This window comes from Streptomyces sirii (assembly GCF_045690365.1).
GTDB lineage: Bacteria > Actinomycetota > Actinomycetes > Streptomycetales > Streptomycetaceae > Streptomyces > Streptomyces sirii.
In genome coordinates this window covers 6,726,138-6,783,808 of the sequence record NZ_CP147982.1, presented here as the reverse complement: position 1 = coordinate 6,783,808, position 57,671 = coordinate 6,726,138, and the positions used below count along the sequence as shown (strand labels likewise).

33 protein-coding genes and 1 pseudogene (2 of these 34 cut by a window edge) are annotated in these 57,671 nt (G+C 70.5%); 7 read left to right on the top strand and 27 right to left on the bottom strand.

Going from position 1 to position 57,671, the window contains the following annotated elements:
• From WAB15_RS30460 to WAB15_RS30430, 7 genes are all read right to left on the bottom strand, one after another.
• Nucleotides 1–1,159 carry the 5' portion of a TIGR02679 family protein gene (locus WAB15_RS30460; protein ID WP_407288170.1) on the bottom strand. The gene continues 173 nt to the left of window position 1, outside the view, so only the first 1,159 of its 1,332 coding nucleotides appear in the window; its start codon is at nt 1,157–1,159; its stop codon lies beyond the left edge, outside the window.
• An 80-nt stretch (nt 1,160–1,239) separates the two neighbouring features.
• Nucleotides 1,240–5,469, bottom strand: coding sequence for a TIGR02680 family protein (locus WAB15_RS30455; protein WP_407289322.1), 4,230 nt, complete (start codon nt 5,467–5,469; stop codon nt 1,240–1,242).
• Nucleotides 5,470–5,483: 14 nt separating this feature from the next.
• Nucleotides 5,484–6,689 (bottom strand): TIGR02678 family protein, encoded by a 1,206-nt coding sequence (locus WAB15_RS30450; protein ID WP_407288169.1) that lies wholly within the window; start codon nt 6,687–6,689, stop codon nt 5,484–5,486.
• A complete protein-coding gene (locus tag WAB15_RS30445) occupies nt 6,686–8,341 on the bottom strand; it encodes a TIGR02677 family protein (protein ID WP_407288168.1) in 1,656 nt (551 codons plus the stop codon). The genes WAB15_RS30450 and WAB15_RS30445 overlap by 4 nt, the downstream gene beginning before the upstream one ends.
• A 100-nt stretch (nt 8,342–8,441) precedes the next feature.
• Nucleotides 8,442–10,826 carry a UvrD-helicase domain-containing protein gene (locus tag WAB15_RS30440; RefSeq protein ID WP_407288167.1) on the bottom strand — a complete coding sequence of 795 codons (2,385 nt, stop codon included), beginning with the start codon at nt 10,824–10,826 and terminating at the stop codon, nt 8,442–8,444.
• Nucleotides 10,827–10,873: 47 nt separating this feature from the next.
• Nucleotides 10,874–17,917 carry a DEAD/DEAH box helicase gene (locus WAB15_RS30435; RefSeq protein WP_407288166.1) on the bottom strand — a complete coding sequence of 2,348 codons (7,044 nt, stop codon included), beginning with the start codon at nt 17,915–17,917 and terminating at the stop codon, nt 10,874–10,876.
• Between the two features lie 164 nt (nt 17,918–18,081).
• Nucleotides 18,082–18,633, bottom strand: a complete 552-nt coding sequence (locus WAB15_RS30430) for an ATP-binding protein (RefSeq protein ID WP_407288165.1) — start codon at nt 18,631–18,633, stop codon at nt 18,082–18,084.
• Between the two features lie 307 nt (nt 18,634–18,940).
• Between WAB15_RS30430 and WAB15_RS30425 the strand changes: the two are divergent.
• Both WAB15_RS30425 and WAB15_RS30420 read left to right on the top strand, forming a co-directional pair.
• Nucleotides 18,941–19,700: pseudogene (locus WAB15_RS30425) on the top strand (helix-turn-helix domain-containing protein).
• Nucleotides 19,697–19,894, top strand: coding sequence for a DUF397 domain-containing protein (locus tag WAB15_RS30420; RefSeq protein WP_407288164.1), 198 nt, complete (start codon nt 19,697–19,699; stop codon nt 19,892–19,894). Before WAB15_RS30425 ends, WAB15_RS30420 begins: the two are co-directional and overlap by 4 nt.
• 56 nt (nt 19,895–19,950) lie before the next feature.
• Here the strand turns inward: WAB15_RS30420 and WAB15_RS30415 are convergent, their stop codons facing one another.
• From WAB15_RS30415 to WAB15_RS30405, 3 genes are all read right to left on the bottom strand, one after another.
• On the bottom strand, nt 19,951–25,512 hold the full coding sequence (locus WAB15_RS30415; RefSeq protein ID WP_407288163.1) for an Eco57I restriction-modification methylase domain-containing protein: 5,562 nt from the start codon (nt 25,510–25,512) through the stop codon (nt 19,951–19,953).
• An 82-nt stretch (nt 25,513–25,594) separates the two neighbouring features.
• Entirely contained in the window at nt 25,595–28,708 is a 3,114-nt protein-coding gene (locus WAB15_RS30410) for an SNF2-related protein (RefSeq protein WP_407288162.1), read from the bottom strand.
• Nucleotides 28,709–28,956: 248 nt separating this feature from the next.
• Nucleotides 28,957–30,363 (bottom strand): serine/threonine protein kinase, encoded by a 1,407-nt coding sequence (locus WAB15_RS30405; RefSeq protein WP_407288161.1) that lies wholly within the window; start codon nt 30,361–30,363, stop codon nt 28,957–28,959.
• A gap of 210 nt (nt 30,364–30,573) precedes the next feature.
• Between WAB15_RS30405 and WAB15_RS30400 the strand changes: the two genes are divergently transcribed.
• Nucleotides 30,574–32,160 (top strand): CBS domain-containing protein, encoded by a 1,587-nt coding sequence (locus WAB15_RS30400; RefSeq protein ID WP_407288160.1) that lies wholly within the window; start codon nt 30,574–30,576, stop codon nt 32,158–32,160.
• A 900-nt stretch (nt 32,161–33,060) separates the two neighbouring features.
• Here WAB15_RS30400 and WAB15_RS30395 read toward each other — a convergent pair.
• The 3 genes from WAB15_RS30395 to WAB15_RS30385 form a co-directional block, all read right to left on the bottom strand.
• Nucleotides 33,061–34,389: a class I SAM-dependent RNA methyltransferase gene (locus tag WAB15_RS30395; RefSeq protein ID WP_407288159.1), complete on the bottom strand. Its 1,329-nt coding sequence runs from the start codon at nt 34,387–34,389 to the stop codon at nt 33,061–33,063.
• Between the two features lie 145 nt (nt 34,390–34,534).
• A complete protein-coding gene (locus WAB15_RS30390; RefSeq protein ID WP_407288158.1) occupies nt 34,535–36,586 on the bottom strand; it encodes an APC family permease in 2,052 nt (683 codons plus the stop codon).
• 217 nt (nt 36,587–36,803) lie between these two features.
• Nucleotides 36,804–38,795, bottom strand: a complete 1,992-nt coding sequence (locus WAB15_RS30385) for an NAD-binding protein (RefSeq protein WP_399151102.1) — start codon at nt 38,793–38,795, stop codon at nt 36,804–36,806.
• Between the two features lie 328 nt (nt 38,796–39,123).
• Between WAB15_RS30385 and WAB15_RS30380 the strand changes: the two genes are divergently transcribed.
• Together WAB15_RS30380 and WAB15_RS30375 are read left to right on the top strand one after the other, a co-directional pair.
• Nucleotides 39,124–39,792: a potassium channel family protein gene (locus WAB15_RS30380; RefSeq protein ID WP_399151099.1), complete on the top strand. Its 669-nt coding sequence runs from the start codon at nt 39,124–39,126 to the stop codon at nt 39,790–39,792.
• Nucleotides 39,789–40,460 carry a TrkA family potassium uptake protein gene (locus WAB15_RS30375; protein ID WP_238575713.1) on the top strand — a complete coding sequence of 224 codons (672 nt, stop codon included), beginning with the start codon at nt 39,789–39,791 and terminating at the stop codon, nt 40,458–40,460. The genes WAB15_RS30380 and WAB15_RS30375 overlap by 4 nt, the downstream gene beginning before the upstream one ends.
• A gap of 129 nt (nt 40,461–40,589) precedes the next feature.
• Here WAB15_RS30375 and WAB15_RS30370 read toward each other — a convergent pair whose 3' ends face one another.
• The 4 genes from WAB15_RS30370 to WAB15_RS30355 all read right to left on the bottom strand — a co-directional run bounded on the left by WAB15_RS30370 (nt 40,590) and on the right by WAB15_RS30355 (nt 45,433).
• Nucleotides 40,590–41,462: a DUF3159 domain-containing protein gene (locus tag WAB15_RS30370; RefSeq protein WP_399151098.1), complete on the bottom strand. Its 873-nt coding sequence runs from the start codon at nt 41,460–41,462 to the stop codon at nt 40,590–40,592.
• A gap of 3 nt (nt 41,463–41,465) precedes the next feature.
• Complete coding sequence (locus WAB15_RS30365) at nt 41,466–41,864, bottom strand: OB-fold nucleic acid binding domain-containing protein (RefSeq protein ID WP_351274426.1); 399 nt, start codon at nt 41,862–41,864, stop codon at nt 41,466–41,468.
• Nucleotides 41,865–42,037: 173 nt separating this feature from the next.
• Nucleotides 42,038–42,721, bottom strand: coding sequence for a response regulator (locus tag WAB15_RS30360; protein ID WP_384440025.1), 684 nt, complete (start codon nt 42,719–42,721; stop codon nt 42,038–42,040).
• 156 nt (nt 42,722–42,877) lie between these two features.
• The gene (locus WAB15_RS30355) at nt 42,878–45,433 is read right to left on the bottom strand and encodes a DUF4118 domain-containing protein (protein WP_407288157.1); all 2,556 of its coding nucleotides are present in this window, start codon (nt 45,431–45,433) and stop codon (nt 42,878–42,880) included.
• A 774-nt stretch (nt 45,434–46,207) separates the two neighbouring features.
• Between WAB15_RS30355 and WAB15_RS30350 the strand changes: the two genes are divergently transcribed.
• A complete protein-coding gene (locus WAB15_RS30350; protein ID WP_407288156.1) occupies nt 46,208–46,780 on the top strand; it encodes a GNAT family N-acetyltransferase in 573 nt (190 codons plus the stop codon).
• Nucleotides 46,781–47,112: 332 nt separating this feature from the next.
• On the opposite strand, the gene WAB15_RS30345 is transcribed toward WAB15_RS30350, so the two are convergent.
• The 9 genes from WAB15_RS30345 to WAB15_RS30305 form a co-directional block, all read right to left on the bottom strand.
• A complete protein-coding gene (locus WAB15_RS30345; protein WP_407288155.1) occupies nt 47,113–47,820 on the bottom strand; it encodes an ABC transporter ATP-binding protein in 708 nt (235 codons plus the stop codon).
• A gap of 211 nt (nt 47,821–48,031) precedes the next feature.
• Nucleotides 48,032–49,210, bottom strand: coding sequence for an alginate lyase family protein (locus WAB15_RS30340; RefSeq protein ID WP_407288154.1), 1,179 nt, complete (start codon nt 49,208–49,210; stop codon nt 48,032–48,034).
• 349 nt (nt 49,211–49,559) lie between these two features.
• Nucleotides 49,560–50,222, bottom strand: a complete 663-nt coding sequence (gene kdpC / locus WAB15_RS30335) for a potassium-transporting ATPase subunit KdpC (protein WP_399151093.1) — start codon at nt 50,220–50,222, stop codon at nt 49,560–49,562.
• Nucleotides 50,223–50,242: 20 nt separating this feature from the next.
• Nucleotides 50,243–52,354, bottom strand: coding sequence for a potassium-transporting ATPase subunit KdpB (gene kdpB / locus WAB15_RS30330; protein WP_407289321.1), 2,112 nt, complete (start codon nt 52,352–52,354; stop codon nt 50,243–50,245).
• 32 nt (nt 52,355–52,386) lie between these two features.
• Nucleotides 52,387–54,063 carry a potassium-transporting ATPase subunit KdpA gene (kdpA, locus tag WAB15_RS30325; RefSeq protein WP_399151091.1) on the bottom strand — a complete coding sequence of 559 codons (1,677 nt, stop codon included), beginning with the start codon at nt 54,061–54,063 and terminating at the stop codon, nt 52,387–52,389.
• An 8-nt stretch (nt 54,064–54,071) separates the two neighbouring features.
• Complete coding sequence (gene kdpF / locus WAB15_RS30320) at nt 54,072–54,161, bottom strand: K(+)-transporting ATPase subunit F (protein WP_016575741.1); 90 nt, start codon at nt 54,159–54,161, stop codon at nt 54,072–54,074.
• 326 nt (nt 54,162–54,487) lie between these two features.
• Nucleotides 54,488–55,255 carry a DUF3710 domain-containing protein gene (locus WAB15_RS30315; protein ID WP_399151090.1) on the bottom strand — a complete coding sequence of 256 codons (768 nt, stop codon included), beginning with the start codon at nt 55,253–55,255 and terminating at the stop codon, nt 54,488–54,490.
• Between the two features lies 1 nt (nt 55,256).
• Nucleotides 55,257–55,778, bottom strand: coding sequence for a dUTP diphosphatase (gene dut / locus WAB15_RS30310; RefSeq protein ID WP_128506666.1), 522 nt, complete (start codon nt 55,776–55,778; stop codon nt 55,257–55,259).
• Nucleotides 55,775–56,368 carry a PaaI family thioesterase gene (locus WAB15_RS30305; RefSeq protein ID WP_399151089.1) on the bottom strand — a complete coding sequence of 198 codons (594 nt, stop codon included), beginning with the start codon at nt 56,366–56,368 and terminating at the stop codon, nt 55,775–55,777. The genes dut and WAB15_RS30305 overlap by 4 nt, the downstream gene beginning before the upstream one ends.
• Before the next feature lie 58 nt (nt 56,369–56,426).
• Here WAB15_RS30305 and WAB15_RS30300 point away from each other — a divergent pair, with 58 nt between their 5' ends.
• Nucleotides 56,427–56,870, top strand: a complete 444-nt coding sequence (locus WAB15_RS30300; protein WP_407288153.1) for a DUF3093 domain-containing protein — start codon at nt 56,427–56,429, stop codon at nt 56,868–56,870.
• Nucleotides 56,871–56,892: 22 nt separating this feature from the next.
• Here the strand turns inward: WAB15_RS30300 and WAB15_RS30295 are convergent, their stop codons facing one another.
• A protein-coding gene (locus WAB15_RS30295; protein WP_399151087.1) for a hypothetical protein crosses the window boundary here: on the bottom strand, nt 56,893–57,671 show its 3' portion. Its footprint extends 28 nt past the window's final position; 779 of the gene's 807 nt are visible here — the last part of the coding sequence; the start codon falls outside the window, past its right edge — the gene reads right to left on this strand; its stop codon occupies nt 56,893–56,895.

Below are 57,671 nucleotides of genomic sequence, written 5' to 3'. Positions count from 1 at the left end.
TCGCGGCGGCCGCGCCCGTCAAGTCCTGCGGGTCACTCACTGCAGTCACGGCCGCCCGATAGTCGGCGGCTCTGTATCGCCAGGGTCGCCACGGGACACCTCGCCCCAGTGCCGTGGCGATGCGTGCCCCACCCCAGTCGAAGTCACCGTGGTACAGAAGCATGGCGCCCCGCGCGGACAGGCCGCGCAGCAAAGTGAGCGCGGCCGCCGACGGTTGCCCCTGGAGGCACACCATGGGCGGACATGCCGACCCGAAGGCGTCTGCGGCGGCGGACAGGACGGCCGGGTTCTCACATACATGGACGGTTCCCGTCGTGGCAGTGATTTCGTTGGCGGACCGGCGAGTGAGAGAACGCAGCGTCAGGACAGCGGGTTCTCCGTCGTCGGCCATGCAATCGAGGGCCGGTATTCCTCTCAGGTTGAGGATCAGGACGGTGGACGACACATCGTCCTTGAGCAGACCGGCCGAAGCCCAGGCTTCACGTCGCCACTCGGCGCCGGCGCCCTCGGGGAAGTCCGTGCAGGCACGGATCCCGGACAGGACAAGCGTGGCGAGCGGCGTTCCCTCGTCCAGGGCGTGGGCGCCGGAGAGATGCCGTGCCGCGAACGTCGCCCGTGACATCGGGGGAATCGCGGGGAGGACGCGCAGCGCCTGTACGGCGGCGGCAACCAGGGGCGCGGCGGCTTCGGGGGTGCGCGCAAGTCGCCGTACGAGACCGTCTTTGCGGATCCGCTGGGCCCAGTCGGCCAGTTCGGCAGGCAGGCCGTCGAGCGGAGCCATTGCTTCCTCCCATGCCTGCGCCTCTCTGCTCAGCGTCTCCGCCCTCAGAGCAACAGGTCCGGTGATGGCCACAACGGCGGCCTCCAGGCCGTCAGGGCTGACACCGGAACGACGCAGGACAGCGTCCACCGCGTCGAGTCGTATCGTCAGCGAGTGGCCTGTGCTCGGAGCGCGGCCCAGAAGGCGCTCGGCAGCTCGGCGTTGGAGGCCGTCGGGGCGCGACAAGGTGACCGTGCCGGTGAGTGGCCGCCCGCCGGCCATCCGCTGGCGGATGCGTTCCAGGAGCCAGGCAAGGCCAGGGTCTCCGAGCAGCCGTCCGAGGCGTTCGGTGTCGGCCCGTGCTTCGGCGTGCGGTGTCCCGGCCGGCTCCGCCGCCACGACGTCCGTAGCTCCCATCCGCTCCCCCGGTATCCGAGGCGTGGCCGCCCGTCCAGCCGCGGAGGGCTGAGCCGAAGGGTTCACGTCCACAGAGACTCCTGTTCTCCGGTGATGTCCGGGCCAACAGGCTGTGCCGTCCCGGGAACCGGTCGGGGCGCGTCTTCACCATCGTGCCCGAGGCCGTCGGCCTGAGCGGGAACCATCGGCGGGCCCTCGGTGGCTCCTGGCTCCGTGCCTCGCCGGCGCTCGCTGCCGTCCCATTCCCACCTGGTCACCAGGACGGCGTCGATGTCGTCGACACGGGACAGCTGTGCGATGGCAATTCCGGGTACCTGCGGGTAGCAGGCCCACTCCCGTTCACTGGTCATGACGACGTCGAGGTCGAAGGCGCGCAACAGGCCCAGGCACTTGGCGCGGGAGTCGTCGTCCACTCCCGCGAACGCCTCGTCCAGGGTGACGAGGCGCGGGGCGTACGCGCCGCTCGCACTCGCGTAATGGGAGGAAGCGGCAGCGAAGAGCGGCACGGACGCGGCGAGCACGCGTTCGCCGCCCGAGGCGGGCCCGGTGGCCGGTACCCACTTGCCGTGTTGGTGGCGCTCAACGCCGAACTCGTGCCAGGCACGGTAGTCGAGCGCGGCAGCGAGGTCCTCCTGCCAGCTGCCTGCGCTGTCGTCGGCCTGCCGGCGGGCGATCTGCTCCTGGAGGAACGCGCCGACCGCGGTTCTGTCCTGCGGCGACCAAGCATCGGCCGACTGGCGCAGCCGCTCACGGACCTGGGCCAGTCCCTGCGGGGCCCGGCGGGAGGCCCGCCACACGAGGCGCAGCTTCATACCCGTCGAGGTCGGGCGATCCTCCAGCTCCCGGTTCATCGCGCGCACCTGGCGTTCGGCTGCCCCGATCAGCTCCTGGAGCGTGCCGGCGACCTCGGTGATCAAATGAGTTTCCAGGATCTCCCGCTCGTGTGCGGACAGGATGCGGGTCAGTTCGGCGACCTCGGTGGACAGGGCTTCGGCGAGTTCGGGGACGGCCCGTTCCCGGCCCTGATAGACGATGTCGACGCGCATGCCGTCCTCGCTCGGGCGGGCCGTCGCGGTATGGCCGTGCCGGGACAACGCGTCCTGGAGTCTGCCCAGTTCCTCGCTCAGACGCTTCTGGATGCGTTCCCAGGCAGCGTCCGAGTCATCGGTCGCCGAGAGCCGGGACTCGACGGCACGGGCGAGGCTCACGGCGGGAGTCGCCGCCCACGTTCCGCCGTCGTCGTCCGGTACGGGGAGATCAGGGAGAGCGACGGCGAGCAGTCCGGTCGACACGAAGCGCTGGAGCGCCGCGATGGCGCGCTCACGCGCGGCGGTGGCGTCCGTGACGTCCTCGGTGAGCCGCTCGATGCGGCCTTCGGCGTGACCGGCTCGCCGGTCGGCGTCGCGGATGTCGGCCTGAGCACGCTGTTGCTCGGTCTGGCAGGCGCGTACAGCGGCGGCGGTCTCCTCCAGCCGTCGTTGGAGTTCGGCGACGGCCGTTCCGACGGTGGAGCGGAGCGTGCGCAGATGTTCGTCCGCCGCGGCGGCGAGACGCGCCGCCTCCGCGGCTCGCTCGGCGAGCTCGGAGACCAGCAGCTCGGCCCGCCCGGTCTCGGCCTGCTCCCCGGTAACGGCCTGCTCGGCGTCCGCGCGCTCACGCAGGGCAGGCCACAGCGCGGCCAGGTGGGCGGTGTGATCGGCGAGCGCCTGTTGCACGGTGTCCAGCCCTTCCCGGTCGGCGGGTAGGTTCAGGTCGGCGGCAGTATCGGCGAGTTCGGCCGCCGTGCGATCGGCTTCTCCTGCCGCACGGGCCAGTTCGACGGCCCGCTCCTGCTGCCGGGTACGGGCTCGGTGGACCGCGTCGGCCGCTGCGCCGACCCGTGCGTGGGCGTGGCGCAGGTCGTCGTCACCCGGTACGGCCGCGAGCTCGGCGTCGAGCAGGCCGCGCCGCTCGGCTACCGCACGCAGCTCCTCGGCCAGCTGTTTCCGCTCGGCTTCCAACGCCATTAGCTCGACACGCAGTTCGCCGATCCTGGTGCGGCGTGCCTGTTCCCGGGCCCCTTCCCCCACGTACTGGGCGCTGTCCTTGGCCCAGCTCCCGATCAGCGCACCGACACGGAAGCGCCCGTCCGTGGAAACCCACGTGCGGTTGTCGCCCGTCTCCCGGACGGCCTCCGCCGCCCCGTCACCGCCCTTGTCCACCAGCCCGATGGAGACCAGCAGACGCTGGACGGTCTGTTCCCCCACGGCGGCGGCTCCCACATCCGCGTGGTTGACCGCCGGACACAGCGCGCGGTCGAGGCCGCCCCCGCTCAGCGGGTCGGATGGCGCCAGGGGAGCGAGCAGCACGTCGTGGCCGTCCGCCGCCACCGCGGAACCATCCGGCCGCACCCAGGCGTCGAGGAGCCCCGACGCCTCCAGTGCGGCTTCCAGCCCGGCCCGTTCGGCCTCGGTCACCTGCGGCCGGAAGTCGACGAGCCGCCACAGCGGGGCTCCGAGGTCTTGGGAGCGGACCTCGGCGGTGCGGGTGTACGGAGCAGAGGGGCCTCGCTGCCCGCCCGTTTCGAGAGCGGTCAGTTCCTCGGCCACGAGCCGCAGACGTTCTGTCGTCGACGCCTCGCGGTGGGCCAGGACCGCGGACCGGTCGGCCAGCTGGGAGGCGAGGACGCGGTGGGTTCCGGCCGCGGCCACACGTGCCGGGTGGGGGCCGTCCAGGCTGCCCACCCAGCCCTGCACCGCGTCGAGCACTCCCGGCAGCCCGTCCACGCGCAGCTCCACGCACCGCGACAGGTGCTCGCGCACAGCCGCGACCAGCGCGCGTCCCGCCTCCGCGACGCCCTCCTCGGCCTCGGCCAACCGCTCACTGCTGTGGCCGGTCTCCTCGTCGGCCTCGTCGGCACGTAGTCGGGCCGCCTTGCGTGCCTCCTCGGAAAGTTCGGCACGCACCACCAGCGTCGCCACATGCTCCACAGCACGCCGCCTGCTCGCCGTCGCCTCGTCCGCCGCCCGGCGCAGAGCCGCGGCGGGGGCTCCTGCTGTCCGCGGGACGTCGATACGCGCCGCCGTGGCGCTGCCGATCACGCGGCGCTGGATGTCGTCCAGTGCCTCCTGGGCACCGGTCAGCCGGTTCGTCGCGGTGGCGAGCCGGCCGAGCGCCCGGGTGTGTGCCTGGGAGGCCGTCTGCCGGTCCGCCTCGGACCGGGTCAGTTCCGCCGCGGTCCGGGAAGCGTCGGCCGCCGCCTGGTCGAGTGCACGTGCGTCCCGCATCTCCGGCCCTGACCGCAGCGCCGCGTCCTGGGCGCTCAGCCGCGCCGCCCGCTCGGCGAGCGCCGCAGCCCGCTCCTGGGCCTCGGACCGGTCCGCCACCGCCTGGTCGCGGTCGGCCTGTGCCTTGAGGAGTTCCCGCTGGAGGTGTTCGTAACGGGCGTGTTCGGTGCGGGGCAGGCGGGCCCGGCGGCGGGAGGCGATGCGGGCGTAGCGCCGGTAGTGGTCGAGGAAGGCCGACGAGGCCTGTTCGGCCTCGCGTGCGGCCCGCAATTCCTCCTTCTCCTCGTCCAGCGACCGGAACGCTTCCGCCGCGTCGGCGATGACCGCCTGGTCCATCGGCGGCAGTGCCTCCGTCAGCGCCCGGGACAGCGCGGCTTCGTTCGGACGCTTGGACAACTGGGGCTGGCGCAGCTGGATCAGCAGGTCGACGAGCGCTGCGTAGCGCCGCTCCCCCAGCCCGAAGAGAGCCTCGTCGACCGCTCGGCGATACGTTTTGGCGGTGTCGTACACCATGCCGTGGCCGCCGATGGCCTCGGCGAGCCGGTCCCGGGACAGTGCAGTGCCGGTGGCGTCGAGCAAGTCAAGTCCGGCGCCGATCCGCTGGCCGGTGACGGCGAACCAGTGGCGGGCGATGCCGCGTCCGGTGACAGCCTTCAGTCCGCACAGCAACGTGCGGAAATGCGCCTCGCCGCTGGTCGCGTCGAGCCGGCCGAACTCGATCCACGTGTAGCCGAGCCGCTCCGGATGCGGGTGCTCACCGCCCAGGAGCAGGTTCCACTCCATGCGCTTGCCGGGGTCGCCGTCGGGCTCGACGCGGCGGGCGGAGAGGTCGCCGTCCAGCAGGAACGGCAGGGTGAGGGCGAGCACTTTCGACTTGCCGGTGCCGTTGTTACCGCGCAGAAGCAGCCGCCCGTCCCGGAACCAGAACTCCTCGACGTCATAGTGGAAAATGTCGACGAGCCCCATCCGCAGGGGACGCCACCGGCCGGGGGCGGGGCTCGGAAGGACAGGGAGCGGGGTCGGCACGGTCACTATGCGGATCACCTTTCGTCGCCGGTGTGCTGGACCAAGGCGTCGCCGACCGCGTACCGCGCGAGGGCAGGGCGCGGCACGACGCCTCGTGCGGTGCGCTCCGCAAGCCCCAGAGCCTCCAGCTTGGCCAGGGCCTGTTCCACGAGCGCGGGTTCGGCTCCCGGCTCCCGGGCCGTCTTGGACCAGAAGTTGCCGTGCTCGGCGGCCAGTTCGCGTACGAGCAGCGCCAGTTCCGCGGGCGTGACGGGCCCATCGGCCTGCGCCAGGTGCTGGGCGAGTAGCAGAGTCACGTGGCCATGCGTGCCCTGTTCCGGCATGCGTACGTCGGTGAGGTCGTCCTGGGGATCCACCATGGTGATGCCTTCGGCGCGTGTCTCGGCGACCAGTCCGGTCAGTTCGCCGATGCGGGCGGTGATGAAGCCCCGCTGCCGGGTGAGGTAGATGAGTTCCTCGTCGGTCAGCTGGTCGTAGTAGAGCACCGGGTCGTCGAGGAGGCGGCGGGTCAGCTTCCAGCGGATCGCACGGAATCTCAGCTCGTCACTGTCGAGCGCTGTCTGCGTCGTCATCTCCACCAGGCGATCCTCGACGTCCTCGGCCTCGATCAGAGAGGGGCCGCACAGGGCGGCCGGCATTCCGGCCAGTACGCGTCGGCGCACGTCGTACAGCACGTCACCCGATCCGCTGACGTACGCTTCCTCCTCACCGGCCACCCGCCGCAGCACTCCCAGCTGGAGCAGGAGGCGTACGACGGCGGCGAGGTCGAGGCGCTCGTCACGCCGCTCCAGGGTGAACGTGATCCCGGCGGCGACGAGTTCGGGATCGGCGGCGGCCAGCACGACGTGTTCCGCGAGTCGTCCCAGGGCCACCTGCGCCTCCCCCCGCTCCAGTGCGGCCAGGGTCAGGCAGAGCAGGACGTAGCGGCGTCGGGTGAAGGGCAGCCTGGACCCGGATGCCTCGCGGGCGGGGTGTGTGGCGTCGGTGAGGGTGCCGGGTGTCTTGCGCAGCCGTGCGGCGTCGGCGTCGGTGCGCAGCGTCCAGCCGACGTTGCGTGCGAACCAGTCGCGCAGTTCGGCGGCGTGCCGGCGCACCAGACGGAACTCGTCGGCGTACGGACCGTCCGAGGTGAGCAACGGCTCCTTCAGCAAAGCACGTGCGGCCCGCCGGAGATCGGCCTCGCGCTGGCCATCGAGGACCTCTGCCAGGGGGACGGTCATCGGTCCTCCGTGGGCTGCGGGGTGAGCTGGGCGGAGGTGCCCTGTCGTGGGACGGGGGCCGGGGTGAATCGGCCGCTGTGGCTCGCCGTGAGATCGACAATGTCGATCACATGGTCCGGCCCGCGGAACACTCCGTCGGGTGTGCGCACTTCGGCTGTCCTGCCGTCGTCGAGCGCGGTCAGCCGTATCTCCATCGAACCGTCCCCGCTGGTTGCCGCGGTGGTCGTCATGCCCGGCCGCCAGGTGGCGAGGGCGTCGCCGAGCAGCCGCAGGAACAACTGAAAGGCGAGCGGGTCGAGTTCTCCCATCCGGGACAACCGCACCGGCCCTCCCGTCGCCAGCCGCTCCCGCGCCTGCCGGGCCTCCCCCGCTTGCCGGGCGGCGATCTCGGCGAGCCTGCGTTTCGCCGCACCTCGGTCGGCCACCCGGCGCGGCTTACCACGCCGTTCGTAGCTTCCGGTACGGCGCAGCTGAGGGCTGATCCTCAGCGGCCGTGCCTCTGCCCACGGCGTCGAGGCCGGCTCCGGCACGGCGACCCGTTCGGCCAGGGTGTCGGCGTCGACGGTGAGATGCCGGGACGAGTACAGCCCGAATGCCGCCCTCCAGAGCCGGTGCCGCGCGGCGTCGTCCGGAGCCTGCGCGAACCAGCGCGCCAGTGTGCGGAAGTCGGCGGAGCGGTCGGAGCGTCCGGCCCGTCGCTCGTTCAACTGCCGTACGACGGCCAGCAACTGCGGAATCGCGCTGAGAGCGCGTCCCCGCAACAGCCGGGCCTGGGACTCCCGCCCCTCCCCCGACACGAACCACTGGGCGAGCCCGAACCATCGCGCGGCCCACTTCTCGTACGCCACCGCCTCAGCGTGCTCGGCGTCCTCGGGAGCGGCGTCGGCGGCCTCCCGCCCGGCGGCGAGCGACAGCAGCGGCTCCACTCTCCCCTGCTCCTCCAGCTCCCCGATCAGCAGGGCGATCCGCCCGCCGAGCGTGATGAGGTCCTGGATGAACCGTTCCAGATACTGGATCAGCCGGTCCTTGTACGCCAGGAACGCCTCGACCTCGATGTCGTGCAGGTCGATGGTCCGCTGGAGCGACCCCATGAAGGCGCGGGCGTTGTCCGCGAGGTCGGTGAAGCGTGCCGTCAGCACGGACAGCGCGATGTGGGCCTTGGCCGGGTCCGGCTTGCCCTCCCCGGCGATCACCAGCAGTGCCCGCAGCTGCGTGACGATGTCGTGCAGCGCGACCGCCTGAAGCTCCCCGCGCCGCCCGAGCGCCTCGTCGTACGTCCCAAGCGCCACCTCGGCGGCTTCACCGGCCCGGGTGAGCTGGTAGATGAACCGCCTGCGGTAGAAGTCCTCGACCGCCGTCACCCGCGCGTGGTCCGGATCGGCCCGCAGATTCCCCCAGCCTACGAGACTGTCCAGCGCCTTCACGACCGACTCGATGTCACCGGGTCGGGTGTCCGCATCCAGGGCGGCGTGCACGTCCTCCGGCCGCAGGTGCACCGCGAACCGCTCCTTGGCGGCGAGGAACGCTCGCATCACCTGGCGATAGAGGGCGGCGTTGGGGACGGTGAGGTGGGTGAAAGGGGTGTAGTCGCCGAGGGAAGGAGCGGGCGGCTCGGGTGGGGACTGGGCGGGGCCGGAGGTCTCGAAGGTCATCGTCGGTCCATTGTTCCGGAGAGGAGCCCTTGACTGCACGGGATGTCCGGTTTTCGGCTGTCCCGCGGCGCGGTTCGTCGCTGCGCCGCGGAAAATGCGCTCAAGCAGCGGCGAAGCCCGAAGAACCGGACGACGAGCCGGACGGCGGGCCCTCGTTCCTGAGCAGATCCGTGGCCCGGTAGGCGGTCTCGTCGGCGTCGTCCGGGAGGTATCTGCTGGCCTTGCCGCTCCACGTGATGACGAGCTCGTCCCGGGCGCGCGTCGCGGCCACGAACACCAGGGAGCGTGCGCGCTGTTCCTCCTGGCGGTAGCGATCCGGGTAGGTGCGCCGATACTGCTCGATGCGCTGATGCGGCACCTGGCCCTCGCCGACGGAGGTGAGGAAGACCCGCTGAAACTCCAGGCCTTTGAAGCGGTGCATCGTGCCGATGCGCACCGCATCCAGGTCAGCACGGACGCCCTCCCGACCCAGCTCGACCACCGGAATGCCAAGGGGCTCCCGAGCCAGCACGTTGGCGAACTCTTGCGCGGAGCTGCCGTCGGGCACGCTTACGGCCATCGCGGAGTACGGCGTTCCGTAGGAGTCGTGGCGCTCCTTGACGAGCATGGCCACCGCGCGCATCTCGGTCAGCCGGTCGGGGGCGCGCCACAACTGCGGGGCAAGCCCGGTGAGGACCGAGCGGTAGCCGACGAGGGTGTCGGCCCCGGTGTCGAGGTCGTCGAAGGCGGCACCCTCGATCAGGCGGTTGGCGCTGCCCAGGATCTGTCGGGTGGTGCGGTAGTTGAGGGTGAGTCGGCGTGAGGCTCGTCCGCGGACCTCGATGCCCTGGTGGCTGAGGACAACCCGGCTCCCGTAGATGCGCTGGTGGGCGTCGCCGGCGAGGAAGATGTCGTTCGGGCCCTTGCGGACCATGGCACGCAGCATCCGCCAGTGCGAGGCGGAGAGGTCCTGTGCCTCGTCGACGACGATGTGCTGGTAGCGGGGCTTGAGCCACATGCCGCTGCCTGTCTCGCGGTGGACGAGATCACGGCCTCCAAGCTCCTTCTTGTAGCGGGCTTGCTCCTCCGTCCGCGTCATCCGGCGCTGTTCGATGGCGGCAGCCGCGTCGGCGATCAGCGCATACGTCGTCTGCCGCGGCGGGGACTCCAGGTGGGCCTTGTACGCGAGCACGAGCTGCCAGATGTCGTGGCGCTGGGCGGTGGTGATGCGGGGGCGCCCGGCGCGACTGACGCGTCGATATGCGTCCCACGAGCCGCACCCCCCTCCGACGATCACATGCCTGAACTCGGTGTCCAGGAAGTCGGCGTCGTACTCGAACCGTCCGGTCTCGGCGAGCACCGTGTGCCACAGGTTCATGGCCGCATCGTCGTCGATGGGCCGGCCCAGGTCGATGCGGGCTTCCTGGACGATCTCCCGGGCGAGCGCGTCGACCGACTTGACGTCGACGCGGCGCAGCAGGGCGTCACCGCCGAGCTGCCGCAACCGCTCCTTGAGGTCCAGGGCGAGGTTGGTGTTGTACGTGGTGAGCAGCACGGGGCGGGAATGCCCCGGCGGCAGCCGGTCGACCAGGTGGCGTACCCGGTGGAGGGCGACGACCGTCTTGCCGGTGCCGGGGCCGCCGGTCACCTTCGCTGAGCCTTTGAAGTCACCGGTGGCGAGGCGCTTCTGCTCGGGGTGGAGGAACAGACGCCAGGCGTCGAAGCTCTTGCCGAGCGCGCCGAGTACCGCGTCGTCGTCGGTCTCGGCCTGGGAGACGGCCCGTTGGGCGGCGCGGGACCAGTCGCGCGGGTTGACGTCCTCCTCGGCACGCCATTTGTCGGTGATGTACTGCCGTACGTCCTTCAGGTCCGCTTGATTGCGCAGTGCGAGGAGGACGTCGCGAGTGAGGTCGGGAAGGTTGTGGGTGAGGAGCTTCTCGAACTGCTCGTCGGTGCGGATCTTCCGGAGCGCCGGCAGGAGGGAGGGGACGACTCCCAGGTCCAGGAGTACCTCGTCGTCGTAGCAGGAGAAGAACGGAGTCCGGAGGCTGCTGGTGGCCGCGGGTGCGGCGGAGCCGGCGGCCGGTGTGTCCTGCTGGACGGCCGGCTCCCGTCCGTCCCGCGCGGCTTCCTGCGGCGCAGCCTCCGCCCGGTCCGGCAGGGCGACGACCTGGGCGCTGACCTCGCTCTGGTCGACCACCTCGATGGCGCCCGAGACGGGGTTGATCTCAACGGTGAGCCGGGTGAGTTCGGTACTGGCGAGGGGGCCGTCGCGCACCGCGAGGACCCGCATCTCGTCACCATCGTCCGTCGACAGGAGCAGGACCACGCACCGGGTGTCGGCGTACGCGAGATACAGGTCTCCGTTGTCGCCGGCAGCCCGCAGGAAGGTCCGGCGCAGGGCTCGGTTGTTCCGGTCGGCACGCAGTCGGTGGACGAAAATGGCGACCACGTCCGCGACGGCCCCGCCCCGGCGCCTGATGTCCTCGTGAGCCTGGAGCCCCACCTGCACCCGCGTCCTGGCCCGCCCCGCCGGACGACCCGCCCCATGATTCACCACGCGCCCCCCTTCTCACCCAGCAGCCGGGCGAGTTCCTCCACGTCCCAGTCACCCGGCGCGCGCACGTGCCAACCGGCCGACGCGCACTGAGCCATGTACTCCGTGTCCTCGGTGTCCTCCTGGAGAACAATGCCGATCTTATGGGCGGGCCAGGCGAGTTCAACCGTGCGGGACACAGCATCGATGTCCCAGCCCGCCTGACCGGCGGGCACATCTCCCCGGGCCCACAACTGCTCGGCAAGCGCCGCGACCTGCGGATCTCCCCATTTGGAGAGCTCTCCGACGACCAGTTGCCAGGCCGTTCGCTCCACGGGAGTCATTCCCCCGGCCGGGCCCGGAATCTCCGATTCCGACTGCTCTCCGAGGTCCGGCCGCTTGACGGCACCGGGGCGGTCGTCGGCGTCGTCGATGTCCTCGGGCAAGGCGAGTCCGGTGCCCGGTTCGTTGGTGCGCAGCGCGGGAAGCAGCCCGGTGCCCGGCCCGGCGGTGGCGGCGAGCAGGGATGCGTCGAAGGTGTCGAGCGTGGTCCGGGCGAGCGCGAGTCCGTCGGCCTGGCCCGTTCCGGTCGGGTCGAGGAACTGAATGATGTTTCCCCAGCTCAGCCATGCCTTCCAGCGACGCCTGTGGTCGGTCCGGTCGCCCTCGACCGCTTCGAGGCGGTCGTCGAGTACGGCGAGGGCGCTCCAGCGCAGTGCCTTCGCGTCGGCACGCTGCGCTCCGACGAGGACGAGGGGCAGCCCTGAATCGTCCCGGAAGGAGAGCAGCTTGAGCCCCTGTCCGGTGACCGTCGGTGCAGGTTCCTCACGAACGGCTGCCTCGACCCACTCGGCGGCGGTGGCCGGGTTGGCATCGACGAGTTCTTTTCTGCGGAGGAAGGCGGGGGCGCTGACAGCGAGTTGGGCGAGGTGCTGCCACTTGTTCAGCCGGGGGTCGCGCAGGAAGCCCAGCAAGGAGGGGACGGCGCCGCCGTACAGGAGGGCGTCCACCTCCGAGGGCTCGCGCCGCAGGCTCGCCCACTGCTTGCGCACCATGGCCCCCGGCCCCATGGGGGAGGTCACGTCGTACGGCGGCCAGGCCGCGTCGGCATCGGGCCCCGCTATGACGGGGGCCAGCGGGTCGCGCTGCTCGTCCGCGCCCTCGGCCGGCTCGTCCTTCGGCGCCTTGAGGCCCTTCTCCCAGGCCACGACGTCGTCCCAGGTGATCTGCCAGACGAGGATGCCGTCGGCGCGCAGCCGGGCACGCTTTGCGGCGTCGGCCGCGATCCGGTTGGTACGGGAGGAGGCGTGCCAGCGGTAGCCGTCGAGGTAGACCGCGATCGGCAGCGGGGGTGCCCCGTCGGCCGTGGTGTCCCCGGCGACTGGGCGGAAGAGCAGGTCGGGGCGGGTGTGGTAGCCGTGCAGGTCCTTCTGTGCGACGACCTCCCAGCGGACCTGTCCGCCGCCGGGCCGGGTGAGGGTGAACTGCTTGCCGTGTCTGCCCGTCGGGGTCTGCTCGTGGTCCGCCGGGGCACCGTCCCCGGGGGCCGCGAGCCAGCGGTCGAGGGCCTCGATGAAGCGGCGCTCCAGGTCGCTCTCCGCCTGGTCGGCGAAGCGGAGTTCGGCGTCGGCCGACTCCTTGCGGAAGTCCCATCGACTGTGACCGTCGGCCCCGAGGAGGTCGTCCAGCATCCACAGGGCCTCCGTACGATCGAGGTCCTTGTAGTCCCGTTCCGGGGCGTAGCTCAGCAGGCAACGGTGGCAGGCGCGACGCGGGGTGTCCTTGCAGGGGCAGGCCCGCAGCGCCGCCTGGGCCTCGGCGAGCACGGCGCGGATCTCCTCGCCGTCACGCTCGACCAGACGCTGCAGGTATCCGGTCCCGCCGGGCAGGGCGTCGTACAGCACCAAGTGGTTGCGGGTGAGGTCGGTCTCCCGGTCGGGTTCGGTGGCGGGCGTGGAGCGGATGTGCGCGGGGTCGCCGCCGTAGCGCAGGGCGAGGCCGAGGTGGAGGGCGGCGGAGAAGGAGGCAAGGCGTTCGGGCACGTTGAGGGTGGCGGCGGGCAGCAGAATGCGCAGTGCCTCCGTGCGGTGCTCGGTGGCGGTGATCACCTGCACGTCCTCCGGCTCCGCCTGCTTGTCGCGTCGCCGGGTGGGGCACCACGGCCGGTGGTGCGCCAGCTCGGGGCGACCGAGCAGGGATTGGCTGACGGAGTCCTGGGTGGGGCTGTGGCCGGGCTCCCGGTCGGTGGCGCCGCCGCACCGCGGGCACACGGTGAACCCGGTGGGGGCTGCCACCTCGGTGCCGGCGAAGTAGGTGTCCTTGGGGCGGCCGTGCCGGGCCTTGCCGAGGTTGAACCGGCGGATGACCGCCTCACGGACGTGGTCCACGCCGAAGGTCGTCTTCTTGTGCCGCCAGCTCTCCTTGATGTCCTTCGGGTCGACGTCGACGGCGGTGACGGTGGTGTATCTGGTCCAGACCCGGTTGTCGTGGTCGTCGACGATCCGGGCATCGTCCCGCTTGTCGTGGGCGGTCACCTTGCGGGGGACGACCACTTGGAAGACGGCGTTGCGTCCGCCGATGCCGTTGCCACCGCAGCGCGGGCAGGGCGAGGTGTCCTGCTCGGCCCGCGCACCGGTGCGGACGTGGCCGCATTCCCTGCAGACCCGCCAGGTCCGCAGGGCTTCGGGGGTACCGCCCTGCGCACCCTTCCTCGCGGGACCGAGGTCGAAGCCGTCGACGACATGCCGGTAACCGCGCACGTAGTAGGCGTTGCCTGGGGCGAGTTCGGTGAGCGCTGCTTCCGCGGGGCGATCGTAGACGCGCGGTTCGCTGCTCCACTTGGACGGGGGCGCGCCGTCGCCGTCTGCTCCCCCGGCGGGCGTACGGGTTCTGTGCGCGGGCTCCTTGTAGCTGAGCATCGCCTCCAGCCGTACGCCGTCCTCGACGAGGCTGTAGTTGGGCAGCAGTCCGTGCTCGACGAGAAAGCCCTGGGCGTCGGACTGGGCCAGTTCCTGGAGCCGTTTGGTGACGCCGGATGCCTCCCGGGCCAGGGTGCGCTTCTCGCGTGCCTCGTCCTCCACGGACTCCTGGAGGGCGTCCGCCGCCTCGTTGATCATGATCCGCCGCTGGGCGAGTTCGGCGCGCTCGGCCTCCCAGGCCCGCTCCGCAGCGTCCAGGTCCTCACCCAGCTTCTTCTTCGCGAACCGCCGCAGGGCCTTGCGGGCGTCACTGGAGGCACCGGAGCCGGGAATGCCGTCGATCTCCGGGAAAAGCCGCAGGAACTCCTCCGCGAGGTCCAGGCGTCCGACCGTGGCCTTGCGGAACTGCTTCAGCCATCCGGTGCGGCCGACGAGTTGGGTCACCCGTTCCGGCAGGGGGATGACGCCCTCCAGGCCGCCCCGGGCCGCGCGGTCGATCAGGAACGCCGTGTACTGGCGGCAGAGCAGTTCGCCCGCGGACAGGAAGCAGCCGGGCGGCAGGATCGGGCCCGCGATCAGATAGCGTGGCTCGGCGAGGTGGTACAGCGCGCGGGGGCTGGTGTCGGCCAGCGACACCAGGAAGGCGTTGCCGGTGGCGCGCCCGGCGCGGCCGGCGCGCTGGACGTAGCCGGCCGTGGACGGCGGCAGCGAGGCCAGGATGACCGACTCCAACTGCCCGATGTCGATGCCGAGTTCGAGGGTCGGAGTGCAGGACAGGACGTTCGGGTCGGTGTGCTTGACGCCGCGCCGGAAACCTTTCTCCACCTCCTCGCGCTCCTTGCGCTTGAGGACACCGGTGTGTTCGGCGGCGACCACGCTGTACGGCTTGGCCTCCCGGTACAGGCGCCGGTAGTAGTCGGAGCTGTAGTCGCGGCCGGCTCGGCCGCCGGCCTCGGCGGACGGCCGGGTGAGGGTGCCCTCGCAGCGCTTGAGGGGACAGTGTGTGCCCTGCCACACCGGGGCGCGCTCAGGCGGCACGGTCTGCGTCCAGCCGCATTCCGGGCACGTGAGCACGGCGAGCGCGATCTGTTCGTCGTCCAGCGGGCGTACCCGTACGTGCCCCGGGGTGAGCCCGTACACGCCGTGGCTCTGCTGCCTGTCGGCCGGGGTGGTCCGCCGCCGGGCCAGCGCGCCGATGTCCTCGTGGGACAGCCGGTCAAACAGTGCGGCGAGGTACTCCCCCGCGGCTTCCCGGTCCAGCCCCAGGCAGCGCTGGGTGAAGTCGACGTACCAGCTGTCCCGGGTGTCGACCCGTTCGAAGTCGGTACGTCCGCTGCGGGCACCGACCAGGACGAACGCCGGCGCCTCTGAGTTGCGGCCGAATGCGGGCATGCCCGGGGGGCGGCCCGTCCAGACCGGATAGCGGGTACGGCCCTCTTCGTCGATGAAGCGGTCCAGCCAGGTGTGGTGGATGCCACCGATCTGCCGGATGTGTTCGAGGAGCCCGCGGACGTAGCCCTCGAAGTAGCGCAGCCGCTCGGGACCTCCTTCGCCCGGAGGTCCGCCTGCCGGTGCTCCCTCGTCGCCGTCACGGGCCGCACCGGCAGCGACCGGCAGGAGCAGCCTCTCCTCGTGGACGCGGAACAGCGCCTCGGCCGCCTCGGCCGCCTTGCCGGGGTCGGGGAGATGGACCTCGGCCGCCGCCGTGCGGGTGAGTTCCAGCGTGCGGCCCAGGCGGGAGTGCAGGCCGAACTCCAGCAACGTGTTGAAGGCGAGGCGCTGGCCGACGAGCTCCCACGTCGCCTCCGGGATCCGCTTGCGTCCCGCGAGCAGCCGCTTGACCTGGGGCACATCGTGCAGGTCGGGCGGGACGACGGAGGCGAGGAGCCGCTCCTCCTGCACGGCGGCACGGCTCACCAGCGAGGCGATCAGCTCGTTGAGCGGCACGCCGTCGGCCGAGGCCCCGGCGTCCGCACGGACGCGCTCGGACAGCTGCTCGTGAATGAGGGAGCGGAGCGAGAACTTCCAGGCGCGGCTGGCGACAAAGCCCGCGCGGTGCGCCGCGTCCTGCACCGAGTCGTTGAAGATCAGCGTCTTGCGGCGGTCTCGCTTCTCCTCGTCACGGTCCGGCAGTTCACCGCCGGTGAAGAGCTGCGTGACGACGACCGAAGCGAGCGGGGCGACACCGGCACCGAGGAAGCGGATGCCCTGGGCCTGTCCACAGGCCGGACAGCGGTCCTGCTTGGCGTACTCGCTCCGCTCCTGGTTGTCGAACCACGTCCAGACGTAGACGCCGTTGTCGGGCGTGGGGGAGATCCGCCCGTCGCTGAGCAGGACCTCGTCCGGGTCCGGCCGGCGCAGCGCCTTGCCGTTGTCCTCCAGGACCATCAGGGTGGCGTCGTGCGAGGCGCCCCGGCGTCCGCGCCGGGCCCGGCGGTCGAGGATGGCCCGGGCCTGTTCGGCGGCCTCCGCGGGAGTGGCCGCGATCATCGCTCGCACCCGGCCCTTGGCGGCGCCGCCCGCCGCGCTCGCGCGGTAGATCTCGTCCGGGGCGTGCACCAGGTTCTGCGGATTGCGGTCGGGGCAGATCGCCGACCAGCCCGAGCGCCCGCAGTGCCGGCAGTACGCGGCCGGCAGCCGTCCCGAGGCACGCGCCCTCAGCCGCCGCTCCGCCTGTGCGGCCACGGTCACTGCCCGCCGCTCGGCGTCGGCACGCTGCTGCTCGGCGAGAGCGGCCTGGTCGTCGTCCGACCAGGAGAACACCGGTTCCGGGCTGACGAACCGAAGTACGCGCGACAGCGCCCGCAGCCACAGGTGCGACTCCACCAGCAGCAGCGGCCGTTCCTTGCCCTCGGGGGCCTTCGGGTCGCGAGCCACGGAGATCAGCGCCACGAAGCGCGCCAGCGCGGCGGCGGCCTTCTCCGGGTGCTGTGCGGCGGCGGCACGCCACGCCGACGTGGCGTCGAATCCCTCCAGCACCTCCACGGCCGTCAGCGGCACGTCCTTCGTGTGCAACAGCGCCCGCATGAGCGGGTGGGCGAGCAGCCGCCGCCCCACCTCACGCGGATCGGCCGTGTCGCACCCCAGGGTGGCCCGCGCCACGGCGTCCATGCCGCCGGGCGTGCGTACCGGGTCGGGCAGCGCGGCCAGCTCGTCGGGCGACGGCAGGGGCAGCGAGTGCTCGACGGGAGAAAGGAACTCGTCGATGTCCCGCCGGTCCTCCCCCACGACCGCGTCGTCCGCGAACCGCACCCCGAACACCTGGGACGCAACGTCGAGCATGGCCCGCGCTCCGCCCGCCGTGCCGCCGGATCCCAGCGTCGCGGAGGTAGCCACGGGACAGATCGGCCCGAGCGGCCGTCCCTCCTCGGCGGCCCCGACGACGGCAGCGAGGCGGCGCAGCAGCATCGCCACATCGGTGCCCTGCGCGCCGTCGAAGGTGTGGAACTCGTCGATCACGACGTACGCGAGGTCGGCGTCCCGCCACAGGGAGGCGTCGTGCTGTCGCTGGAGCAGCAGGTCCAGCATCTTGTAGTTGGTGATCAGGATGTCCGGCGGGTTGCGGCGGATCTCGGCCCGGTCCACCATCACCCGCCCGTAGGGCGGCTCCGACCCACGCGCGGCCGACGCCTCGCCGATGTACAGCCCCGCCGTGACCTCGTCGAGCCGGTTGTCCCCGGCGAACAGCTCACCGAGCCGGCCTGCCTGGTCACCCGCGAGCGCGTTCATCGGATAGAGCAGGACGGCCTTGATCCCCGCCTTCCCGGCCGCCCTCTCCCGGCGGCAGTGGTCGAGTACGGGGATCAGGAAGGACTCCGTCTTGCCGGACCCGGTGCCGGTCGTCACCAGTGTCGGCTCGGGCCGGTGTCCGCCCTTGCTCGTCAGCCGCGCGAACGCCTCCGCCTGGTGGGCGTACGGCTTGAAGTCCCCGGGGTACCAGTCCAGGTGACGCTCCCAGCCGTCGGCCGCCGGCCGGAAGGGGCGCCGTATCCGCAGATACGGCCCCCGGAACAGCCCGTCGGCCGGGTCGGTGAGGAAGTCCTCCAGGGCGTCCTGGGTGTCGGGCTCGGCCAGCGCGAAGGTGGTCGTCAGATACTCGACCGTGGTGTCGCGCAGTGTCTGCGCGGCGAGTGTGGGTCTCATGACGCGCGGTGGCCCCCGTCTCCCGTGTCCGTTTGCTCTCCGATCAACCGGACCCCGTGGTGGCCCGCCCCGATCACGCTCCACTCTACGGCTGGGTACCGACAGTGCCCCCCGATCTTTGAAGACCGGCGGAGCGAGAGGGGCAGGCGCCGGCGCCACGGCCGTCACGGGCGGGCGGACGCTCCGGTCCGGAGGACACCGGAGGCGGCTCCCGCCAACGCGTACTCCGCCCACACCGTCTTGCCCGGACCATCGGACCGAATCCGCCAGTCCCAGCGGGACGCGAGGGCGGCGACGAGCAGCAGCCCACGGCCGCCGGTGCCCTCGCCGCCGGGGGCGGGCAGAGCGCCCGGGCGGGGCGGCAGGCGTTCGGCACGCGTGTCGGTGACCTCGACCCGGACGGTCTCGCAGTGCGCGATCAACTGGAGGCGGAGGCGGAAGTCCCGCCCGGGGACGTGGCCGTGCCGTACCGCGTTGACGGTCAGCTCGGCGAGGACCACCACGATCTCTTCGTGCGCACAGGTGCCGTACGGGATCCCCCAGCTGTCCAGCCGAACCGCCGCCAGCCGCCGGGCGAGGCGGGCACCGCGCGGGGTGGAGGTGAAGCGCATCTCGAAGGTGCGGCCGAGGGGAGGGTGGGAGTGCGGGCTGGTCAAGTGACGGGTGGGGCAGGCAGGTTGAGTGATGTCGCTGCGCCTGCCGGGTTTGGTCGTCATGCCGACAACGGTGTCGCCGGTCGCATAGCGTGACCAGTGGTGACGCATCGACGCGGACTGCTTGTACGCGCTGTGTCGGTACACGTACGAGACACGCGGCGTGACGGCCCTCCAGGGTGGACGTTGGGCCAGGGAGGCGGTAGCGGTGACCGAGGGTACGGACGGGGAGACGGGGACCGTGGCGGCGGCGGTCGAAGAGCTGTCGGTGAGCTTCGGGGACAGCTGGGAGAACGACGAGGGCGGCGCGCGAGGACAGGCATCGGCAGACGGGTCCGGGCAGGGCGTGGTCACCGCGTTCGGGCAGACCATGAAAACGCTGCGGGTGCGGGCGGGTCTGGAGCGGGAGGAACTCGGGCGGCGGTTGGGCTACTCGGCTTCGACTGTGGCGTCGTTCGAGCAGGGGCGGAGGATTCCGTCGCCCAGGACGATCGAGCAGGCGGATGAGGCTGGGGGCGGGTGGGTTGCTGACGGTGTGGAAGGAGCAGGTGGAGCGGGCGCAGTATCCGGTGTTCTTTCAGGGGATGGCGAAGCTGGAGAAGGAGGCCCTTGAACTGCTCGCGTATGAGACCCACGTGCTCAATGGGCTGCTCCAGACCGAGGAATACATGAGGGCTGTGCTCGACATGCGGCGCCCGGTCCTGGACCAGGAGACCATCGAGCAGCGCGTGACAGCCCGCATCGCCCGGCGGGATATCTTCAACCGCTGGCCCGCACCACTACTGAGCTTCGTACTCGAAGAGGCGGCGCTGCGGCACCCTTGGGGAGGCAAGGCCGTGCACCGTGGGCAGTTGGAGCAACTGCTGCTACTCGGCGAGAAGCGGAACATCGAGATCCAGGTCATGCCGACAGACCGCGAGCACAACGCAGGTGTGGACGGCGCGTTCACGGTCATCACACGCAAGGACGGAAAGAGGTTCGTCTACACCGAGGCACAGGGGGCCAGCGCCCTTCAGACCGAGCCTGAACAGACGACCCTCGCCGCCGCTCGCTATGGGATCATCCGATCGCAGGCTCTCCCATCGCGAGAGTCGCTCGACTTCGTGGAAAGGTTGCTGGGATCGCTATGAACGACTCTGAGTCCTCGGCCAACGCATCCGACCTCGCCTGGTTCAAAAGCAGCTACAGCGGAGCCGAGGGCGGCCAGTGCGTCGAGGCCGCGGCCGGTACGGGAGTTGTGCACATCCGTGACTCCAAGGTCGTGGCCGGACCGGTCATCCGTGTGTCGCGTGAAGCGTGGGCGGCGTTCGTCGGGGATGCCTGACAGTCGAGTACGGGAGAGCCCTGCCGATCCTTGTCGGGCGGCAGGGCTCTCGTACGTCAGGCGCCGCCGGCCTCATGCAGTCGACGGCTGAACTCGGCGTGGGCCACCCGCATCTCGTTCTTCCGGTGAGCCTGGTAGAGGGGGTCGGTGTAGCCGTCCGGGAGCGTGTACTCCTCCGGGAATGCCTCGTGTGAACTCAACGTCTTCCAGGTGTCCTTGGGCTGACCGTAGCCGTGCTGCTGGTGTGCCTTGGCGATACGGCGGCCGGTCGCGTCGAACCACATGTTCTCCTCGTACTGCTGGAGTACGGGGAAGCGGGCGTCGTACATGGCGACGAGTTCGTCCGCGCTGATGCCGAGCCACACGGCGACGAGGGCGTCGATCTCCACGAGGGCCGCACGACGGGCGAACTCCGTGCGGAGCGGGGTGTCGCGGGTCCAGGTACGGCCCACGCCTTCGGCGAGCGGCGGCGTGGACTTGGGCCAGACCTTGGAGGCGGCCCAGGTGTCCTGCTGCCAAGCCTCGTCGTACAGCTCCTCCCAGAGGGGAGCGTAGGCGTTGGTTTGGCAATTGAGGCGGAGGGTGCGGAGGAGTAGGGCTCCTTCTAGGGGGTGGCCTGCTGTCGGGGCAGGCAGAGTCTTAGCCTCGCCGATGCGGAGATCATTGCGACCAGTGGCACGCAGGTAGTAGTCCAAGGGCAGGGCGGCCATGAAACCGGCAGCAAGCACAGTGCCAGAGGCGCTGTCCAGCGACATAGAGTTCACGAGGTCGACGTGCACAGGCCCCGGCGGGACGAGGGCCGCAAACAGACTCCGCTCCGTGTTGGACGCGATCTGCCTGCGCCACGCAACCCTGTAGAACTCCGAGTACGGCCGGATACTTGCCGCCGTGAGCAGCGCCTCGACCGCCCTGTCGAGGTCGCCCTCTTCCAACTCGGGATCGGCTGCCTTGACGTCTGCTTCCGCAGCCGCGATCGCTGCCGGGTCGCTCCACAGTTGGCCAAGCCGGTCGTGGTCCACCCACTGGTCCTGCGCGGCCACGAATCGCGCACGATCCTCGGCAGGGTGATAGTTGGTGCGCGGCACCGCGCCCACCGCGAGCTCCCGATGATCCCACGCCTCGTAATCACGCATGCTCTTCGAGCCACCCTCGGGCGGCTGCTTGTGGAGTGGCGTGGCCACATGAATCAGAGGGCCCTGGAGGATGACGTCTCGCCAGCTTCCGACCTCGCCGGGCGACCAGGTGAAGTAACCCGCAGTGCGGTCGGTCTTCTCATTGAAGCCTCCGCTGATCCGAGGCCCCAGTGGCCCGAGCCGGTGCGGCCATCTCGCTAGCGCAGCAATGGCACCTTCCTCGGCTCGCGTCACGGGGTAGAGGAGCTTGGCCTGCTCGGCCGGGGGCGGATTCTCCTCGCCCGGCAAGGTAAGCCACTCCGCGAGGCGCGTCTCGTCTACGGTGATGATGCGGTCCTGGTGCGCCCGCAGGTCCCACTTGCCGTCGTGCTTCACGCCCGGCAGGGGATCATCCTTTTTGGTGTGCCGGACGGACTTGACCAGCACGCTGGGGTGCAGCAGCCAGCTCATGTGCTGGAAGTGAATGTCCTGATCCTTGCCATACACATTGACGCTGAAGTGGCTACTGTTCCCGACCGGATTGGCGAAGATGAGCAGCTCGTTGGTGAAGTCTGCGTGAAACCGCAGATGCCGATACGCGGCCCCTCGCAGGACCGTCTCATTGGAACCGGTCAGGTGCGTGGACGGATGGATCAGACCGGCCACTCCCCGATCACCAGTCGCCCTCCACCCCAACAACATGAACGCCCGATACATATCCGGCCGCGTCCCCACCAGCTCCGGATACGTATCCGCCGACGACAGGAACTCCGAAACACCCGCAACCGTCCCCAGCTCGCCCAGATAGAACGCCCGGTTCTCCGGCTTGGCCAGTACATCGGCGACGTTCCGCTCCCGATCGGCTTCCGTTTCCTTCCCACCCAGCATGAACCACGGCTCGACCTCCGCGAGGACCCCGTTCTCGTCCCACTCCTGCCGCACCCACGGCGGATTCCCCACCATCAAGTCGAACCCGCCCTCGACAAAGACATGGGCGAAGTCCAACTCCCAATGGAAAAAGCCCCGTGCCTCGGCGACCCGTTGCACCGTCTCGTACCAGGGGAACGTGTACCCAAGATCCGCAGGCCGCGTCCAGGCCGTGGCCTCGGTCATCTTCCAGTCGAGTTCCTTCTCCTTCTCGTCCAGCTCATGCAGGTCCTTCACACCCTCGAAGGACAGCAACGACACCTGCTGCCCCTCCCCGGTGTCCACGTCGACCCGCCCAAGCACGGCCTCGGCGAACTCGATCCAGTCATCCAGGGACTTCAGGGCGACCCGTCGCTTGGGATGGCCCTTGGGGAGCGCGGTGAGGTCCTCACCGTTCGGCCGGTACTCGAACTCGTCCGTACCGTCCAGCAGGCCGATCTCCTCCAGCGGCCAGAACCACAACGCGCACCATGCATCCATGACCTGCTTGAGCCGCCAGTACGGGGAGCCTTTCCGGTGCAGCGCCTCCAGGACCGCGTCCCGGTCCATCGGAGGGCGTCTTTCCCCGGCCTGTCCGGCCCGTGGAACCGCCGCCCCCCACACGTCCACGTTCCGGGAGATCTCCTGCTCGGAGAGCTTCAACCGCATCACGACTAGGTCCCACAGGTACTCGACCCGTCGGGCGAGGCCGATCAGCCGGCCCGTCTGCGTCCGGGCCCCGGGCTCGTCCTCGTCGTCCTTCTGCCCGGTCTTGGCCGAAGCGGCGGCGCCGGCAGAGGCCACCGTGGCCTTCGACGGCGACCGATCCCCGCCCCCACCGTCCCCGGCCGACACACCCAGCGTCGGCTGCTCCCAGATCTCCAGGCCGAGATCGAACGCGCCCTGGCCCACCGCCGCGTCGATCTCCGCCTGCCGCTGCGGAGTCGGAGCCGTCTTCTTCTTCGGCGCGGACGCCCGCCTGTGATCCCCCTTCGGCTTGCGCCGCATCGCCGACCGCCACTTGCGCAGGGCCTCGACCAGCTCCGGCTCCAGCCAGTCGACGACCTTCCCGTCGACCACGGCCTTGACCGTCTCCTCCGGCGTGCCCTTGTGCAGCGTCCGCAGGGACACCTTCTCCCCGATGGACCCCCACCCCATCGCGGGCAGCAGGAACTGGTGCACCTCCCGGGCCTTCAGCTTCTCGCTCAGCGGCACGTGCCGGGGCTGCCGTGGCTCCTTCGCCGTGAGCCAGTCGCCCTTGCTGAGGGTGTTGCCGGGGTAGACCCGACGCGCGGCGCCGATCAGCGAGTTGCCGCGGTGGAGGTGGAGGCCGTACCACGGAGCCTTCATGCCCCGGTGCATGGTGTTGAGCCAGAGGGAGATCTCGGCGAGTTCCACGGCCGTCTCGTTGAGGTCGACGCCGTACGCGTTGTGCAGGGCGATGTACGCCTTCGCCTTCTGCAACTCGCGCTGGTAGTCCTCGGGGTCGATCTCGACGCCCCGCTCGCGCTGGGCGAGCTTCAGGTACAACTCGGCGAGCTGGATGACGGCCTCATTGAGGAACGCGCCGGAGCCGAGGGCCGGTTCGCAGACCCGCCACCTGAGGACGTCAGCGGCGTTGACCCATGCCTTCTCCGGCTCCTTGGGGTCGACCTCGCCTTTCTCGTCCAGACGGAAGCGCAGTGTCTGCTCGACGGTGGCCTCGGTGAGGGACTTGGGCGTGTAGTAGGAGGCGCTGGTCTCGCGGTCCCGGCCGGCCAGACGATAGACGTAGGAGTCGACCTTGTGCGGGAGCGGCACCCGCTCATTGGTCTCCGGGTTGACCTCCGTCTTGACGAACACGTCGTCCGGGTAGCGCTGGGAGGCGACCTGACTCGCCCGGATCAGCCAGGAGCCGCCGCTCGGGTCGCCGCCCCTGGCGACCTCGTACAGAGGCTCGTCGGCGATGAACCCGGTGTACGACATCAGCCCCTCGTACACCGCGCCCAGGTGGTTGATGCTGAGGTTGGCGTACGAGATGAACCCGCCGCGCCCGCCGCGGCCCCGGCCCCGGCCCTCCACCACGGTCAGGTGGCGCAGCACCTGGTGCAGGATCTTGTTGCGCAGCCGCAGGTCGAGGCGGCGGGCGGTGTCCGGGACGGTGCCGTCGGGGGCGATGTCGGCGGGGTGGACGATCGTCTGGTCGACGAGCTTTATCGACGTGGGGTCGAAGAGCCGGGAGCGCAGTGCCTCGATGCGTACGCCCGCGTAGCCGTCGTCCTCGGCCAGCTCCGCTGTCTCCTCGACGGCGGCGAGCGCGTCGCGCGAGGTGACCGTCTCCGCGACCGGGTGGCCGGTGAAGACCTTCTCGAACAGCAGGGACAGCGAGGCGTGGAAGTGGTGGCGGTCGCGCGACGTGCTGGACAGCTTCTCCTGGACTGCCAGTTCGCGCAGTCGGCCCACGCTGTACCCGGAGGTGTACTCCTCGCTCTTCATCGGGAGGATGTCCAGCTCGGGGCGGGCCTCGGCGTAGAGGAGGAAGAGGATGCGGTAGAGGTAGCGGAGTGACTCGTTGGTGAGCAGGCGGGGCAGGGAGCCGGGATCCGCGAGCGGCCCGGGGAGCCACTCCAGGAGGTCGTCCGGTCTGACTCCCTGCCGGCCGGCCAGCTCCAGCACCTCGTTGGCGATCAGCTGCACCGACTTCTTCAGGCCCTCGCGCAGGTCGGAGGTGACGCCCACGGAGTGGTCACGGGACTCCGCCACCAGGCGGGCGATGTCGTCCTCGCCGCCGTCCCCGGCCGGCCGCAGCGACTGCGCCCCGAACAGGGCGGCGATCACGTCGAGTTCACCGGCGGTCGCGCCCTTCGTGCCCTTGCGGGGCAGCGCCACTTCCAGGCTGACCGCCAGATGGCGGCCGCGCGCGTAGTTCTCCTTGTCGGCGAGGACGAGCACGCCGCCGAACAGGAGCAGGACGTAGCGGGGTGCGTCGTCGGCGGACAGCAGCCAGGAGGCCAGGTCCGTGACCGTGGTGAGGGTCTTGCCGGAGACCACGCGGACGGGGACGGCCAGGCGGTTGGCGGAGCCCTCTCCGCGTGTGGCGGCGAGGTCGTCGGCAAAGCCGCCGGTGAGGACGGCGACGCCAGGCTCACTGTGTGCCACGGGCACGGCGACCGGCCCGGCCGCCCCCTGCACGATGACATGACCCGGGGTCGGAGTGAATCCGAGGGCTTTCAGTACACGCACGTGCCAGGCATTCAGGGCCGCGCGCCACGCTCCTTCCGGGGTGTCGTCGTACGTGCGGGGCGCGGTCGCGGGCTGGAAGACGTGCGGACCGTCCGGGACCGTATGCGTCTTGAGTGCCTCGGTCGCCGACCGCTGGGCCTCGATCGCGACGGGGTCGGGCAATGCGTTGTACTTCTCGGCCTCGCCGCCCACGGTGAGCCGTACGTCGAGGTACGGGCCCGTGAGGTCGCGCAGTCCCTGGCGCGGAGTGGGCCGGCCCTGGCGTTCCTCGGCCGTCCACTCCTTCAGACGGCCGCTCTTGAGCTGCTTGGGAAGGATCTCGTCCAGGTAGAAGGGCGGGAAGTACTCACCCTCATTGGTCAGAGCGTCGAACTTCACGCTTGCTGCTCCTGCCGGATCGCGTCAGTGGTGGGTCGGGGAAACCGAGTCGACCGGAACGGTCGGGTGGTTCGGCTCGTGATCATGCGCTCGGCTCCAGTGCCGCCAGGACCCGCACCATCGGATCGCCCGTCGTGCGGAGCCGGGTCGCGGCCTCTTCGAGGTTCTCGGCGGCGCGCTCGCGGGCGGTGCGGCCGCCGCTGAAGCCGGGAAGGGGCTGGGCGCGCCAGAGGCCCACCCTCTCCTCGTACTCGCGCAACGGGCGGTCGACGAGCTTCTCGGCGTCGTCGCGGCGCTTCCTCATCTCGCGACGGGTGGCGGCCACGGCATCGGGCACGTGGCGGCGCAGGGCGGCCGGGTCGCCCTCGCCGAAGTGATCGGGCATGTCCGGGCCCAGTCCGAGGTTCGCGAGAAGGGTCCGGGTCAGCTCCCTGACCCGGGGCTCCTCGCCCGGCCGGCCGAGCCGGTCGACGGCCAGCCATGCGACGACCGTCGGACGTCCGTCCTTGTTGGACCACACCCCCTGGGTGAGGAACACCGGCTCGGGTACGTGGGCGCGATCAACCTGGATCACGGGGGCCTGCTGACGGCCCAGCTGGACCAGGACCTTGTCGGTGATCCACTCCATGACGGGGTGCAGCTCGCCGACGTAGTGGGCGTCCGGCCACAGCGAGGACGAGTCAGCGTCCTCACGGGCCCGCTTGAGGGAGTCGGCCGCGTCCTTCTTGCTGAAGGTGAGCTTCATCCGACGGGTGATGCCCTGGTCGCGCAGGTAGCCGGCGGGAAGCACGTCGAGCCGGTCGGCGAGGTCCTCCGGTGTGTCGAAGCTGAGGTCGGTGCCGTTCACAGTGGTGTCCAGACGGAAGGGCTCCAGGTCAGCCAGTTCCGCGAGGCCGGCGAGAACGTACTCGCGGCGGTCCTTGAACAGGCGCAGCTCCTCGACGAAGTGGAGGGGAGCAGGTGTCTCCTGCGCAGCGGAGACCTGCTCCGGTGAGGCGTCCTGGGTATGCCCGGAGTGGTCCTCGGCGTCCGGAGAGACGTCGAAATCGAAGCCCGCGTCACCGTCGTACTCCGTGTCGAAGTCGAAACCGGAGTCGTCGAACGGGTCGCCTTCGGTGCCGAACTCGGCGTTCAGCTGCTGCGCGAGGGGTAGGTCCGCCGAGGCGCACCCGTCGTCCAGGCGGGTGGCCTCCAAGTCCGCCACCGCCTGCTGGGGTGCCTCCCCCTTGAGCAGCGCCTCCATGACGCGCTTCTCCTCCAGGGCGCCGTCGTTCTCCTTGGTTGCCGCCTCCACGGCGCCGAGGACGGCATGCACCTTCGCCTCGCGGGCGAGGACCTTCTCGGCAATGCCGGTGTCATCGAGCGCGCCTTCGACGGCCGATTCGAGGATCATCGCGCGGAACTCGGGCGGCCGGGTCTGCCCGTAGCGGTCGATGCGGCCGTTGCGCTGCTCGACCCTGATCAGACTCCACGGCAGATCCCAGTGGATCAGGTGGTGGCACTGGCGGTGCAGGTTGACGCCCTCGGAAGCGCCGTCGCCGGTCAGCAGCAGCCGGACGTCTCCGCCCGCGCGCGCAAACTCGTCGACGTACTCCATCTGCACCCGGTCGGAGACGCCGGTGCTGTGCAGCACCTTGACGGCGGCCCTGGCGCCCTCCGGGTCTTTCCAACCGAGCAGCGACGGCAGCACCTCGCCGAGCCAGTCGAGGGTCTCGCGACGCTCGGAGAAGACCACCGCGCGGACCGTGCTGCCCGCCTTCACGCCGATGCGGGTCAGCTCCTCGACCAGTCCCCTGAGCTTGGAGGTGGCGGTAAGCCCGCCGGTCCCGGCGGCCGCGCGCTCGATGGCCCGGGCGAGCTCCATGAGGCGCAGGAGGGAGGCCGCCTCGGGGGTGTGCGCCTCGGTGCCGGACAGCGACTCGTCGGAGATCTTGTGGCCTTCGGGGAGGCGGTGACCCGTCTTGGTGAGCCTTTGCCGGGCCGTGACGAACAGGGCGCGGTGCGAGGAGAGAAACGACTTGAGCAGGACGTACGGGAACAGGCGGTCCTCCGTGCCGGCTTCCGCATCGGGCTTCTTCAGCCAGTTCAGGGCGAGTTCCTGGAAGACCTCTTCCTCCAGCTCGTTCGCCTGGCAGCGCACCGGATGGGAGCTGCCGCGCGGTGCCCAGTGGTCCTTCAGCTGATCGACGACTTCAGCGCTGACCTTGGTGCGCCGCAGCATCAGATGGTCCAGCTCTTCGGCCTTCGGACTGCGGGGGTCCTTGACCGCCATGGGGTCGAGGAGGCGGATCAGTCCGGTGAACGCCTGCATGTCGCCGTTGTGCGGGGTGGCACTCGCCAGCACGAGGGCGTCCGTGCGCTCGGCCAGCAGGTCGGCGAGGGCTCGCCGGTCGCTGCCCTGGTTGATGAGGTTGTGGGACTCGTCGATGACCACGGCGTCCCACCGGATGTGCTCCAGCCACGGGCGGTAGCGCTTGGGGTTCTTGAGGGTGTCCATGGAGATGATCACGCGCTTGAAGTACGTGAACGGATTGCGGCCCGCCGGGATCTTCCGCTCGATCCGGGCGATACCGGCACTGTCCAGACGGACCAGCGGCAGCGAGAAGCGTGTCCACATCTCGTGCTGGAACTGTTCGAGTACGGGAGCGGGCGTGACGACGAGGATGCGCTCGCCCCGGCCGCGCCGGATCAGCTCACTGAGCAGGACCCCAATCTCCAGGGTCTTGCCGAGCCCCACGACGTCGCCGATCAGCAGCCGCGGCCGCAACGGATTCGCGACGGCCTTCGCGGCGGGACGCAACTGGTAGTCCATGCGGTCGAGGAGGAAGCCGTCGGCGAGTGCCAGTCGGCGCTCGGTCTGGGGCAGCGGGGTCTTGCGCAGCACGGCCTCCAAGAAGAGACGGCTGCGCCGAAAGTGCGGCGACCGGTCGCCGAGGAGTTCAGTGTCCTCGGGGAGAAGGATCCGCATCCGGTCCATCGTGGGCACGAGGAACCGGGCTTCCTGGCCGCGCACCAGCTCCGAGGCGCCGACCGCCTCGATCAGGACCTCACCGGGCCGCACCTCCGCGCTGTTGCGGACCATCCACTCCTCGTCACGCACCTCGATCATCGTGCCGGCGGGCAGGGCCGCCTCGGGCGCCGCCGGGGCCTGGGCGGCGGGGCGGGCCTCGGTGCTGCCGGGCACGGCGTCGGACATGGTGTGCGGTTCCTTTCGGGTCGTACGGGAGGGTGCTTCGGTGACGAAGCCGGTGCGGTCTGTGACGCCGCCGGGTGCGGAGTCCCCTGAAGCCTAGGACCCCGTAGGGGCGGGATGGGAAGCGGACCGGGGACGGCTCGGGAGTTCGCGACCGATCGGGACGAGAGCGGACCAACGGGCGTCGGGAGGGCCGTGTGCCGCGCTTCAGAGCAGCACCGCTGGGCTCCTCGTCCGCTGGTGCGCGACGCTCACAGCTTTCCGCGGTGTGCGTATGCCTTCCTCAGCCGTTGGGCGACGCGCAGTGCGGTACGGGGAGGAGCTGCGGGCGGCGCGTCCGGGGACGGTTCTTCGTCCGGCCGCGGAGGCTGAAGGGGGTAGCTGGTCAGGGCGGGGTCTTCGGCAGAGGGCGCGTCAGGGCCCCCGTCTGAGGGGGTCCGGACCGGCTCGGGAAGCGGTTCGGTGGGCTGCGCCTCGGGCCGGTCGATGACCGTCGGAGTGTACCCGGCGGGAGCGCCGTGATCAGCGCTGTCCTCGGCTAGTTCGATGTCATCGGTGTCGACGATGCCGAAGAAACCGGCGCCGCCGCTCGACAGATCGTCCGGCAAGCCGCCGGCCCACGGGGCGTCGGGCGCCACCCCCGCGTCGACCGCGCGCTGGGCTAGATCCCGGACCGCTGGGTCCACAGCACCGGAACGCGCCTCGGGGGGCAGCTCCGGTGCCAGGTCGGCCCTTTTCACCAACTCCCGCAGTTCCTCGAACGCCAGGTCCTTGGTCAGCTGAGCCTCGTGGAGGAGAACCCGCAGCCCCGTCTCCACCCGATCCAGATCCGGTCGGAGGCCGGGCACGTCCACCAGTATCTGCGCGAGCAGCGGACGAAACTCCGCGCCGACGCCGTGCCAGTGCGGCGGCGTGAGCAGAGGCTGCTGGGGGTAGGGCGGTCTGCCCGTCAGTGCGAAAAACAGCGTGGCGCCGAGCGCGTATACATCTGTCGGTTCCTTGGCGTTGGGGAAGTCGTGCAGCTGCTCGTAGGACATGTACGGCTTGGTTCCCCAGGCTTCACCAGGACCGGTGATCGCCTGGCTGGTCCGCCGCTCGATGAGAGTGGCCAACCCGAAGTCCAGGACGACCGGGCCGTCCGGTCCCAGCACCACGTTTTCCGGCTTGAGGTCCCGGTGCAGCAGGCCCGTGCCATGGATGGCCCTCAGCGCGTCCACCAGGTGGAGACCGAGGGCGACGTACGGGCCCACGGAGAAGGTGCCGGCTTCCTTCACCATCCTGTCCAGCGACGGACCCTCGACGTAGTCCATGGCGAACCACGGTTCCACCGCGTCCGTGTCGGCCGCGAGGAGCGCGGGCACACGGTCGCTGACGACGGCCCGGACTGTCTCGATCTCCCTGTCGAACCGCTTCCGGGCACCTGGCTTGTCCAACAAGTGTGGCTGGATCATCTTGACGACGGCGAGCCGCGGTTCGGCGACGTCCGTGCCCTCGTCGGGCTCGACAAGGTGGTAGGTCGTGGTCAGTTCGTCCGTGAGACCGTCCAGCGGAATCCGGCGGGCGAGATAGGCCACGCCCATGCCGCCCTCCCCCAGCCGTGCGAGCAGTTCGAACGGCCCCAGCACACGCGGGTCTCCATCGGCGTCCAGCGGCTTCATCGGCGTTCTCGTACCCCCACGCTCTCGTCACGACCCCCCGGCCGCCCTGCTGCCGGTCAGTCTACGGAAGGGGATCACATCGCAGATGGTCTCTGACGAGAACGTCGGCACCCATTCTCCGCATGGCTTGAATGTGTGCATGGTGGAGCGTGGAGCACATACGGTCCCGCTTCACGAGTCGCGTGACATGTTCTTTCAGGAGGGGGCGGCATGCGGGCCTGGGTGGTACGGGCTGGAGAGAACGGTGAGCGGGAGCACGCGGCGTTGGAAGAAGGTGCTCTTCTGGTCGGTTGGCAGGGGCTGGGGGACCTGACCGACGTCACCACGCGTGAGGACATCAAGGCGGCCGTGGCCGCCGCCTACCCCGACGAGGGCCCTTACACGGTCGGAAACTGGACAGGCCAGCTCTACAGGTTCGCCCACGAGATCCAGCCGGGGGATCTCGTGGTACTGCCACTGAGGTCCTCTCGCGTGGCGATCGGGCGCGTCGCGGGCGGGTACGAGTACCAGGCGGAAGCTGTGGACCGCCCGCGTCACGTCCGCCGGGTGGAGTGGCTGGTCAAGGACATCGACCGACAGGCGATCCAGCCCGATCTCCTGGACAGCATGGGATCTTTGCTGACCGTCTTCGAGCTCAGCAGGTTCTCAGCGGCGGAACGCACGGCCGCCCTGGCCGAGGGAAAGCCCGATCCTGGACGGCCCGATGCCGACGAGTTCGCCGCCAGCCTGACAGAGCCAACCAAGCTGTACGAGGAGGTGCGTCGCCGCACCGCCGACGAGCCGCTGACCCTGTCCGTCCGGGACTTTCTGGCCATCTGGGGAGTCCAACGTCGGTACCCGGCCGCCGTGGAACAGATCAAGAACGATCTCGACGAGCGCGGCCTGGTGACGGTGCCGCCTTTCACCGAGGGCAGTATCGATAGCAAGATCACGGTACTCGCGGGCGGTGCCGAACCCGACGAGGCGGGAACCAGTGCCGTGACGAGGCTTACCGGCACCACCGGCTTGACCTCCGCGGTCCAGAGCGCCCTGCACGCCGTCGGCCACCTGGCGGACGAGGAGTCGCCGACGGAGGCTGTCGCCTACCGGGTGAGCAACCTCGAATCCGCAAACCGTATGCCTGAGTGCGTACATGTCGGGGACAGCTTGCAGACCGCCATGACGCTGCTGGTACTGCGGGGCTACAGCCAGCTACCGGTCCTGGACACGGACGGACGTCTGCGGGGAGTCGTCAGCTGGGAATCGATCGGGCGTGCCCGTATGGCCGATCATCAGGCGGACTTGGCTGCCGCGACGGTCAGAGGACTGGAGGCCGACCGGTCGGACGACCTGCTCGACTGGATCGGCACCGTCCAGCAGACCGGATACGTCTTCGTGCGCGATCACGACCACAAGGTCTGCGGCCTGGTCACGGCATCCGATCTCACGGTCCAATTCGGCACGCGGGTACGCCCGTTCGTCCTCGTCGAGGAGATCGAGCAGCGGCTGCGCCGCGTGGTCGACCGATGCATTCCGCTCGACCGCATCCGCGCAGTGGTTCCCGGTCGGCGCTCCTCCCGAGTGAACTCGGCCGCCAACCTGACGTTCGGAGCGTACGGGCACCTGCTCAAGGAGCCCGACAACTGGGCAGCTCTTGGCTGGGCTATCGACCGGCAGCACTTCCTGACCGCACTTGAGGAGGCCCGCCAGTTCCGCAACAGCCTGATGCACTTCAGTCCGGATCCCGTCACCGATGATCAGTTGCTGCCGGCGCAGGGGTTGCTCGAGCTGTTGCGATCCATGGATCCGCAGAAGTGACAGGAGCGCGGGGTGGAGGCAGCTGCCCCCTCGGTGCGCTGCTCGGGTGCGGGCCCAGCCGCCCTTCGCCCGAGGAGGGGCCGGCGGATATTTCTTCCCCTCTTTCCGGCAAACAGCGAGGTGCACCGGGCCCATGTTGGGCTTGAGCATCTTGCTGAGCAAGGGTGCCCTTGGCTACCGTAGTTGATCCGTTCAGCATTCAAAGGCCGTGGCCCAGAGCTACCGTGTAGCTCTGGGGTCTTGGCAGAACCCACGATCTCCGTGGGCTTGATCTCCTTTCCCTGCTCCACCGCGAGTCCGGCGGACTGACGGAGCCCTATCGCGTCCTCCTCGTAGAAGTAGCCCCAGTGCCGCTGGGCATCTGCGTGTCGCCGGTGCCACGAACGTACCAATCGTGCCCTTCGATGACGGTCCGGCCGTCGGAGCGTCCGTACGGGAGTCGTTCCGCAGCCGGGCCCACGCCCATGTCGTGCCTAGGAATAGCGGGTCCGCGCAACTCGGGTTCCACGGCGCGCAGCCGCCACCCGGCAAGCGGCGAGCGCGGAATCGCCGCACGCGCCCGAGGCTGCCCTGCGCGACGCCTGTGCAAAACACGACGCCGATGCCGCTAGCGGAATGCTGGCCCTGGGCCCGGTGGGGCGGTACCTGACAGAGGCGGAGGAATGCCTCGGAGCGGAGCGACACCTGAATCCCCATCAGAGCCAGCGTCAAACGAGCGTCAGGATCACCCCACAGCGGCTTGCGGCGATCGACAGGACAGGCCCGACACCGCACACACTGCCACCCGAAACAGCAGGTCAGGAGCCTCACGCCAGCCGCAAGACACGCAGCACATGGTGCGCTCCGGGAAACAGGTCGACACCATCCGCCAGAAACGTAAAGAAAAAGGAAATCAGCAGGTCAGGCGCCCTTACCAGCCCGCTCCAAAATCACCACACACTCCACATGATGCGTAACCGGAAACAGATCGAACGCCCGCATCCGCCGCGGCGCGTACCCAACCTCCGCGAAGTACTTCAGGTCGCGGGCCAGGGCCGCCGGGTCGCAGGCGACGTAGGCGATGCGGCGGGGGGTGAGGGAGGCGAGGTGGTGGACGGTCTGCTTGCCGGCGCCGGCGCGGGGTGGGTCGAGGACGACGAGGTCGACGTCGGTGATGCCGGTGCGGGGGAGGATCGACTCGACCTTGCCGTGTTCGATGCGGACGCGGTCGAGGTCGGCGAGGTTGTGGCGGGCGTCCTCGACGGCGCGCTTGCCGGATTCGATGCCGAGGACCGCGCCCTTGTCGCCGACGCGTTCGGCGAGGGCTCCGGCGAACAGGCCGACGCCGCAGTACAGGTCGAGGGCCATATCGCCCTTCTTGGGCATCAGGCCCTGCATGACGGCCTCGACGAGGAGGTCGGCGGCCTTCGGGTGGACCTGCCAGAAGCCGCCGCTGCCGACCCGCCAGGTGCGGTCGGCGGCGCGTTCGCGGACGAAGGGGCGGCCGTGGACGCGGTGCACCCCGCCGTCCTTCTCGCCCACCCGCATGACCGAGACCGGCTTGTCGAGTTCGACGATCGGGAGGCGGCCGCCGGGGCTCGGGGTGAGGATGACCTGGCGGTCGTGGGAGCCGGTGGCGGCGATCGCCTCGACGGTGGCGATCTGCGGCCAGTCGCGCTTCTCGACGCCGAGTTCCGAGACGCCGGGGGCGGCGATCATGCAGTGGGTGATCGGCTCGACGTCGTGGGAGCGGTGCTTGCGCAGGCCGACGTGGCCTTCGGCGTCGATGGCGTACTGGACTCGGGTGCGCCAGGCCGGCACCTCGCCCTTGGCGACCTTGTCGCCGGGGGCGGGCTCGACGGTGCCGTCCCAGCCGGCGTCCTCGGGGGAGAGTCCGGCCAGGCGCTGGAGCTGTTCGGCGATGACCGAGGACTTCAGGCGGCGCTGGGCGCCGGGCGCGGCGTGCTGCCAGTCGCAGCCGCCGCAGCGGCCGGGGCCGGAGAACGGGCAGGGGGCCTCGACCCGGTCCTTGGAGGCCGTCAGGATCCGCACCGCGTCCGCGCGCAGGAAGCGGGCGCCCTCTTCGCCGTCGGTGACGCGGGCCGTGACGCGCTCACCGGGCAGCGCGTGGCGGACGAACAGCACCTGCCCCTCGTCGGTGCGGGCGATGCAGTGGCCGCCGTGCGCGACCGGGCCGACCTCGACCTCGTACTCCTCGCCGACCAGCGACTTCTTGGGTTCTGCCTGCATGGCGGGAGGGCTCCTGGGGTGGGGTGGTGCCGGGCATTACGGCGGGACGGGACGGCGGGACGCCAGCCGTCCATTGTACGTCCCGCCGTGTGATGGCCCGGCCCGCGGCGGCCGGCGCCGGCCCTGCGAGCCTTCGTCGCGGCCGTTACTTCTTCGTGGCCGCCTTCTCCTTCTTCGGTTGGGCGACCGGGCCGCGGCGCACCGCACCCGGAGCGTTCCACTCGGCGCGCTTGCGGGCCCGCAGCTTGGCGGCCTCGGAGGAGTCCAGCTGCCAGGGCACGGAGGTGACCATGACGCCGGGGGTGAACAGCAGGCGGCCCTTGAGACGCAGCGCGGACTGGTTGTGCAGCAGGTGCTCGTACCAGTGGCCGACGACGTACTCGGGGATGTAGACGGAGACGGCGTCGCGGGGGCTCTCCCGGCGCAGCGACTTGACGTAGTCGATGATCGGCCGGGTGATCTCGCGGTACGGGGAGGCCAGGACCTTCAGCGGCACCTCGATGCCGCGGCGCTCCCACTCCTCCCGCAGGGCCCGGGTGTCGGCCTGGTCCACGTCCACGCTGACCGCTTCGAGCGTGTCGGTGCGCATCAGCTTGGCGTAGTTCAAGGCACGCAGGGTGGGCTTGTGGACCTTGGAGACCAGGACGATCGAGTGGACCCGGGAGGGCCGTACGACATCGTCGTCGGGGGTGTCCTCGGCGGCGATCTCGTCGGCGACCCGGTCGTAGTGGCGGCGGATCGCGGACATCGTCACGAAGAAGATGACCATGCCGAGGAGGGCCACCCAGGCGCCGTGGGTGAACTTGGTCAGCAGGACGACGACCAGGACCAGGCCGGTGAAGAAGGCACCGAAGGCGTTGATGGCGCGCGAGCGGTGCATCCGGTGGCGCTTGGCCGGGTCCCTCTCGGTCAGCAGATGGCGGTTCCAGTGGCGGACCATGCCGGTCTGGCTGAGCGTGAACGAGACGAAGACGCCCACGATGTAGAGCTGGATGAGCCTGGTGGAGTCGGCGCCGTAGAGGTAGACGAGTATCGCGGCGGCACCGGCCAGCAGCACGATGCCGTTGGAGAACGCCAGGCGGTCGCCGCGGGTGTGCAGCTGGCGCGGCAGATAGCGGTCCTGGGCGAGGATCGAGCCGAGCAGCGGGAAGCCGTTGTAGGCGGTGTTCGCGGCGAGGAAGAGGACCAGGGCGGTGGCCGCGGCGAGGACCACGAACAGGAAGCTGCCCTTGCCGAAGACCGCCTCGGCGACCTGCGAGATGACCGGGTTCTGGGTGTAGCCGGAACCGAGCGGCGTGCCGTGGTCGAGCAGGTCCTTGGCGGGGTTCTCCGCCATCCGCACGTTGGTGGCCATGGCCAGGCCGATGATGCCGCAGAACATCGTGACGGCCAGGCCGCCCATGAGGGCGAGGGTGGTCGCGGCGTTCTTCGACTTCGGCTTGCGGAAGGCGGGCACGCCGTTGGAGATCGCCTCGACGCCGGTCAGCGCGGCGCAGCCGGAGGAGAAGGCGCGCAGCAGGAGGAAGATCAGGGCGAAGCCGGCCAGGCCGCCCTGTTCGGCGTGGATGGTGTAGTCGGCGGTGGGCGCCTTCATGGTGTCGCCCATGACCACGGCGCGGATCACGCCCCAGGCGATCATGATGAAGACGCCGGCGACGAAGACATACGTCGGGATCGCGAAGAGCTTGCCGGACTCCCTGACGCCGCGCAGGTTCATCAGCGTCAGCAGGACGATGACGGCGACCGCGCAGAGCGTCTTGTGCTCGACGACGAACGGGATCGCGGAGCCCAGGTTCTCGATTCCGGAGGAGATCGAGACCGCGACGGTCAGCACATAGTCGACCAGCAGGGCGCTGGCGACGGTGAGACCGGCCTTGGGGCCGAGGTTGGTGGTGGCGACCTCGTAGTCACCACCGCCGCTCGGGTAGGCGTGCACGTTCTGCCGGTACGACGCGACGACGGTGAACATCAGCACCACGACCGCGACCGCGATCCAGGGGCTGAAGGTGTACGCAGAGACACCCGCGACGGACAGGACGAGCAGCACCTCGCCCGGCGCGTAGGCCACGGAGGAGAGCGGGTCGGAGGCGAAGACGGGGAGTGCGATGCGCTTGGGAAGCAGGGTCTCCCCCAGCTTGTCGCTGCGCAGTGCGCGCCCGATCAAGATCCGTTTGGGCACGTCGGTCAGTTTGGACACCCGAGGATGCTAAGGCTTCGTCAAGCCCCGTGCCCACCCGCCACCCGCACGGGCGAGGAGCATGGCGTGCGGCGGTTCGCACCTGCCCTGCTCGCGGCCCGTCCCGGACCGCCACCTCCACAAGATCCGCACGTCGTGTGCACGCAGCCCCCGCCACCGGCGGCCTTGGTGGCGTTCGTCACGTCAGCCCGGGCGTCACGTCAGCCCGGGCGTCACGTCAGCCCGGACGCGTGGCGGCCCCGGCCGCCCGTGAGCGCCGGGAGTGCAGATCGCCCAGCCCCTGCCGGGTGGTGACCAGCAGCACCCGGTCCTGGGGCCGCAGGACATAGCCGTCGCCCAGCTCGTGCACCAGGTGCGCCGGCCCCCGCTCCCCGCCCGCGGCGTCCGCCGGTGCGGCGGCCGGGGCGTCCGGCTCGGGGTCGTCCGGCGCCGAGGTGTCGACCGCCAGCAGCCGCAGCCGCCCCGGCCGCAGCACCTCGGCGACCGTACGGCCCTCCAGCGCGGCATGGCCGCGGACCTCGACCCTGGCGACCAGCAGCACCCGGCGCTCGACCGGGATGGCCCCCAGGATCTGCCGCCCCATCATCGCGCCGGCGAAGGCGGGCGCCGCCAGGAAGGAGGTGCTACGGCTGCGGGTCAGCGCCCTGGGGTGCGCGGCGCGCAGAGTGCGGTAGACGGCGGTGGCGAACCGGTCGTCGAACAGCCGCAGCGTCACCCGCAGCTGCGGCGTGACCGAGCGGGCGTAGAGAGCGGCCTCCAGATTCGTGGTGTCCTCGCTGGTCAGCGCCAGCAGCGTGGCCGCCCGGTCGATCATCGCGGCCTCCAGGACGCCCTCCTGAGTGACGTCCCCCAGGACGGTCGGCACCCGCAGCCGCCGGGCCAGCGCGATGCCCCGCGCCTCCGGGTCCCCCTCGATGCACACCACGGGGATGCCCATCTCGTGCAGCCGGGCCAGGACCCGGGTGCCGACCTTGCCGAGGCCCAGCAGCACCACATGCCCCGACAGCCCGCGCGGTGGCCGCCGCAGCGCCGACGCGCTGCGGAAGGTGCCCAGCCCCTCGAACGCCGCCGCGACCAGCACCGGAAGCAGCAGCAGACCGGTCAGCCCGGACAGCAGCTGAAGGATCTTGCGGGGCAGCGGCGCGTCGACCGCCGGATCGTTGATCGCGAAGAGGTCCAGCAGCGTGAGATACGCGGCGTGCACCGGGTTCTCGCCGACGGTCAGCCACGAGGCGACGGCCAGCGCCACCACCGCGCCGACGATGCCGGCCAGCGACCAGCGCAGCCGCCGGGAGAAGAGCGAGGCGACCGGCGCGCCCCGGCCGCGCAGCCAGTGGCGGCGCACCGGCCGCCCCGTATAGGAGACGGTCTCCAGGACGACGGTGCCGCAGCCGGACGCGGCCTCGGCGACGGCCTCGTCCGGCAGCAGGACGGGCCCCTCGTCGCCGGCCGCCGCACCCGGCACGCCCGCGGAGCCGTCGGCTACGGCCGCGGGGTCGCCGGCGGACGCGGAGAGCAGCGCCAGCGTGCACAGGCCGGGATCGCCCAGCCGGCCGGGAGGCACCGGCGCACGCTCCACGGCCCGCAGCAGCAGCCCGTCCGCCTCGATGACCTTGCTGGTCCCGGCGACCGCGGTGGCCACCAGCGCCGGCGCCACGGTGTCGGCGTCGGACAGCACGGTCGTGGAGGCATCGACCCCCGCGTCCCCGCCGCCCGCCGCGTCCCCGGCCGCCTGGGCGGCGACCGCCGCGGCCTGGTCGAGCAACTCCGCCAGATGCTGACCGAGTTTGCGGTTGTAGAGCCGGATGACCAGCCGCAGCCGGGGATTGAGCCGGCGGGCGCGCAGCGCGGCGTGGATGTTGAGCTCATCGTCGTCGTAGACCAGCGCCAGCGCCTCCGCCTCGACGATGCGCGCCGCGGTCAGCGCCGCGTCGTCCGGCTGCGCCGACTCCAGCACCCGTAACGTCGCCTCCGGCGCCGGCTCGCCGTCCCCCGGCTCCTCCGGCGGCAGCAGCGCCGTCCGCGACATCGCCGCCGACATCCGGCCGAGCAGCGCGGTCGCCCGGCCGAGCGCGCGGGCCGGCGGCGGGATCCGCGGCCGGTGCGTCTCGCGGGCGGAGGGGACGACGAGCGTCACCCGTTCGCCGTAGACGTCCCGGAGCTCGGCGGCGAGCCGGTGCGCGAGCGCATCGTCGCCGCAGACCACCATGTGCGGGGTGGCGGGGTCCTGTTGGGGTGGCAGAGGCAGGTTGGACACACCTCGTAGCGTGCCTTACGGGCGCGCCGCGGCGCAGCCCGGCGCGGCACACCGCCGCATACCCGGCCGGCCCGCATCCGTCCGCGGCCCACCGCGCCCCCTACGAGGAGCGGCATTACGGCTACGGTTGTACCGGACCGTGGTGCGCCCGGCGCTCCCGTTACCGCACCCGATCCGTAACGCGAGCCGTGGCTTCGTGTCGCCGGTACTGGGAGAAGAAAGTAGTGAGCAGGGTGTTTGTGCAGGACAGCGCGCTAGTACAGGGCACGGGGTAATCAGCATGCACATCGTCATCATGGGGTGCGGCCGCGTCGGCTCCGCGCTCGCGCAGACCCTGGAGAGCCAGGGGCACACCATCGCGGTGATCGACCAGGACCCGACCGCGTTCCGGCGCCTGGGCTCTTCCTTCGGCGGCCGCCGGGTCACCGGCGTCGGCTTCGACCAGGACACCCTGCGTGAGGCGGGCATCGAGGAGGCCGGCGCCTTCGCGGCCGTCTCCAGCGGCGACAACTCCAACATCATCGCCGCCCGGGTGGCCCGCGAGATGTTCGGCGTCGAGAACGTCGCGGCCCGTATCTACGACCCCCGCCGCGCCGAGGTCTACCAGCGCCTGGGCATCCCCACCGTCGCCACCGTCCGCTGGACGGCCGACCAGATGCTGCGCCGGCTGCTGCCGTCGGGCGCCGAGCCGCTGTGGCGCGACCCCAGCGGCGGCGTCCAGCTCGCCGAGGTGCACACCGCGGCCTCCTGGGTCGGGCACAAGATCAGCACCCTGCAGGAGGAGACCGGCGTACGCGTGGCCTTCCTCACCCGGCTGGGCGAGGCGATGCTGCCGACCTCGCAGACGGTGCTGCAGGAGGGCGATCTGGTGCATGTGATGATGCGCAGCGACGAGGTCGAGAAGGTCGAGGCGGCATTCGCCACGGGTCCCGAGGAGGCGCACGCATGAGGGTCGCTATCGCAGGCGCCGGCGCGGTGGGCCGTTCCATCGCCGGTGAGCTCCTGGAGAACGGTCACGAGATCCTGCTCATCGACAAGGCGCCGACCGCCATCTCGGTCGAGCGGGTGCCGCTGGCGGAGTGGCTGCTGGCCGACGCCTGCGAGATCACCTCGCTGGACGAGGCCGCGCTGCAGCGCTGCAACGTCGTGATCGCCGCGACCGGCGACGACAAGGTCAACCTCGTCGTCTCGCTGCTCGCCAAGACCGAGTACGGCGTGCCCCGGGTGGTCGCCCGGGTGAACAACCCGAAGAACGAGTGGCTGTTCAACGAGGCCTGGGGCGTCGACGTCGCGGTCTCCACGCCGCGTCTGATGTCGGCCCTGGTCGAGGAGGCGGTGAGCGTCGGCGACCTCGTACGGCTGCTGCGCTTCAGCCACGGCGACGCCAACCTCGTCGAGCTGACGCTGCCCCCCGAGGCCGCGCTGGCCGGTACCCGCGTCGGCGATGTGGACTGGCCCGAGGACACCTCCCTGGTCACGATCATCCGCGGTACGCGGGTGCTCACGCCGAACAAGGAGGACGCGCTGGAGGCGGGCGACGAGCTGCTGTTCGTCGCGGCCCAGTCGCGTGAGGAGCAGCTGGAGGACCTGCTGTCGGTGCGGCGCGAAGAGGCGTGATGCCGCCGTCGACGCGGCCGTAGCAGCGCCGTGCAACGCACCGGGGCCCGGGAACCATGTGCGGTTCCCGGGCCCCGGTGCGTTGCTCCGTTGGCTCGGCCGACGGCAGTGCGCCCCGCCGGCCGGGCGTCAGCGGCGGTGCCGCGGCGCCCCCGGCGGGCGCTCGGTGGCCGCCTCCGCCGCCGCGTCCTTGTACAGGTCGTCGGCGACCCGGTCCAGGGTCTCGCGTTCGGTGCGGCGCCGCTCCTCGGCCTCCTGCTCGGCCTTCTCCTTCGCCTCCATCTCGGCGAAGACATCGATCGGCGGCGGCGCCTTCGCCAGGAAGACCCAGGTCAGATAGACCGCGAGCAGGAACGGCGGGATCTTCAGCGCGATCAGCACCCAGCCGAGCTGAGTGGTGTCAGCCCACCAGTACAGCGGGAAGAGGATCGCGCACTTGGCGAGCAGGATCAGGCCCCAGGCCCAGCTGGCCTTGGCGTACGCCTTCTTCCGCCCCGGGTTGCGGGTGCGCCAGGAGAGGTTCTCCTTGAACACCGGGCCCAGGATCAGCCCGATCAGCGGGGCCCCGGCGAGCGTGGTGATGATGTACGCCAGGGCGAGCCCGAGGGTGTACAGCATGCCCGGCAGATAGAAGTCCTTGGCGTTGCCGGTCATCATCGCGAAGACCACGCCGAAGGCCACCCCGAAGACACCGCTGAAGGCGTGCTTGACGGTGTCCCTGCGGATCAGGCGGACGGCCGCCATCACCAGCGAGACCGCCAGGGCGGCGATCGCCGAGACGTGCAGGTCCTTGTTGACCGTGAAGATCGCGACGAACAGCAGGCCGGGGAGAACGGTCTCCACCATGCCGCGTACCCCGCCGAACGCCTCGAACAGCGCCGCCTCGGTGATCTGTCTGCCGTCGGCCGCCCCGTCGGCGCCGGTCTGGTTCGGGGGTGGTGCGGAGCCGTCGTGACGGCTGTCGGCATCCGCGTCAGTGGTCGGTCGGTCGTAAGACGTCACCGGCTACTCCTGTCCGAGCGGTCGGAGTTCGTACTTCGGGTTGAAGAGCACCCGGCGTCCGTGGCTCAGCGAGACCCGGCCCGAGGCGATGAGCTTGCGGCCCGGCTCTATCCCGACGATGGAGCGGCGGCCCAGCCACACCACGTCGAGCGCGGCGGAGCCGTCGAACAGCTCCGCCTCGAGCGCGGGCACACCGGCGCGCGGCCGCAGCGTGACATGCCGCAGGGTGCCGGTGACCTTGACTATCTGCCGGTCGTCGCAGTCGCAGATACGGGTGCACCCCGCGTCCTGCGCATCCTGCTGCAGCTCGGCGGACTGCAGCTCCTCCTCGGAGGAGGACAGCCTGTCGAGCAGCCGGCGAAAGCGACCGGCCGGCTTCTCGGGTCGGGTACCTGCACTCATGAAACCCAGCGTACCGGTGGCCGGGCCCCGGAATCACGGCCCGCACACCGACTCCGCACGCACGTCGTCGGCCCGCCGTCCCGCACCGCCCGGGGAACTCCGTACTCCGTACGCGACCAGCCGGGCCCCGCCCCCGCCGCACGGGGCCGTACCGCTCGGACACCGCACGGGCCCTACTGCTCGAAGCGGTACCCCATCCCCGGCTCCGTGATGAAGTGCTTCGGGTGGGAGGGGTCGCCCTCCAGCTTGCGGCGGAGCTGGGCCATGTAGACCCGCAGATAGTTGGTCTCGGTGCCGTACGAGGGGCCCCAGACCTCCTGGAGCAGCTGCTTCTGGCTGACCAGCCGGCCGGCGTTGCGGACCAAGACCTCCAGCAGATGCCACTCGGTGGGGGTCAACCGGATGTCCCGGCCGCCGCGGTTGACCTTCTTGGCGGCGAGGTCGACGGTGAACCCCTCGGTCTCCACGATCACCTCGTCCTCGGCCGGCCCGGTCGGCTCGGCCCGGCGCACCGCCGCCCGCAGCCGGGCCAGCAGCTCGTCCATGCCGAACGGCTTGGTGACGTAGTCGTCCGCGCCCGCGTCCAGCGCCTCGACCTTCTCGTCGGAGGTCTGCCGCGCCGAGAGCACCAGGATCGGCACCCGCGTCCAACCCCGCAGTCCCTTGATCACCTCGACGCCGTCCATATCGGGCAGCCCGAGGTCGAGGACGATGACATCGGGGTGGCGGGCGGCGGCGAGCTTCAGGGCGGTCGCCCCGTCGGGGGCGGCGTCGACCTCGTACTTGCGCGCCTTCAGGTTGATCACGAGGGCGCGGACGATCTGCGGCTCGTCATCGACCACAAGCACCCGGTTCACTGGCGTTCTCCTCGTGGTGTCGTCGTCCCGCGGGCCGAACCCGCGGGGTGTGTGCTGAGTGTGGTCCTTACGGCCCGGCTCATGCCGAAACCTCGCTTCGCTCGGCCTCGCATGCGCCGGGCGCGCGCCTTTCGACGGTTCGCTCGCCTCGCTCGCTCACGTCGTGGCCTGAGCGGGCAGGTCGGGCCTGACCGGCGGCCGGCCGGGCGCGGCCCGGAGGGTGAGGACCATCGACATCCCGCCTCCGGGGGTGTCCTCGGCGGCGAGCGTGCCGCCCATCGCCTCCACGAAGCCGCGCGCCACGGCGAGGCCCAGGCCCACCCCGGCGCCGCGCGGGGCGTCTCCGTAGCGCTGGAACGGCTCGAAGATCCGGTCCTTGGCACTGTCGGGAACGCCCGGACCGCGGTCGACGATCCGCAGCTCCACCCGCTCGCCCAGCGCGCTGGCCGCGACCAGCACCGCCTCGCCGTCCGGGCTGTACTTCACGGCGTTCTCGACGAGGTTGGCGACCGAACGTTCCAGCAGCCCCGGATCGACCGCGACGATCGGCAGCTCCTCGGGGATGTCCAGGGTGACGCTCCCCTCCGGTACGCCGCCCAGCGCCATCGGCACCACCTCGTCGAGATCGATCTCGCGGATCAGCGGTGTGACCGTGCCGGTCTGCAGTCGGGACATGTCCAGGAGGTTGCCCACCAGGTGGTCCAGCCGGTCCGCGCCGGCCTCGATACCGGCCAGCAGCTCCGCCTCGTCCTCCGGGGACCACGCCACGTCGTCGGAGCGCAGGGAGGTGACGGAGGCCTTGATGCTCGCCAGCGGCGTCCGCAGGTCGTGGCTGACCGCGGCCAGCAGCGCCGTCCTGATGCGGTTGCCCTCGGCCAGCTCCCGGGCGCGCGCCGCCTCGCCCACCAGCCGCTGCCGGTCCAGCACCACGGCGGCCTGGGCGGCGAACGCCGCCAGCACCCGGCGGTCCTCGGCGGGCAGCACCCGGCCGGTCAGCGCCAGCGCCATGTGGTCGCCCACCGGCATGTCGACATCCGCGTCCTCGGGGCGCAGCAGCGGCCGGTCGCTGTCGGCGTCGCCGGCCCGGCCCGCGCAGGTCCACGGGTCGACGTCGCTGGTGCGCTCCAGCAGCGCCACCGTCTCCATGCCGAACGTCTCCCGCACCCGCTCCAGCAGGGCGTCCAAGGTCGTCTCGCCGCGCAGCACGCTGCCCGCCAGGAAGGACAGGATCTCCGACTCGGCGCGCAGCCTCGCGGCCTGGTGCGTACGGCGCGCGGCGAGGTCCACCACCGAGGCGACGGACACGGCCACCGCGAAGAAGACCACGATGGCGACGATGTTCTTGGGGTCGCTCACCGTGAGGGTGTGGGTGGGCGGCGTGAAGTAGAAGTTCAGCAGCAGCGAGCCGACCGCGGCCGACGCCAGCGCCGGCAGCTGCCCGCCGAGCAGCGCCGCCATGACCGTCAGGAACAGGAACAGCAGCACGTCGTTGGCGAGCCCGGGACCGTTCTCGATGCCGGTCAGCAGCAGCGACAGCAGCACCGGGCCGACCACGCCGACGAGCCAGCCGGTGATGATCCGGGTCCGGCCCAGCCGCGCACCGCGCGCCACCGGCAGCCCCCGGCCCTTGGCGACCTCGTCATGGGTGACGATGTGGACGTCGAGGTCGGGTCCGGACTCACGGGCGACGGTCGCGCCCACCCCCGGCCCGAAGACGTACTGCCAGGCCTTGCGCCGGCTCGACCCCAGCACGATCTGGGTGGCGTTCACCCCGCGGGCGAACTCCAGCAGCGCGCTCGGTATGTCGTCGCCGATGACGTGGTGGAACGTCCCGCCCAGGTCCTCCACCAGGGTGCGCTGGACGGCGAGCTCCTTGGGCGAGGCCGAGGTCAGCCCGTCGCTGCGGGCGATGTAGACGGCGAGCACCTCGCTGCCCGACCCCTTGGCGGCCATCCGGGCCGCGCGGCGGATGAGCGTACGCCCCTCCGGACCGCCGGTCAGCCCGACGACGATGCGCTCACGCGCCTGCCAGGTGGAGCTGATGGAGTGCTCCGCCCGGTACTCCTGCAGGTACTCGTCCACCCGGTCGGCGACCCACAGCAGCGCCAGCTCGCGCAGCGCCGTGAGGTTGCCCGGCCGGAAGTAGTTGGAGAGGGCGGCGTCGACCTTGTCGGACTTGTAGATGTTGCCGTGCGCCATACGCCGGCGGATCGCCTGTGGCGACATGTCGACAAGCTCGATCTGATCGGCCCGCCGCACGACCTCGTCCGGCACGGTCTCGCGCTGCCGCACGCCCGTTATCGACTCGACGACGTCACCGAGCGACTCCAGATGCTGGATGTTCACCGTCGAGATCACCGTGATCCCGGCGTCCAGCAGCTCCTCGATGTCCTGCCAGCGCTTCTCGTTGCGCGAACCGGGGACGTTGGTGTGCGCCAGTTCGTCGACCAGCGCCACGGCCGGCTTGCGTTCCAGGACCGCGTCCACGTCCATCTCGGTGAAGACCGCGTCGCGGTAGTCCAGCTCCCGGCGCTGAATCTGCTCCAGGCCGTGCAGCATGACCTCGGTACGGGGCCTGCCGTGGTGCTCGACGAACCCCACGACGGCGTCCGTGCCCCGCTCCACGCGCCGGTGCGCCTCGGAGAGCATCGCGTACGTCTTGCCGACGCCCGGTGCCGCGCCGAGATATATCCGTAGCTTGCCGCGTGCCATGGCCTCATTGTCTTACGTGAAGGCTGCCCCCACCGGGCTGTACCTGCTGCGACCCTACCGACCCCCCAAGGGGACAAAAGCCCCAGGTAACGACTTCGAGCCCGGTCTTGACGCGACTCTGATACGGGCCCCCGCGACCCCGGCAGCGGCGGGGGTACGGGCGGCCGACGACCCCTCGGCCGGAGCCGCTGAAGGGCGTGTGAGCTGCGAGGACCACTCGTATGGGTCACGGGGCCCGGGGGGAGTGGGGGTGGGGTGAGGTGGGGTGGGGAGTGGGGCCGGGTGGCGGGGAGGTGTGCGGCAGCCGCCGGCGTGACTGTCGGCCGGTTGGATGACCGGGCGAGGAGTTGAGGGGGGCAAGGGTTGATGGGGCGGAAGCGCGAAGGGCTGCAGGGGACAGGGGTGGGCCAACTGGCCGATCTGGGTGCCGTGCACCGCGCACCGCCACTTGGGGGCCGGTTCCGGCGGCGCGGATGAATCGGTGAGGTGGTCAGGCGGGCAGCGGTCAGGCAGTCACGGCCGGCCGGCCCTGCTAACTGCCGCCGCTGCCCGCTGCCCGCTGCCCGCCCATGACAGCGAACGAACCGCCGGGGCACCAGGCCAACGCTCCTTTTCTGACGCGTCACTGAGGGGGCGAGGGGGTGGAGAGGAAGGGGTGAGAGGCGAGAGGGATGAGCGACCTGGGCGGGGTGGGCCTGGGGGGCAAAGTGGATGGAGGCCGGGGGGTGAAAAATGCCGTCGCCCGGCTGCGCTCCGACTGCGACCATGCCTCACATGACCGAGGCACCACCGAACACGTCGACGACGTCCGCCGGGACCGAAGTGCGCATCGCCCACACCTCGGACCTGGACACCGCCACCCTCAAGGCGGCCCGCACCCTCCTCTACGACGTCTTCGACGACATGACCACAGAGGACTGGGAGCACGCACTCGGCGGCCTGCACGCCCTGGTCCACGAGGACGGCGAACTGATCGGGCACGCCTCCGTGGTCCAGCGCCGCCTGCTGCACGACAGCCGGGCGCTGCGCTGCGGATACGTGGAGGGCGTCGGGGTACGTGCGGACCGGCGCGGCCGTGGCCACGGGGCGGCGATGGTGGCGGCCCTGGAACGCGTCATCCGGGGCGGCTACGACCTCGGAGCGCTCGGCGCCTCCGACGAGGCCGCGGACTTCTACGCGTCCCGCGGCTGGCAACTGTGGCGCGGCCGCTCATGGGCCCTCACCCCGAACGGCCTCCAGCGCACCGCCGACGAGGACGGCTGCATCTACGTCCTCCCCACCGGTTCCACTCCCCTTGACCTCGACACCGACCTCACCTGCGACTGGCGCGACGGCGACCTCTGGTGACAGGCGCCCGAACCGGGACGCTGCCACACACCGCCCCCGCCCCACCGGGGGGCCTCCCCCCTCCCCCACCCCTCCTCCCCCTCGCCCCTCCCCCCTTCAGTCGTCACTCACTTCAGGTCTTGCTCCCCCGCCGTTTGCCGACCTCAGCTCATGCTCACCTCAGCCGTTGCTCACTTCAGGCTGCTAATCAACTCAGCCGCAGCTCACCTCAGCTGGTGCTCACCCCAGCTCACTCCCCCTGCCGCCGCCCACTTCAGCCGTTCCCCACGGCTAAGGTCCTCCCGCTGCAGCCGGGCGAGGCGGAAGTAGCGGGGGGATGGCGCCCCCGCCAATCAGCCCTTGCCCTGCTCCGTGATCAGGCCGTCGTTCAGCCCCAGGACACGGTCGGCAAGCCCGAGAAGGTTGGAGTCGTGGGTGGCGACCAGAGCCGTGACACCTTCGCTGCGGACCACGGCGCGCAGTAGTTCCATCACCTCCATGCCGGTCTCGGCGTCCAGTTGTCCGGTCGGCTCATCGGCGATGAGCAGGGCGGGACGGTTGGCGAGCGCACGGGCTATGGCGACGCGCTGCTGCTGGCCGCCGGAGAGTTCACCGGGCCGCTGCGCGGCATGGTCGGCGAGACCCACCAGGGACAGCAGCAGTGCGACCCGCTCGTCGCGCTCCCGCGGTGGGACCTTGCGCAGCCGCAGCGGCACTCCGACGTTCTCGGCGGCGCTCAGTATCGGTATCAGCCCGAAGGACTGGAACACGAAGCCGATACGGTCGCGCCGCATCTCCAACAACCCACTCTCACCGAGATCGGCGAGCGGCGTGCCATCGACGGTTACCCGTCCCGAGTCCGGGGCGTCCAGACCACCTATGAGATTGAGCAGCGTCGTCTTGCCGGACCCGGAGCGGCCGCGCAGGGCCACCAGTTCACCGCGTGGCACGCTGCACGACACCCCGCGCAGGGCGTGCACGGCGCCGGCGCCGCTCCCGTAACTACGATGCAGGTCCTCGACGACAACCATCGCACCTGCCCCACTTCCCCCGTCGTTCATGACCCTTCCTCCACTTCCCCGCTCCCCCACTTCATCCCTGCTTCGCGAACCGTCCGCGCCCAACTCCCTTAATCTCCAGGTGTGTTGAACGCTTCGATCGCCGGAACCTCGCGTCGCCTGCCGATGGCGTCAGTATGCGTACCGCGGAGTTCGGCGGGCAACGCCTGTGGATAACTCCGGATCAGCCCCGGACACCGCTGACCGAGTCCCCCTAGCTGGGGTTCTCCGCATGGGTCAGGGTTTCCCAGCCGACGAAGAGGTTGTTGGAGCCGGCCGGCCGCTGCTTCTCGGTCAGCGTCCGGGTGTTGGTCATCTCGTGGTGCATCCGGTTGTGCAGTGCGTTGTAGCCGACCTCGGTGACGGGCCCCAGGCCGCGCTTGACGCTGCCGCCGCACAGCCATGGCGGCGGTGCCGTACCCAGCTCATAGGTTGCCTGGAAGCCGAGTGCGTGGCGCAGGCGGTCGGCGACCTCCGGGTAGAGGTCGTTGCCCTGGAGGCGGCTTGTCTCGGCGATGTGCGAGATGGCCGACAGGCCGTATCCGGTGTGGGTGAAGTCGCGGCAGGTTTCCTGGGTGAGGCCGTCGACGAAGGTGGTCTGCCCCTGCCAGTACTTGATGATCTTGTCGCGGGTGTTCAGCCCGCTGCCCGGCGTGGTCTTGGGTAGATCGCCGTCGGACTTCAGATAGATGTACGCGGGAACCCGGGCGCGGAACGTGGCGATGGCCTTGTCGTAGGAGGCCTTGTCCTCGACGAAGACGGAGATGCCGACGGCCGCCTCCATCATGCTCAGCTCCCAGTTCCCGTTGCTGTTGGAGCCGTTGATGACTTCGGGGAGGTAGACGTCGCGCAACATTCCGGCGAAGCGGTCGACGCGCGCCTTGGGCCAGCCGTCGTAGGTGTAGCGGATGATCTCGGCGGCGCGGGGCCAGGAGGAACCGGCCCAGCCGGTCTGCAGCGGCGCGTTGCTGTTGGTGTGGTCCTTGATGGTGCCGGACCAGGCGTCCATGATCTGGATCGCCTTGTCCGCGTACGTGCTGTCGCGGGTGATGTACCAGGCCAGCGAGAGGGTGTAGGCGGCGAGAGCGTCCTCGCGTTCGTCGGTGCAGCCGTAGTTGGGGTCGGAGTACGAGCCGCATTCGACGACGGCACGGGGCTTGGGAGTGCGTGACAGCGACGCGTATTTGCTCGCCATCATCGCGTCGAATGAGCTCTTCCAGGGCTGGGCGCCGGAGTTGACCTTACTTCGGGTGAGGTCGAGCTGGGCGGTGCCGACCAGGACGCCGGGGTGGGTGAAGGCGGCCGGCGCCGCGGTGGACGGGGCGCCTATGAGGAGACCCGCCGTCAGGGCTCCGAGCAGGACACCGACGACGAGGGTGAGCTTTCTGCGCATGGGGGGTGTGCCTTCCTGTCGAGATGCTCGATGGACGGGAGCTGTTCTCGTACATGAACGACAAGCGTTGACGTGAACACCTGCGGTGGCTGGCGAACGTAAGGGCAAGCCATGGCACCGTCAAGACCTGGCGCCGGAGCGGTGCGGAATCAACCACCTTGCCCCAGCGGGCACTTCGGCTTTCGAAGAAGACGAAAGGAGGAAGCCATGAGAGGAAGGGAAGAAGAGGCGAGAAAGCGAAACAGAGAAGCAGGGAAACAAGCAAAAGGGCGGCCCCGGGGTGTCCTCTCCCAGGGGCCGCCCCCTTAGCTCCGGCCGGCTCCGGCCGGGCTTCAGCACCGCCCCGCCTCTACCCCCGCCCCTCCACCAAATCCTTCAGACCAATGTTCAGCTCCAGAACATTCACCCGCGGTTCCCCCATGAAACCGAGGATGCGACCGTCGACGTGCTCCTTGACCAGCTCGCGCACCTTGGCCGCGGGCAGGTGGTTCTCCTTGGCGACCCTGGCGGCCTGCAGTTCGGCGTACTCCGGGGAGATGTGCGGGTCGAGGCCTGAGCCGGAGGAGGTGACGGAGTCCGCCGGGACCTTCGACTCGGCGACGCCGTACGTCTCCGCGACCCACTTCTTGCGCTCCTGCACCGCCTTGACGAGGTCGGTGTTGGTGGCGCCCAGGTTGGAGGCGCCGGAGACCTGGAGGTCGTACTGGGTGTTGACGCCGTTGGTCTTGTTGCTGCCCAGTCCCGCCGAGGGGCGCGGCTGGAAGAACCTCAGGTCCGGAACCGGGTTGCCTTCCTTGTCCTTGCCCTTGTCGTAGCGCTGGCCGAGCAGCGAGGAGCCGACGACCTTGCCGTGGGAGCGCACCTCGGATCCGTTGGCCTTGTCGTGGAAGGCGGCCTGCGCCACTCCGGTGACCACCAGCGGGTAGACGACGCCGCAGACCACCGTCAGTACGAGCAGGGCGCGCAGCCCCGCGCCCAGCAACCGGGCGGTGTTGCGTACCGAGTTGTTCATGTCGGTCACCAGCTCCTAAATCAGTGCAGCCCGGGGATGAGGGAGATGAGCAGGTCGATGATTTTGATGCCGATGAACGGGGCGATCAGGCCACCGAGTCCGTAGACGGCCAGGTTGCGGCGCAGCATCTTGTCGGCGCTGACCGGGCGGTACTGCACGCCCTTGAGGGCGAGCGGCACCAGCGCGACGATGATCAGCGCGTTGAAGATGATGGCCGAGAGGATCGCGGAGTTGGGACTGGACAGCCGCATGATGTTGAGGGTGTCCAGGCCCGGGTAGGCCACCGCGAACATCGCCGGGATGATCGCGAAGTACTTCGCGACGTCGTTGGCGATCGAGAAGGTCGTCAGCGCACCGCGGGTGATCAGCAGCTGCTTGCCGATCTCGACGATCTCGATGAGCTTGGTCGGGTTGGAGTCCAGGTCCACCATGTTCCCGGCCTCCTTGGCGGCCGAGGTCCCGGTGTTCATGGCCACACCGACGTCCGCCTGGGCCAGCGCGGGCGCGTCGTTGGTACCGTCGCCGGTCATCGCGACCAGCTTGCCGCCGGCCTGTTCGCGCTTGATGAGCGCCATCTTGTCCTCGGGCGTGGCCTCGGCGAGGAAGTCGTCCACGCCCGCCTCGTCGGCGATGGCCTTGGCCGTCAGCGGGTTGTCACCCGTGATCATGACGGTCTTGATGCCCATCTTGCGCAGCTCGACGAAGCGTTCGCGCATGCCGTCCTTGACGACGTCCTTGAGGTGGATGACACCCAGGACGCGCGGTCCACGCTCGTCCTCGAGAGCGACCAGCAGCGGGGTGCCGCCGGCCTGTGAGATGGCGTCGGTGAGCTGCTGGGCGTCGCCGGCGACCTCGCCGCCGCGTTCCTTGACCCAGGCGATGACCGAACCGGTCGCGCCCTTGCGGATCTTGCGGTGCTGGCCGTCCTCGGTGACGTCCACACCCGACATCCGGGTCTGGGCGGTGAACGGTACCCACTCGGCGCCGGTCAGCTCGCCCTGGTGGCGCTCGCGCAGCCCGTACTTCTCCTTGGCGAGGACGACGATGGAGCGACCCTCGGGCGTCTCGTCGGCCAGTGAGGAGAGTTGGGCCGCGTCGGCGACCTCGGCCTCGGTGGTGCCGCGTACGGGGACGAACTCGGCCGCCTGGCGGTTGCCGAGGGTGATGGTGCCGGTCTTGTCGAGCAACAATGTCGATACATCGCCTGCCGCTTCGACGGCGCGTCCGGACATGGCCAGTACGTTGCGCTGGACGAGTCGGTCCATGCCGGCGATGCCGATGGCCGAGAGCAGCGCGCCGATCGTCGTCGGGATCAGGCAGACCAGCAGCGCCAGCAGCACGATCATGGGCTGTTCGGCGCCCGCGTAGATCGCGAACGGCTGGAGGGTGACGACCGCCAGCAGGAAGACGACGGTGAGCGACGCGAGCAGGATGTTCAGCGCGATCTCGTTGGGGGTCTTCTGCCGTGCGGCGCCCTCGACGAGGTTGATCATCCGGTCGATGAAGGTCTCGCCGGGCTTCGTCGTGATCTTGATGACGATGCGGTCGGAGAGCACCTTCGTACCGCCGGTGACGGCTGAGCGGTCACCGCCGGACTCGCGGATCACCGGCGCCGACTCACCGGTGATCGCCGACTCGTCCACCGACGCGACGCCTTCGACGACATCGCCGTCTCCGGGAATGATGTCGCCGGCCTCGCAGACGACGAGGTCGCCGATGCGCAGCTCGGTGCCGGGTACCTGTTCCTCGGTCGTGCCGTTCAGGCGACGCGCCACGGTGTCGGTCTTGGCCTTGCGCAGGGTGTCGGCCTGCGCCTTGCCGCGGCCCTCGGCGACCGCCTCCGCCAGGTTGGCGAAGATCACGGTCAGCCACAGCCAGGCGGCGATCGCCCAGCCGAACCAGTCCGAGGGCGACTTGAGGGCGAAGACCGTGGTCAGGACGGAGCCGACCTCGACCACGAACATCACGGGTGACTTGACCATCACCCGCGGGTCGAGCTTGCGTATCGCGTCCGGGAAGGACTTGACCAGCTGCTTGGGGTCGAAGAGACCGCCGCCCACGCGGCCGTCGCCGGGCTTGTGCCCGCTGGGGACGTCCTGGTGCGGAGCGCGAGTCGGAGTGGCGGTGGACATGGAGCCGGGCTCCTCCGGTTTCACGGGGGCGGTCATGACAGGCCCTCCGCCAGCGGCCCGAGGGCCAGCGCCGGGAAGTAGGTCAGACCGGTGATGATCAGGATCGTGCCGACGAGCAGCCCGGCGAAGAGCGGCTTCTCGGTACGCAGGGTGCCCGCGGTCTCCGGGACCGGCTTCTGCTCGGCGAGCGAGCCGGCCAGTGCGAGCACGAACACCATCGGCAGGAAGCGGCCGAGCAGCATGGCCAGACCGATCGTGGTGTTGTACCAGGGCGTGTTGGCGTTCAGGCCGCCGAAGGCGGAGCCGTTGTTGTTGGCGCCGGAGGTGAACGCGTACAGCACCTCGGAGAAGCCGTGCGAACCGGCGCCCAGCGCTTTGGTGTTGAGCATCGACCCGAGCGCGTCCGGCAGCACCATCGACGCGGCGGTGAAGCCGAGGACCAGCGTCGGGGTGATGAGGATGTAGCAGGCGGCGAGTTTGATCTCGCGGGTGCCGATCTTCTTGCCGAGGTACTCGGGCGTACGGCCCACCATCAGGCCGGCGATGAACACCGCGATGATCGCCATCACGAGCATGCCGTAGAGGCCGGAGCCCACTCCACCGGGTGCGATCTCACCGAGCATCATGCCGAGCAGTTGGATGCCGCCACCGAACGCGGTGAAGGAGGAGTGGAAGGAGTCCACGGCTCCGGTGGAGGTCAGGGTGGTGGCCACCGAGAAGATCGCCGAGGAGCCGACGCCGAAGCGGGTCTCCTTGCCTTCCATGGCGGCGCCCGCGGCCTGCAGCGCAGGGCCGCCGTGGGCGAACTCGGTCCACATCATCAGCGCGGTGAATCCGAGCCAGATGACGCCCATCGTGGCCAGGACGGCGTAGCCCTGCTTCACGTTCCCGACGAGCTTGCCGAAGGTGCGGGTCAGCGCGAACGGGATGACGAGGATCAGGAAGATCTCGAAGAGGTTGGTGAAGGCGTCGGGGTTCTCGAAGGGGTGGGCGGAGTTGGCGTTGAAGACGCCGCCCCCGTTGGTGCCCAGCTCCTTGATGACCTCCTGGGAGGCCACCGCGCCGCCGTTGGTCTGCTGGGAGCCACCCATGAACTGGCCGACCTCGTGGATGCCGGAGAAGTTCTGGACGGCGCCGCAGGCGACCAGGACCAGGGCGCCGACGACGGCGATCGGGACGAGCACCCGGATGGTGCCGCGGACCAGGTCGGCCCAGAAGTTGCCGAGGTCGCCGGTGCGGGACCGGGCGAAGCCGCGGACCAGGGCGACGGCGACGGCCATGCCGGTGGCGGCGGAGACGAAGTTCTGCACCGCGAGGCCGGCGGTCTGCACGACGTGGCCCATGGCCTGCTCGCCGCTGTAGGACTGCCAGTTGGTGTTGGCGACGAAGGACGCCGCGGTGTTGAACGCCTGGTCGGGGCTGATCGACGCGAACCCGAGGGACAGCGGCATACCGCCCTGGACGCGCTGCAGCAGGTACAGCAGGAGCACACCGGCCGCGGAGAACGCCAGGACGCCGCGCAGATAGGCGGGCCAGCGCATCTCGGCGTCCGCGTTGGCGCCGATGCAGCGGTAGACGACCTTCTCGATGCGGAGGTGCTTGGGCGAGCTGTAGACGGCGGCCATGTAGTCGCCGAGGGGGCGGTACGCCAGGGTCAGCGCCGCGATCAGCGCTATCAGCTGGAGCACGCCTGCGAGGATGGGGCTCATGGTCGTGCTCAGAACCTCTCCGGGAAGACGAGCGCGAGGACCAGGTATCCGAGCAGGGCGACGGCAACGATCAGGCCGACGATGTTCTCGATGGTCACAGCTTCGTCACCCCCTTGGCGACGAGGGCCACCAGCGCGAAGACCGCGATCGTGACGACGACGAAGGCCACGTCGGCCATCGTGTGCTCCTAGATGACTGGGGAGATGAGGACCTCCACAGCAAAGCGCCCTTCCCACGCGGCTCGAACTCTGTTGACGCCTCCCTTACGGCCATTAGCGCTCCGTTGACGGAACCCATACGCGCCCGTTTGTGACCTGCGCAAACGCTGAGGGCCCGGGCCCCCTCAAGGGGGTCCGGGCCCTTTCGACCACCGCGTTCCGGCCGAGATGCGGACGTCTTCGCGCCGCTCGGCCGCGCGATCCGGTCAGCGGATCTCGGTGATCTCCGGTCCGCGTTCCAGACGCTCCACGCCACCGCCGAAGCGGGACTGCTCGGCCGAATCCTGCTGCACGCCGTCCGGCACCATCTGGGCGTCGTCCGGCAGCTTCAGCACGATCGGGTCACGCGGCGCCATCGGGCCGTCACCGCGGACGATGACGGTGTCCCGGAAGATGTGCTCCAGCACGCCCGCGGCCTGCGGCTGCACCGCGCCCTGGCCGGAGATCACCCCGCGCAGGAACCACCGGGGACCGTCGATACCGACGAAGCGCACGACCTGCACGCCGTTGGTGCCGTCCGGCAGCTGTACGGGTACCTGGGCACGCAGCTCCCAGCCCAGCGGGCCCTCGACCTCGTCGATGACCCCGCCCTGCTGGGTGATGCCGGCGGCGATCTCCTCGCGCACCTCGCCCCAGATGCCCTCGTTCCTGGGAGCGGCGAAGGCCTGCAGCTGTACGGCGCTGTCCTGCAGCACCACCGTCGCGGCGACGATCGCGTCACCGGCGACCTCCACCCGCAGCTCCATGCCCTCGACACCGGGCACGTACAGGCCGCCGAGGTCCACCCGGCCCTCACCGGGGTCCTTGACCTCCGACGAGTCCCAGGGACCGTCGGGGCGCGGCGCGGGCGGGAGGTTGAGCCGCGCCGGCGCCGCCTCGCCCTCGTCGGCACCGTTCACCGCGTGCTCGCCGGCGAGCGTGGTGTCCTTGGCCGACTCTTCAGAAGAGTCGTTCTTCTTGCGACGTCCGAACACGTCACTGTCCTTCCCGGTCGGCACCGACCGATGCGTATTCATTCCCGCCCGTGGAGCCGCCCACCGCCGCATGACCGCCGGTGGAACCGAATCCCCCCTCGGCCCGCGCCGAGCCGGGAAGTTCCGCCACCTCGTGGAAGCGCACCTTCTCGACCTGCTGGACGACCAGTTGGGCGATCCGGTCGAACCTCTCGAACCGCACGCTCTCGCGCGGGTCCAGATTGACCACGATCACCTTGATCTCTCCACGGTACCCGGCATCCACCGTCCCGGGGGCATTGACCAGCGCCAGTCCGCAGCGCGCTGCGAGCCCGGACCGGGGGTGCACGAACGCGGCGTACCCGTCGGGCAGCGCGATCGACACCCCGGTGGGCAGCACCGCGCGCTCCCCCGGCGCCAGCTCGGCGGCCTCGGTGGTCACCAGATCCACGCCCGCGTCGCCGGGATGTCCGTACGACGGAACGGGCACGTCCGGGTCCAGCCGCCGCAGCAGTACATCCACCGGATTCCGTACCTGACTCACGGGTTCACCTCAAAGGCACGTGCTCGTTTGACCTGGTCCGGGTCGGCCATCGCCGCCTGGATCTCCTCGGTCCTTCCGTTGTCGATGAAGTGGTCGACCTTCACCTCGATGAAGACGGCCTCGGCGCGCACGGCGACCGGGCCGTCCGGGCCGCCTATCCGGCCCACGGCCGTCGAGTAGATCTTCCGCCCGTGCACCGCGGTGACCCGCGCCTCCAGATGCAGCACCGTGCCGAGCGGCACCGGCCGCAGGAAGTCGGTCTCCAGCCGGCCGGTCACCGCGATCACCCGCAGCAGCCAGTTCAGCGAGCCGAGCGTCTCGTCCAGCGCGGTGGCCAGCACTCCGCCGTGCGCCAGACCGGGCGCGCCCTGGTGGGCCTCCTTGACGGTGAACTCGGCCCGTACGCTCACGTCGTCCCCGGCCCGCGCCTCCAGGTGCAGACCGTGCGGCTGGCCCGTACCGCAGCCGAAGCACCGGTCGTAGTGCGCGCCGAGGAGTTCTCCGGGCGCCGGACCGTCGGGGTGCCGGACCGGCGCGACGGCGTCCTTCGGTGGCGTCAGCCGCGCCCTGGGTTCGTCAGTTCCACTCACGAGTGCAGACCCTACCCGCGCGCGTAAGGGGCCCGCGCCGCCGTGCCAAGCTGGGTTCATGCAGTCGTACGAAGAACGTCTCACCGCGCCCCGGTCCTGGTGGGTGATCGCCGCACTGATCGGCGTCGCCTGCGCCCTGATGCTGCTCCCCCTGGGGACGCTCCCGATGCTCGGCGGGCTGATCGGCGGTGCGGCGCTGTCCGCGGTGGCGGTGAGCTCGTACGGCTCGGCGCGTATCCGGGTGGTGGGCGGCGCGCTGATCGCCGGTGAGGCCAAGATCCCGGCGGCCGCGCTGGGCGAGGCGAGGGCGCTGGACGCGGACGAGGCGCTGGCGTGGCGTACGCACAAGGCCGACGCGCGCGCGTTCATGCTGCTGCGCAGCTATGTCGGCACCGCGGTGCGGGTGGAGATCACGGATCCGGACGACCCGACGCCGTACGCGTACCTCTCGACGCGGCAGCCGGAGCGCCTGGTGGCGGCGCTGACGGCCGTACGCGCCTGATCGGCCCCTGCGGGGCGTCCCGTCAGTCCTCGGGCGTGGGGAGGGCGTCCCAGGCGACCTGATGCGCGCGCAGGTCCTTGCGGACCTTGTCGGCGAGTCTTCTGGTGGCGCGGCGGTTCATGAACGCGCCGACGGCGGCGCCGATCATGAACGGCATGAGGTTGGGCAGGTTGCGCAGCGTGCGCTTCATGATCTGCTGGCGCAGTTCGCGCTTCATCTGACCGCCGAGCGCGATGTTCAGCGAGGCCGGTGCGGCGATGTCGATGCCCCGCTCCTCGGACCAGGACGTCAGGCAGGCCATCGCGCGCTGCCGGAGATTGCCCGCGGGGCGCAGGCCGTAGACCTCGTGCAGCTCGGCGATCAGCTTGATCTCGACCGAGGCCACACCCGTGATCTCGGCGGCCAGCTCGGCCGGCATGGCGGGCGGAGCGGGCAGCATCGCCGCCGCGCCGACGCCCGCGCCGACGGCGGCGGTGCCCGCGCAGGCGCCCGCGACCAGCTTGTCGGCCAGCTCCTCGGGGGTCAGGCCGGGGAACTGGGCGCGAAGCGTGGCCAGGTCGCGGACCGGGATCCGCGGGGCGGTGGCGATGAGGCGGTCGGCGATCGCGGCGACCCCCAGCCGCAGCCGGCCACCTGCTCGGCCCGCGGGACCGGCCAGGCCCGCGAGCGAGGCCCTGCGGCCTCGCTCCCGCGGTGCACCGGTCGTCCGCTCCGTGGGAAGGGCGGTCGGATCGGCGGGCACGGACGCGGCTTCCTCGCGTGGTCGTGCGCCGGCCGCCGGGCCGCTGACGCCCTTGGGGC

What these genes read in the sequence shown, in the direction of transcription:
- WAB15_RS30450 (WP_407288169.1), bottom strand. Translation starts at nt 6,689, where the DNA reads ATGACCGTCCCCCTGGCAGAGGTCCTCGATGGCCAGCGCGAGGCCGAT.
- WAB15_RS30445 (WP_407288168.1), bottom strand. Translation starts at nt 8,341, where the DNA reads ATGACCTTCGAGACCTCCGGCCCCGCCCAGTCCCCACCCGAGCCGCCC.
- WAB15_RS30435 (WP_407288166.1), bottom strand. Translation starts at nt 17,917, where the DNA reads ATGAGACCCACACTCGCCGCGCAGACACTGCGCGACACCACGGTCGAG.
- WAB15_RS30430 (WP_407288165.1), bottom strand. Translation starts at nt 18,633, where the DNA reads ATGACGACCAAACCCGGCAGGCGCAGCGACATCACTCAACCTGCCTGC.
- WAB15_RS30420 (WP_407288164.1), top strand. Translation starts at nt 19,697, where the DNA reads ATGAACGACTCTGAGTCCTCGGCCAACGCATCCGACCTCGCCTGGTTC.
- WAB15_RS30410 (WP_407288162.1), bottom strand. Translation starts at nt 28,708, where the DNA reads ATGTCCGACGCCGTGCCCGGCAGCACCGAGGCCCGCCCCGCCGCCCAG.
- WAB15_RS30405 (WP_407288161.1), bottom strand. Translation starts at nt 30,363, where the DNA reads ATGAAGCCGCTGGACGCCGATGGAGACCCGCGTGTGCTGGGGCCGTTC.
- WAB15_RS30400 (WP_407288160.1), top strand. Translation starts at nt 30,574, where the DNA reads ATGCGGGCCTGGGTGGTACGGGCTGGAGAGAACGGTGAGCGGGAGCAC.
- WAB15_RS30395 (WP_407288159.1), bottom strand. Translation starts at nt 34,389, where the DNA reads ATGCAGGCAGAACCCAAGAAGTCGCTGGTCGGCGAGGAGTACGAGGTC.
- WAB15_RS30385 (WP_399151102.1), bottom strand. Translation starts at nt 38,795, where the DNA reads ATGGTGGTCTGCGGCGACGATGCGCTCGCGCACCGGCTCGCCGCCGAG.
- WAB15_RS30380 (WP_399151099.1), top strand. Translation starts at nt 39,124, where the DNA reads ATGCACATCGTCATCATGGGGTGCGGCCGCGTCGGCTCCGCGCTCGCG.
- WAB15_RS30375 (WP_238575713.1), top strand. Translation starts at nt 39,789, where the DNA reads ATGAGGGTCGCTATCGCAGGCGCCGGCGCGGTGGGCCGTTCCATCGCC.
- WAB15_RS30365 (WP_351274426.1), bottom strand. Translation starts at nt 41,864, where the DNA reads ATGAGTGCAGGTACCCGACCCGAGAAGCCGGCCGGTCGCTTTCGCCGG.
- WAB15_RS30355 (WP_407288157.1), bottom strand. Translation starts at nt 45,433, where the DNA reads ATGGCACGCGGCAAGCTACGGATATATCTCGGCGCGGCACCGGGCGTC.
- WAB15_RS30350 (WP_407288156.1), top strand. Translation starts at nt 46,208, where the DNA reads ATGACCGAGGCACCACCGAACACGTCGACGACGTCCGCCGGGACCGAA.
- WAB15_RS30345 (WP_407288155.1), bottom strand. Translation starts at nt 47,820, where the DNA reads ATGAACGACGGGGGAAGTGGGGCAGGTGCGATGGTTGTCGTCGAGGAC.
- WAB15_RS30340 (WP_407288154.1), bottom strand. Translation starts at nt 49,210, where the DNA reads ATGCGCAGAAAGCTCACCCTCGTCGTCGGTGTCCTGCTCGGAGCCCTG.
- kdpC (WP_399151093.1), bottom strand. Translation starts at nt 50,222, where the DNA reads ATGAACAACTCGGTACGCAACACCGCCCGGTTGCTGGGCGCGGGGCTG.
- kdpB (WP_407289321.1), bottom strand. Translation starts at nt 52,354, where the DNA reads ATGTCCACCGCCACTCCGACTCGCGCTCCGCACCAGGACGTCCCCAGC.
- kdpA (WP_399151091.1), bottom strand. Translation starts at nt 54,063, where the DNA reads ATGAGCCCCATCCTCGCAGGCGTGCTCCAGCTGATAGCGCTGATCGCG.
- WAB15_RS30300 (WP_407288153.1), top strand. Translation starts at nt 56,427, where the DNA reads ATGCAGTCGTACGAAGAACGTCTCACCGCGCCCCGGTCCTGGTGGGTG.